Annotated in this window: 54 protein-coding genes, 1 other RNA gene and 2 pseudogenes (1 of these 57 running past the window's edge); 39 read left to right on the top strand and 18 right to left on the bottom strand. The window is 38.8% G+C overall.

Translation table 11 applies throughout. The features are described 5' to 3' along the window. The 5 genes in view from FQ085_RS00285 to FQ085_RS00265 are tightly spaced (at most 31 nt apart) and all read left to right on the top strand, a layout consistent with a single transcriptional unit that may run on beyond the window. On the top strand, positions 1–577 hold the final stretch of the coding sequence (locus FQ085_RS00285) for a pyridoxal phosphate-dependent aminotransferase (RefSeq protein WP_316833592.1). 623 nt of this gene lie to the left of the window's left edge; the window shows 577 of its 1,200 coding nt (coding positions 624–1,200); its start codon lies off the left edge, out of view; it ends in the stop codon at positions 575–577. Positions 578–608: 31 nt separating this feature from the next. Next, positions 609–1,904: an asparagine--tRNA ligase gene (gene asnS / locus FQ085_RS00280; RefSeq protein ID WP_058385066.1), complete on the top strand. Its 1,296-nt coding sequence runs from the start codon at positions 609–611 to the stop codon at positions 1,902–1,904. 29 nt (positions 1,905–1,933) lie between these two features. Further along, complete coding sequence (locus tag FQ085_RS00275) at positions 1,934–2,635, top strand: DnaD domain-containing protein (RefSeq protein WP_071154476.1); 702 nt, start codon at positions 1,934–1,936, stop codon at positions 2,633–2,635. Positions 2,636–2,647: 12 nt separating this feature from the next. Then, the gene (gene nth, locus FQ085_RS00270) at positions 2,648–3,328 is read left to right on the top strand and encodes an endonuclease III (RefSeq protein WP_149455689.1); all 681 of its coding nucleotides are present in this window, start codon (positions 2,648–2,650) and stop codon (positions 3,326–3,328) included. Next, entirely contained in the window at positions 3,303–3,641 is a 339-nt protein-coding gene (locus tag FQ085_RS00265; protein ID WP_149455688.1) for a YpoC family protein, read from the top strand. Before nth ends, FQ085_RS00265 begins: the two co-directional genes overlap by 26 nt. 38 nt (positions 3,642–3,679) lie before the next feature. Here the strand turns inward: FQ085_RS00265 and FQ085_RS00260 are convergent, their stop codons facing one another. Both FQ085_RS00260 and recU read right to left on the bottom strand, forming a co-directional pair. Then, positions 3,680–6,352, bottom strand: coding sequence for a penicillin-binding protein 1A (locus FQ085_RS00260; protein WP_149455687.1), 2,673 nt, complete (start codon positions 6,350–6,352; stop codon positions 3,680–3,682). A gap of 34 nt (positions 6,353–6,386) precedes the next feature. Further along, positions 6,387–6,998, bottom strand: a complete 612-nt coding sequence (gene recU / locus FQ085_RS00255) for a Holliday junction resolvase RecU (protein WP_058385071.1) — start codon at positions 6,996–6,998, stop codon at positions 6,387–6,389. Positions 6,999–7,322: 324 nt separating this feature from the next. On the opposite strand from recU, the gene FQ085_RS00250 reads away from it, so the two are divergent. The 11 genes from FQ085_RS00250 to FQ085_RS00200 all read left to right on the top strand — a co-directional run bounded on the left by FQ085_RS00250 (position 7,323) and on the right by FQ085_RS00200 (position 22,642). Next, complete coding sequence (locus FQ085_RS00250; RefSeq protein WP_058385072.1) at positions 7,323–7,691, top strand: YppE family protein; 369 nt, start codon at positions 7,323–7,325, stop codon at positions 7,689–7,691. Next, the gene (locus FQ085_RS00245) at positions 7,684–9,954 is read left to right on the top strand and encodes a DEAD/DEAH box helicase (RefSeq protein ID WP_149455686.1); all 2,271 of its coding nucleotides are present in this window, start codon (positions 7,684–7,686) and stop codon (positions 9,952–9,954) included. The genes FQ085_RS00250 and FQ085_RS00245 overlap by 8 nt, the downstream gene beginning before the upstream one ends. A 6-nt stretch (positions 9,955–9,960) precedes the next feature. Continuing rightward, positions 9,961–11,208: a ribonuclease H-like domain-containing protein gene (locus FQ085_RS00240; RefSeq protein WP_058385074.1), complete on the top strand. Its 1,248-nt coding sequence runs from the start codon at positions 9,961–9,963 to the stop codon at positions 11,206–11,208. A gap of 65 nt (positions 11,209–11,273) precedes the next feature. After that, positions 11,274–11,567 carry a cell division regulator GpsB gene (gene gpsB / locus FQ085_RS00235; RefSeq protein ID WP_058385075.1) on the top strand — a complete coding sequence of 98 codons (294 nt, stop codon included), beginning with the start codon at positions 11,274–11,276 and terminating at the stop codon, positions 11,565–11,567. A gap of 48 nt (positions 11,568–11,615) precedes the next feature. After that, positions 11,616–11,995: RNase P RNA component class B (gene rnpB / locus FQ085_RS00230), an RNA gene on the top strand. 252 nt (positions 11,996–12,247) lie between these two features. Next, a complete protein-coding gene (locus tag FQ085_RS00225) occupies positions 12,248–13,381 on the top strand; it encodes a THUMP domain-containing class I SAM-dependent RNA methyltransferase (RefSeq protein WP_071154471.1) in 1,134 nt (377 codons plus the stop codon). Between the two features lie 53 nt (positions 13,382–13,434). After that, positions 13,435–15,342 carry an ATP-dependent DNA helicase gene (locus FQ085_RS00220; RefSeq protein ID WP_058385077.1) on the top strand — a complete coding sequence of 636 codons (1,908 nt, stop codon included), beginning with the start codon at positions 13,435–13,437 and terminating at the stop codon, positions 15,340–15,342. 53 nt (positions 15,343–15,395) lie between these two features. Further along, positions 15,396–16,901 (top strand): carboxypeptidase M32, encoded by a 1,506-nt coding sequence (locus FQ085_RS00215; protein WP_058385078.1) that lies wholly within the window; start codon positions 15,396–15,398, stop codon positions 16,899–16,901. Positions 16,902–17,079: 178 nt separating this feature from the next. After that, positions 17,080–17,838, top strand: a complete 759-nt coding sequence (locus tag FQ085_RS00210) for an SDR family NAD(P)-dependent oxidoreductase (protein ID WP_149455685.1) — start codon at positions 17,080–17,082, stop codon at positions 17,836–17,838. Between the two features lie 283 nt (positions 17,839–18,121). Continuing rightward, a complete protein-coding gene (locus FQ085_RS00205; RefSeq protein ID WP_149455684.1) occupies positions 18,122–21,703 on the top strand; it encodes a dynamin family protein in 3,582 nt (1,193 codons plus the stop codon). A gap of 3 nt (positions 21,704–21,706) precedes the next feature. After that, positions 21,707–22,642, top strand: a complete 936-nt coding sequence (locus tag FQ085_RS00200; protein ID WP_058385081.1) for a sulfurtransferase — start codon at positions 21,707–21,709, stop codon at positions 22,640–22,642. A gap of 108 nt (positions 22,643–22,750) precedes the next feature. Here FQ085_RS00200 and FQ085_RS00195 read toward each other — a convergent pair whose 3' ends face one another. Next, positions 22,751–24,067, bottom strand: coding sequence for a hemolysin family protein (locus FQ085_RS00195; protein WP_058385082.1), 1,317 nt, complete (start codon positions 24,065–24,067; stop codon positions 22,751–22,753). 169 nt (positions 24,068–24,236) lie between these two features. Here FQ085_RS00195 and FQ085_RS00190 point away from each other — a divergent pair, with 169 nt between their 5' ends. Genes FQ085_RS00190 through FQ085_RS00180 form a run of 3 tightly spaced genes read left to right on the top strand, consistent with a single transcriptional unit; the run spans position 24,237 to position 26,769 of the window. Beyond that, positions 24,237–25,814: an amidohydrolase gene (locus tag FQ085_RS00190; protein ID WP_058385083.1), complete on the top strand. Its 1,578-nt coding sequence runs from the start codon at positions 24,237–24,239 to the stop codon at positions 25,812–25,814. After that, positions 25,814–26,563: an SDR family NAD(P)-dependent oxidoreductase gene (locus FQ085_RS00185; protein ID WP_058385084.1), complete on the top strand. Its 750-nt coding sequence runs from the start codon at positions 25,814–25,816 to the stop codon at positions 26,561–26,563. The genes FQ085_RS00190 and FQ085_RS00185 overlap by 1 nt, the downstream gene beginning before the upstream one ends. Next, the gene (locus FQ085_RS00180; RefSeq protein WP_058385085.1) at positions 26,560–26,769 is read left to right on the top strand and encodes a hypothetical protein; all 210 of its coding nucleotides are present in this window, start codon (positions 26,560–26,562) and stop codon (positions 26,767–26,769) included. Before FQ085_RS00185 ends, FQ085_RS00180 begins: the two co-directional genes overlap by 4 nt. 588 nt (positions 26,770–27,357) lie before the next feature. Here the strand turns inward: FQ085_RS00180 and chbG are convergent. Then, positions 27,358–28,059: a chitin disaccharide deacetylase gene (gene chbG, locus FQ085_RS00175; protein ID WP_058385086.1), complete on the bottom strand. Its 702-nt coding sequence runs from the start codon at positions 28,057–28,059 to the stop codon at positions 27,358–27,360. Positions 28,060–28,077: 18 nt separating this feature from the next. After that, on the bottom strand, positions 28,078–28,806 hold the full coding sequence (locus FQ085_RS00170; RefSeq protein WP_058385087.1) for a GntR family transcriptional regulator: 729 nt from the start codon (positions 28,804–28,806) through the stop codon (positions 28,078–28,080). Positions 28,807–29,084: 278 nt separating this feature from the next. Here FQ085_RS00170 and FQ085_RS00165 point away from each other — a divergent pair, with 278 nt between their 5' ends. The 5 genes from FQ085_RS00165 to FQ085_RS00145 all read left to right on the top strand — a co-directional run bounded on the left by FQ085_RS00165 (position 29,085) and on the right by FQ085_RS00145 (position 32,738). Then, positions 29,085–30,401: a 6-phospho-beta-glucosidase gene (locus FQ085_RS00165; RefSeq protein WP_058385088.1), complete on the top strand. Its 1,317-nt coding sequence runs from the start codon at positions 29,085–29,087 to the stop codon at positions 30,399–30,401. Next, positions 30,398–31,687, top strand: coding sequence for a PTS sugar transporter subunit IIC (locus FQ085_RS00160; protein WP_149455683.1), 1,290 nt, complete (start codon positions 30,398–30,400; stop codon positions 31,685–31,687). Before FQ085_RS00165 ends, FQ085_RS00160 begins: the two co-directional genes overlap by 4 nt. 2 nt (positions 31,688–31,689) lie before the next feature. After that, positions 31,690–32,028: a PTS lactose/cellobiose transporter subunit IIA gene (locus FQ085_RS00155; RefSeq protein WP_149455682.1), complete on the top strand. Its 339-nt coding sequence runs from the start codon at positions 31,690–31,692 to the stop codon at positions 32,026–32,028. After that, the gene (locus tag FQ085_RS00150; protein ID WP_058385091.1) at positions 32,025–32,327 is read left to right on the top strand and encodes a PTS sugar transporter subunit IIB; all 303 of its coding nucleotides are present in this window, start codon (positions 32,025–32,027) and stop codon (positions 32,325–32,327) included. The genes FQ085_RS00155 and FQ085_RS00150 overlap by 4 nt, the downstream gene beginning before the upstream one ends. Positions 32,328–32,456: 129 nt before the next feature. Continuing rightward, on the top strand, positions 32,457–32,738 hold the full coding sequence (locus FQ085_RS00145; protein ID WP_078080499.1) for a phosphocarrier protein HPr: 282 nt from the start codon (positions 32,457–32,459) through the stop codon (positions 32,736–32,738). 625 nt (positions 32,739–33,363) lie between these two features. Here the strand turns inward: FQ085_RS00145 and FQ085_RS00140 are convergent. The 3 genes from FQ085_RS00140 to FQ085_RS00130 form a co-directional block, all read right to left on the bottom strand. Continuing rightward, positions 33,364–33,810 carry a GNAT family N-acetyltransferase gene (locus FQ085_RS00140; RefSeq protein ID WP_149455681.1) on the bottom strand — a complete coding sequence of 149 codons (447 nt, stop codon included), beginning with the start codon at positions 33,808–33,810 and terminating at the stop codon, positions 33,364–33,366. Positions 33,811–34,032: 222 nt separating this feature from the next. Further along, positions 34,033–34,689: a Type 1 glutamine amidotransferase-like domain-containing protein gene (locus FQ085_RS00135; RefSeq protein ID WP_149455680.1), complete on the bottom strand. Its 657-nt coding sequence runs from the start codon at positions 34,687–34,689 to the stop codon at positions 34,033–34,035. A gap of 147 nt (positions 34,690–34,836) precedes the next feature. Further along, the gene (locus tag FQ085_RS00130; protein WP_149455679.1) at positions 34,837–35,397 is read right to left on the bottom strand and encodes a GNAT family N-acetyltransferase; all 561 of its coding nucleotides are present in this window, start codon (positions 35,395–35,397) and stop codon (positions 34,837–34,839) included. 301 nt (positions 35,398–35,698) lie between these two features. Between FQ085_RS00130 and FQ085_RS00125 the strand changes: the two genes are divergently transcribed. Together FQ085_RS00125 and FQ085_RS00120 are read left to right on the top strand one after the other, a co-directional pair. Next, positions 35,699–36,592 (top strand): acyl-ACP desaturase, encoded by an 894-nt coding sequence (locus FQ085_RS00125; RefSeq protein ID WP_058385095.1) that lies wholly within the window; start codon positions 35,699–35,701, stop codon positions 36,590–36,592. Positions 36,593–36,615: 23 nt separating this feature from the next. After that, a complete protein-coding gene (locus tag FQ085_RS00120) occupies positions 36,616–36,870 on the top strand; it encodes a hypothetical protein (RefSeq protein ID WP_149455678.1) in 255 nt (84 codons plus the stop codon). A gap of 455 nt (positions 36,871–37,325) precedes the next feature. Here FQ085_RS00120 and FQ085_RS00115 read toward each other — a convergent pair whose 3' ends face one another. Then, on the bottom strand, positions 37,326–37,724 hold the full coding sequence (locus FQ085_RS00115; RefSeq protein ID WP_149455677.1) for a hypothetical protein: 399 nt from the start codon (positions 37,722–37,724) through the stop codon (positions 37,326–37,328). 428 nt (positions 37,725–38,152) lie between these two features. Here FQ085_RS00115 and FQ085_RS00110 point away from each other — a divergent pair, with 428 nt between their 5' ends. The 7 genes and pseudogenes from FQ085_RS00110 to FQ085_RS00080 all read left to right on the top strand — a co-directional run. Then, positions 38,153–38,359 carry a helix-turn-helix transcriptional regulator gene (locus FQ085_RS00110; protein ID WP_058385098.1) on the top strand — a complete coding sequence of 69 codons (207 nt, stop codon included), beginning with the start codon at positions 38,153–38,155 and terminating at the stop codon, positions 38,357–38,359. After that, complete coding sequence (locus FQ085_RS00105; RefSeq protein WP_058385099.1) at positions 38,356–39,048, top strand: DUF3169 family protein; 693 nt, start codon at positions 38,356–38,358, stop codon at positions 39,046–39,048. Before FQ085_RS00110 ends, FQ085_RS00105 begins: the two co-directional genes overlap by 4 nt. 385 nt (positions 39,049–39,433) lie before the next feature. After that, positions 39,434–40,417, top strand: coding sequence for an ABC transporter substrate-binding protein (locus FQ085_RS00100; protein WP_082707558.1), 984 nt, complete (start codon positions 39,434–39,436; stop codon positions 40,415–40,417). 66 nt (positions 40,418–40,483) lie between these two features. Next, positions 40,484–41,500, top strand: a complete 1,017-nt coding sequence (locus FQ085_RS00095) for a FecCD family ABC transporter permease (protein WP_058385100.1) — start codon at positions 40,484–40,486, stop codon at positions 41,498–41,500. Further along, a complete protein-coding gene (locus tag FQ085_RS00090) occupies positions 41,493–42,527 on the top strand; it encodes a FecCD family ABC transporter permease (protein ID WP_058385101.1) in 1,035 nt (344 codons plus the stop codon). Before FQ085_RS00095 ends, FQ085_RS00090 begins: the two co-directional genes overlap by 8 nt. A 29-nt stretch (positions 42,528–42,556) precedes the next feature. Next, positions 42,557–43,342, top strand: a complete 786-nt coding sequence (locus FQ085_RS00085) for an ABC transporter ATP-binding protein (protein WP_058385102.1) — start codon at positions 42,557–42,559, stop codon at positions 43,340–43,342. Between the two features lie 16 nt (positions 43,343–43,358). Continuing rightward, positions 43,359–43,523: pseudogene (locus FQ085_RS00080) on the top strand (thioredoxin reductase); the annotation flags it as partial. A 251-nt stretch (positions 43,524–43,774) separates the two neighbouring features. Here FQ085_RS00080 and FQ085_RS00075 read toward each other — a convergent pair. The 5 genes and pseudogenes from FQ085_RS00075 to FQ085_RS00055 form a co-directional block, all read right to left on the bottom strand. Further along, entirely contained in the window at positions 43,775–44,122 is a 348-nt protein-coding gene (locus tag FQ085_RS00075; protein WP_058385104.1) for a type II toxin-antitoxin system RelE family toxin, read from the bottom strand. Then, positions 44,123–44,482, bottom strand: a complete 360-nt coding sequence (locus FQ085_RS00070; RefSeq protein WP_058385105.1) for a hypothetical protein — start codon at positions 44,480–44,482, stop codon at positions 44,123–44,125. It abuts the gene before it with no gap. 336 nt (positions 44,483–44,818) lie between these two features. Further along, positions 44,819–45,706 carry an alpha/beta fold hydrolase gene (locus tag FQ085_RS00065; protein WP_149455675.1) on the bottom strand — a complete coding sequence of 296 codons (888 nt, stop codon included), beginning with the start codon at positions 45,704–45,706 and terminating at the stop codon, positions 44,819–44,821. Between the two features lie 183 nt (positions 45,707–45,889). After that, positions 45,890–46,546 (bottom strand): annotated as a pseudogene (locus FQ085_RS00060) (Type 1 glutamine amidotransferase-like domain-containing protein). Between the two features lie 103 nt (positions 46,547–46,649). Continuing rightward, on the bottom strand, positions 46,650–47,150 hold the full coding sequence (locus FQ085_RS00055; RefSeq protein WP_149456129.1) for an NUDIX hydrolase: 501 nt from the start codon (positions 47,148–47,150) through the stop codon (positions 46,650–46,652). 413 nt (positions 47,151–47,563) lie between these two features. Here FQ085_RS00055 and FQ085_RS00050 point away from each other — a divergent pair, with 413 nt between their 5' ends. From FQ085_RS00050 to FQ085_RS00035, 4 genes are all read left to right on the top strand, one after another. Next, complete coding sequence (locus tag FQ085_RS00050; protein WP_078080491.1) at positions 47,564–49,261, top strand: SNIPE associated domain-containing protein; 1,698 nt, start codon at positions 47,564–47,566, stop codon at positions 49,259–49,261. Between the two features lie 42 nt (positions 49,262–49,303). Then, positions 49,304–49,951 (top strand): hypothetical protein, encoded by a 648-nt coding sequence (locus FQ085_RS00045; protein ID WP_071153765.1) that lies wholly within the window; start codon positions 49,304–49,306, stop codon positions 49,949–49,951. Between the two features lie 334 nt (positions 49,952–50,285). Further along, a complete protein-coding gene (locus FQ085_RS00040; protein ID WP_262499730.1) occupies positions 50,286–51,005 on the top strand; it encodes a tyrosine-type recombinase/integrase in 720 nt (239 codons plus the stop codon). Positions 51,006–51,292: 287 nt separating this feature from the next. Continuing rightward, positions 51,293–52,840, top strand: a complete 1,548-nt coding sequence (locus FQ085_RS00035; RefSeq protein WP_149455674.1) for a competence protein CoiA family protein — start codon at positions 51,293–51,295, stop codon at positions 52,838–52,840. Positions 52,841–53,216: 376 nt separating this feature from the next. Here the strand turns inward: FQ085_RS00035 and FQ085_RS00030 are convergent, their stop codons facing one another. From FQ085_RS00030 to FQ085_RS00020, 3 genes are all read right to left on the bottom strand, one after another. Next, positions 53,217–53,543, bottom strand: coding sequence for a helix-turn-helix domain-containing protein (locus tag FQ085_RS00030; RefSeq protein ID WP_149455673.1), 327 nt, complete (start codon positions 53,541–53,543; stop codon positions 53,217–53,219). A gap of 17 nt (positions 53,544–53,560) precedes the next feature. Continuing rightward, complete coding sequence (locus tag FQ085_RS00025; RefSeq protein WP_149455672.1) at positions 53,561–54,007, bottom strand: hypothetical protein; 447 nt, start codon at positions 54,005–54,007, stop codon at positions 53,561–53,563. Positions 54,008–54,135: 128 nt separating this feature from the next. Continuing rightward, positions 54,136–54,348 carry a hypothetical protein gene (locus FQ085_RS00020; RefSeq protein WP_149455671.1) on the bottom strand — a complete coding sequence of 71 codons (213 nt, stop codon included), beginning with the start codon at positions 54,346–54,348 and terminating at the stop codon, positions 54,136–54,138. Between the two features lie 629 nt (positions 54,349–54,977). On the opposite strand from FQ085_RS00020, the gene FQ085_RS00015 reads away from it, so the two are divergent. Both FQ085_RS00015 and FQ085_RS00010 read left to right on the top strand, forming a co-directional pair. Continuing rightward, positions 54,978–55,883 (top strand): hypothetical protein, encoded by a 906-nt coding sequence (locus FQ085_RS00015; protein WP_149455670.1) that lies wholly within the window; start codon positions 54,978–54,980, stop codon positions 55,881–55,883. After that, a complete protein-coding gene (locus FQ085_RS00010) occupies positions 55,880–56,347 on the top strand; it encodes a hypothetical protein (protein ID WP_149455669.1) in 468 nt (155 codons plus the stop codon). The genes FQ085_RS00015 and FQ085_RS00010 overlap by 4 nt, the downstream gene beginning before the upstream one ends. Before the next feature lie 223 nt (positions 56,348–56,570). On the opposite strand, the gene FQ085_RS00005 is transcribed toward FQ085_RS00010, so the two are convergent. After that, positions 56,571–57,188 (bottom strand): recombinase family protein, encoded by a 618-nt coding sequence (locus FQ085_RS00005; RefSeq protein WP_149455668.1) that lies wholly within the window; start codon positions 57,186–57,188, stop codon positions 56,571–56,573. Positions 57,189–57,671 lie beyond the last annotated feature (483 nt).

Below are 57,671 nucleotides of genomic sequence, written 5' to 3'. Positions count from 1 at the left end.
CTATGAAAAATTAGTTTACGGAGATATCGTTCACATATCTATCGCGACTCTTTCAGAAGATGCAAAAAATCGCACCGTAGTAATCAACGGCGTATCGAAATCGCATTCGATGACGGGATGGCGAATCGGTTATGCAGCGGGTGACGCTAAATTGATCAAAGCAATGACAGATTTGGCGAGTCATTCTACATCAAACCCAGTAACAACTTCGCAATATGCGGCCATTGAAGCTTATAATGGACCACAAGATGCAGTAGAGGAAATGCGCCAGGCTTTTGAAGGGCGTTTAAATGCGATTTATCCGAAACTACAGGCAATTCCAGGGTTTACAGTATTGCGACCTCAAGGTGCTTTTTATCTGTTGCCAGACGTTTCAGAAGCGGCTAAAAAAACGGGCTATTCGTCAGTTGATGATTTTGTAACGGCGTTATTGACAGAAGCGAACGTGGCGGTTATTCCAGGATCTGGATTTGGCGCGCATGCAACGATTCGCTTGTCCTACGCCACGTCACTCGAAACTTTGACAGAAGCGGTAGAGCGGATTCATCATTTCGTAACATCAAAATGGAAAGACTAAGACAACATTATTCTTTGGAGGCTATTGCTGGATGAAAAAAATTACGATTGCCGAAATGGCTAAATATAACGGACAAACAGTTAAATTAGGAGCTTGGATCGCTAACAAACGTTCAAGTGGTAAAATTGCATTTTTACAGTTGCGTGACGGATCAGGATTCGTACAAGGCGTGGTTGTAAAAGCTGAAGTAGGCGATGAGCTATTTGCTACAGCGAAAGCGTTGACGCAAGAAACGTCTGTTTATGTTACTGGTGAAGTAAAAGAAGATACGCGCTCTGCCTTTGGTTATGAGCTAGCTGTTACAGACGTTGAAGTTATCCATGAAGCGAAAGATTTCCCGATTACACCAAAAGAACATGGTACAGAATTTTTAATGGATAACCGTCATTTGTGGTTGCGTTCACGTAGACAGCACGCAATTATGAAAATCCGCAACGAAATTATTCGTGCGACCTATGAATTTTTTAATGACAATGGCTTTGTCAAAGTAGATCCCCCAATTTTGACTGGCTCATCTCCAGAAGGAACGTCTGAATTATTTGCTACTAAATATTTTGACGAAGATGCGTATTTATCGCAGTCTGGCCAGTTGTATATGGAAGCAGCAGCGATGGCACTTGGAAAAGTATTCTCGTTTGGACCAACTTTCAGGGCAGAAAAATCGAAGACGCGTCGTCACTTAATCGAATTTTGGATGATCGAACCGGAAATGGCATTTATAGAGCATGCAGAGAGCCTTGAAGTACAAGAGCAATATGTTTCTCATATCGTACAAGCGGTATTGACCAACTGCAAATTGGAATTGGAGCGTCTTGAAAGAGACGTATCGAAACTTGAAAAAATAAAAGCACCATTCCCGCGCGTTTCTTACGACGATGCGATTAAATGGCTAAATGATAATGGCTTTGATGACATCAAATGGGGCGAAGATTTTGGAGCGCCACATGAAACGGCGTTAGCAGAAAGCTATGATATGCCAATATTTATCACGCATTACCCAATCGGCATTAAGCCATTCTACATGCAGCCGCATCCAGAACGTGATGATGTAGTGTTATGTGCAGATATGATTGCGCCAGAAGGCTATGGAGAAATTATTGGAGGATCAGAACGGATCCATGACTACGAGCTAATGAAGCAACGGATTAAAGAGCATAATTTAGATGAAGAAGCTTATGCTTGGTATTTGGATTTAAGCAAATACGGAGCGGTTCCGCATTCTGGATTTGGCTTAGGTCTTGAACGGACAGTAGCTTGGATTAGCGGCGTTGAACACATTAGAGAATCTATTCCGTTCCCTCGTCTTCTAAACCGGTTATACCCATAAAATCGAATAAACAGAAAGGTGGTTGGGATATGAAACAACCTAATCGACTACAAACGTGGATTGAGCAGGGGAATGTTACCATTTCCCAGCTTTTTTTTCAGTTTTATAAAGAACTGAAGATTACAGATGAAGAAGCTATGTTGCTTATGCATATACAAGCATTTCAGCAACTTGGAAACCCATTTCCAACACCAGATGAAATCGGTGCGCGCATGATGACTTCTCAAAAAAGTGTAACGACGATGCTACAAAAATTGATGCAACAAGGCTATTTAGCCATTCAACAAACGACGGAAAGCGATGTGTTAACAGAAGTCATTTCGTTGCAGCCTTTATGGGATCGGTTACTAGATTGTGTCTATAAAGAACAGCATGAAATCAAAGAAAATACGCAAAAAGAGCTAGAAGGAGAAATTTTCCAACTGTTTGAACAAGAATTTGGTCGTTTCTTATCACCGATGGAAATTGAAACCATCTCTATGTGGATGGATCATGATGGTCATACACCAGACGTAATCCGTATGGCGCTAAAAGAAGCGGTTATTTCACAAAAAATCAGTTTGCGTTATGTCGACCGTATTTTGTTCGAGTGGAAAAAGAAAAATATCAAAACTTCTTCTCAAGTTACGAAGCACGCAAGTTCTTTCAGGGAGAAAAATATCCGGATTCAGCCGACAGAGAACGTTGTGAAAAAAGTTCAGTTTTACAATTGGCTGGAAGACCGCAGTTAGAAGGTGAAGTAGATGATGTCAAAAAAAGAATGGCTAGCCTGTCTAGAAGAAATGGACCTTATGTTTCCAGAGGCACATTGTGAATTGGTGCACCGCAATCCTTTTGATTTATTGATTGCGACACTGTTATCTGCACAATGTACAGACAAGCTAGTAAACCGTGTGACTGCTACTTTATTTCAGAAATACCACGTACCAAAAGATTATGTTTCGGTTTCTTTGGAGGAACTGCAACAAGATATTCGTTCAATTGGGTTGTTTCGCAATAAAGCTAAAAATATACAAGCACTTAGTGAAATTTTGATCGCCGATTATGATAGCATTGTACCGGCTGATCGAGACCTGCTGATGACACTTCCAGGAGTCGGACGGAAAACAGCAAACGTCGTTGTTTCTGTAGCGTTTGGTATTCCAGCTTTAGCAGTAGATACGCACGTTGAACGGGTTGCCAAACGCCTGGGATTAAACCGTTGGAAAGACAATCCGCTTCAGGTAGAAGAAACCATTATGAAAAAAACACCTGCAGACGATTGGTCTAAAACACATCATCAAATTATTTTCTTTGGTCGGTATCACTGCAAATCACAAAATCCAGGATGTCCTATTTGTCCACTTTTTGACCGTTGCCGTGAAGGCCAAAAACGCCAAAAAAAAGGACTTGTTAAACGTGAAATCGTCACAGAAATTAACTAAAGAGCAGCTGGAACCGTATTTTTTGGAATGGCTCCGAATCACGACGGAACTGGCCAATTTGCATGAGCAGCGCAGTAAGCAGACTAAGGTCACCATCCAAGAAGGTCTTGAATTGTATCAGCGTCTACTATCTCACTGTCGCGATGCCTTACAGGATGATGGGTTTGAGCCGTTAAACGGTTTGGAACGCCTGAACTTTATCAAGACGTCTTCTAGAACGTATGCGGCTTATCGTCAATTGGATGAACTGTTTACTGAACTGAAGAAGATATTGGCAAGAAAACGGATTGAACTAAAACGCTTGAATGACTAAAACAACCCCCCCTCAAATGCATTTGAGGGGGGGTTGTTTTAGTTGGAGTCGTCTTTATCTTTATCTTTATCTTTATCTTGGTCTTTATTATTGTCATTGCCATTAGTAGCATTGTTGTTTTCACTATTATTGGCAGCCGGTTTTTCGCTTTCTTCTTCTTCAGTCGGATCTTCTGGAACATCAATTGGATCTTCTTCAACGGCTGGTTCCTCTTCCTCGACTGGTTCTTCTTCAGCGGGTTCTTCCTCGACTGGTTCTTCTTCGACCGGTTCTTCTTCAACCGGTTCTTCCTCAACTGGCTCTTCTTCAACCGGTTCTTCGACTGGCTCTTCTTCAGGTTCTTCAGGTGCAGCAGCAACTTCAACTACAGTCGATGCAGGATCGCTTCGTTGCGTGCTGTTAACGGCTACAACGCTAAAGGTATAGCTTTTCCCTTCTTCAAGGCCATTAAATGTATAAGACTGGCTTGATGAGGTGCTAAGAACTGAGCGAGAACCATCAACTTCAACGGACACTTCAAATGATACATCGTCATCTCCGTAATTCCAAGACAGTTCAGCTGATTGATCTTTGACTTTAGCGCGTAATCGAGTGGGGGTATCTAAATCTTCCACGACATAGCGTTGTGATACTGAATTTGGTTCCGTACCACGTGCAAACAGTTCAGAACTTCTTAAGTTATACGGTGTAAAAGCACTGGCCAATTTTAATGGATCCGAGCCTATTTCAACGACTTGTTCTGTAACCGAATCCGGCTGTTCAAAACGAGCTGTTTCAGGTGATGAAATTTGTGACATTACATTTTTGAATAAACGTTGAGATAATAGTCGTTCATTTGATGCGGTATCGATAGGTGTTTTCTTTGAAGGATAGCCGCTCCAAACAGAAATGGAGTAGTCTGTCGTATAGCCTGCAAACCAAACATCTGGTGCCGAACTAGAGTCTAAACCGTACTCTCCAAGTTCTTTAGCAGAATAGTTAGTTGTTCCAGTTTTACCGGCCATGTCCAGACCGTTAATCGCCACTTCTTTACCGGTAGAGCCCGGCACATTCAAATCGACAACATCTCTAAGCATATCCGTTACCATGTATGCAGTACTGTCTTTCATGGCTTGTACCGGTTCGGGTGCAACGACTTGTTCGGTTGAGCCGTCACGGAATACAATTTTCTTAATCGTATGAGGCTTAATAAAAGAACCATCATTACCAAAGGCAGCAAACGCTCCTGCCATTTCTACTGTTGAAAATTCAGCTGAACCCAGTGCAGAAGACTCAAAAATATTATCCATTTCAAGTCCTACATTTTTCATGAATTTTCCAGCATCTTCTGTTCCAACTTCTTGTAACGTTTTAATAGCAGGGATATTACGCGAACGGTAAAGTGCTTCGCGGATAGTCATAGTTCCAAGAAATTGACCATCAACATTGCGGATTTCTTGACCATCTTCATAAGAAGAAGGTTCATCTACAATTGTTTGGCCAGTAGACCAGTCCAAGTATTCGATAGCAGGACCGTAATCCAATACTGGTTTAATAGTAGATCCGACTTGACGGTCTTTCGCAATCGCGAAATTATGTCGCACATCGCCTGAGTATTCACGTGCTGCGCCGACCGCGCTGATACCACCTGTTTTGGTATCTACGACCGTCATAGCAGATTGAACTTTATCATCGAAAAACAAATCAGATGCCATTGTTTCGTTTACTTTAGTTTGAACGTAAGGTTCTAAAGTGGTGTAAATTGTCAATCCATCACCAAGTGAATAATCGCCTTCTAATGCTTCGAGTTCATCCTCGACCATTTCCATAAAGGCCGTATATTCAGTGTTTGCCGTTTGAGGCTGGCGTTGATCTTCAGGGACCAATGAGTCTGCCAGAACTGCCGTTTGAGCTTGTTCTTTTTCTTCTGTGGTAATTTTCCCGTGCTGTTCCATTAGGCTTAAAACGACATTCCGTCGTTCTTCAGCACGTTCAGGATTTTTGAATGGGTTGTAACCATTCGGACTTTGCGGCATTCCTGCAAGTAACGCAGATTCAGCAAGTGTTAACTCGTTAAGGGGTTTGCCGTAAAACGTTTCAGCAGCTGTGCCAAAACCGTAAATATTACCAGACATCAGAATTTTGTTGAAATACATCTCAAATATCTCTTCTTTTTCATATTCTTGCTCTAGTTTATAAGCAAGATATGCTTCTTGTGCTTTTCGTTTCAAGGTTTTGTCATTCGTTAAAAAAGAGTTTTTAATAACTTGTTGAGTGATGGTACTAGCTCCCTGTGAGCCGAAACCACCAGTGATGTTGGCGATGACTGCACCACCCAGGCGAATGACATCAATTCCCGAATGTTTATAGAAGCGATTGTCTTCAGTTGCTAAAATAGCAGCTTCCATCGTTTTTGGAATGTCTTCATAATTGACATATTCACGGTTTTCAGCAGTAATATAAGGGATTTCTGTTTCGCCATCGGCTGCATAGAATGTCGGGCTAATAGGATCACGCAATAATTCTTCATCAAGTTCAGGTGCGCTGCTTGCGTAGAACGCAAAGAGAGAGGCGCCGAACACAAGTCCTGCTAATCCTATGACAACGATCGCCAGTAGAATACGTTTTATCCATGTTATTGCGGGAGATTTCTTTTTCTTTTTGTTATTGGTCTTTTTTTGGCGTTCGATTGCTTTTCGGCGTTCTTCACGCGAAATTTGTTTATCACTCAAAATCGGTTCCTCACTTTCATATAAGTAGTACTAGTTAGAATTTTTTTAGAAGAGGCAAATAATTAATGCGTGGAAATGCTCCAGGTATTATTTCAAATGAAGTTTCTTCTATTTCCTGCAAAGTAACCGATTTTCTTCCACCTGTGATCATCCGATTCCAAAAAAATTCAAGTTCTTTAAAAGGCATGATAAAATATCGTTGCCAAGAAGAAAATCGGATGATCATAAATGCAGTTCCATCTTGTTTAACGACTTGAGACATGTGATGAATTTGATGATCATGAATATTCTTCAACGGGAAAGAAGTTTTGTTTTCGGTTTCTTTTGCTTCAAAGTCAATATATCGTCCATTCCAAACGCCATTGTAATCTGTCGTAGACGGAGCTTGGAAATAAGCTTCTCGAATGACAGCGGCACTTCTGGATGGATATTCTACTTTGACAATCTGAAGCGGTACTGGTTTTTTATGGATGACCGCTAACCCCAGCTGAAGATAATAATCATTGGTTTCATTTAATTCATCTTCTAATGTTTTACCACGGTTACTAAAGGAAAAATCTTTTTTCTTTTTGGGGGTCCCGGTTTCTTTAGCAGCTGAATTTTTTGACGGAACAAATTTTTTTCCGTTCGGGTAATTGATTGCCATTGTGATACACCTCGCTTACTCTATCATATCACAAGCGTTTAGACGACTGATATGATGAAAGGTTTCACCAAGTCGAAATCTACCACTTCAGGTTATGTGAAGCAGTAAAGAGACGCGAAGAATAGGATTAAGCGAATGACGCCAAAGTGAAAATTCCAGAAATGGATTCGCAAAAAAGCAACAAGTGAAAACAAATGGTTAACTTATTCTATTCTATCAATACCAGATTTTTTGACTGGATTCAACAGGAAAGAATGTCTGTTCGATAAAAGTCGTGTCGTTTCAGTGAATATGATAAACTAATGGCAATGGAGGGATTGCAAAATGACAGTTAGAGAACTCTCTTCTACATTATTTGATGAATGTGGAAAATGCCTAGACCGCTTTTATGAAATGCGTGAGATGGATGCGGTTCCTGATTTTTACGAAGACGTTAAACCCTATGCCGATTTCTGGCACGGAAAAATAAATGAGTGGCAAAAAGAATCGTTGCTATATATTCAGCAGGAGCGACCAAAATATGTTCATAAGCCTCAAATTGATACAGCGGCAGAAGGCATGACACAGTTTTTCGTTCAAAGCTTTTATAAAGAAACAAGTAAGAAACGCTTTATCCAAACCATTCAAGCGGCACAGTATACGCTGCAGACTTTTATATTAGCCATTGACGAAAAGAGCACTAAACATGATTAAGCGAAAAACGTTACCTGTCTTAATGGAAGAGTGGAAAACACAACCGGACATGATGGAACGTATTGTCCATTGGCATACGAGACAAGAAAAACCAGCTCGATATGCCGACTTTCCACTGGAGATGCACGCTAGCTTGAAAGCGGCTCTTCGGAAGAAAGGCATTGAGCAATTGTATACGCATCAGCGACAAGCATTCGATTTGGCGACGGCAGGCAAGTCGTTTACGGCTGTTACCCCGACAGCTTCAGGCAAGTCTTATTGTTATCATTTGCCGGTGCTGCATAAAATTTTAAATGATCCGGGTGCGCGAGCGTTGTACTTGTTTCCAACAAAAGCATTAGCGCAGGATCAGAAAAGCGATTTGCATGATTTAATTGAGAAAACAGAAGAAGCGATTTTGTCCTATACGTACGATGGAGACACTTCACCAGCGATTCGAACAAAGGTCCGAAAAGCCGGGCAAATCGTGATGACGAACCCAGACATGCTGCATTCCGCTATTTTGCCGCATCACACAAAATGGGTATCACTTTTTGAAAACCTTCATTATATAGTGATTGATGAACTGCACACGTACAAAGGCATTTTTGGGACACATGTAGCACATGTTATTCGGAGGCTAAAACGGATCTGTGAGTTTTATGGCAGCAATCCGGTTTTTATTTGTACATCTGCTACAATTGCCAACCCAAAAGAGCTAGCGGAAAATTTGACGAACAGTTCACATGAGCTGATTGACCAAAACGGTGCACCTTCTGGAAAAAAACATATTGTTTTTTATAACCCGCCGATTATCCACCCAACTTTTGGTGTCCGCAGAAGTGCCATACTAGAAGTACGAGATCTAGCTACTCATTTGATCAAAAATGGCATTCAAACCATTGTCTTTGCGAAAAGTCGTGTACGTGTAGAGATGCTGGTTACTTATTTACAAGCCGTGACCAAAATGAAACTGCAAGATGATTCAATCAAAGGTTACCGGGGGGGCTATTTGCCGACAGAGCGGCGGGCGATTGAAAAAGGATTGCGTGACGGATCCATTCAATGTGTCGTGTCTACTAATGCATTGGAACTTGGCGTGGATATTGGTCAGTTGCAAGCGTGTATCATGACAGGCTATCCGGGCAATATTGCTAGTGCGTGGCAACAAGCGGGACGAGCGGGACGTCGTCAAGATGAGTCGCTCGTTATTTATGTCGCACAGTCGACTGCACTTGATCAATACATCATTAATCATCCAGAATATTTACTCGATCAGTCACCAGAAGAAGCGCGTATCCATCCAGAAAATATGATTATCTTAATGGATCATTTAAAATGCGCTTCTTTTGAATTGCCATTTCGAATCGACGACCAGTACGGAGAATTTGAAGTTCAAGAGCTGCTCGAATATTTGCAGGAAGAAGGTGTACTCTTCCGTACATCAAATCGTTGGCACTGGATGAGTGATCGTTTCCCAGCGCACGATATATCGCTGCGCTCTGCTTCACAGGAAAATGTCGTCATCATCGATCAGTCTGTTCCTGCAGATACACGTGTAATTGGAGAAATGGACCGTTTTAGTGCGATGACATTATTGCACGAAGAAGCCATTTATCTGCATCAAGGTACTCAATTTCAAGTAGAAATTTTAGACTGGGAAGAAAAGAAAGCCTATGTCAGAGAAGTCGACGTCGATTATTTCACAGATGCCAATTTAGCAGTAGAGTTAAAAGTGATGAGTGAAGATAAAGACAAGGAAATGAACGGTTCAGAAGTGTTTTATGGGGATATTGCGGTACTTGCAATGCCAACGATTTTTAAAAAGATCCGTTTTGATTCGCATGATAACATTGGTTCTGGACCAATTTCCTTGCCGCCAGAAGAACTTCACACGTCGTCAACGTGGTTGAGTTTTGCGAAACCCGAAGACTTCACAGAAGCAGAGTTATCGGACACAATGACCGGAGCAGCCTATGCGATCGAGTCATTTATTCCTATATTCGTTCAATGCGACCGCCGCGATGTCCATGTTGTGCCCCAAGTAAAGTCACCACATAACGATAGACCGTCTTTTTTTATACACGATTCTTATCCGGGTGGTATTGGGATCAGTGAACGAATTTACGATCTGTGGCAGCCGTTGCTTGATAAAGCCCAGCAACATGTCTCAGAATGTCCATGTCTTGACGGATGTCCATCGTGCATCGGTGCACAAGATGCAGCCGTCAGTATGAAAGGCCATGTGATTCGACTGTTGAATGAGCTTCGCAAAGAGAGGTGAAGACAAATGTCGTTTGAAAACAAACTTCTCCAAATGAAAGGCATGCTAAAAAAGAAGCCTGTAAAAAAACAGACGGATAAAGCAGCAGAACGGCCGCTCAATGAAGATAAGTGGAATGGAATTGGACTAGAACTTGTAGAAAACAAATTTGGATTTGTCTTTCGTAAGAAGATTATTTATCCGTTTGACACCAAGCACGGTTCAGTAATTTTGAATGAACTTGAGCTCGTCTTAAAGGCATGGGAGAATACAGATTTTGATCATCCTTTTAAGTTGAGCAAACAGGATCCGCTTGTCTTTTTTGATACAGAAACGACAGGCCTTAGTGGGACCGGTGCTTATATTTTTTTAATTGGTTTGTTAGTTAAGCGCAGTGATCATTTTGAAATGATGCAATACATTATGCCAGATCCTTCCCACGAAGCGGCGTTTCTCTATGAAACAGGGTTGTGGAAAACGGATGATCCGATTATCTTTTCCTATAACGGCAAAAGCTTTGATTGGCCGCAGCTGACGTCTCGTTGGACCATGCACAGACAAATTTTGCCGAAGTTGCCGGTGCCACGTCAAATTGATTTGTTTCACGGTACAAAACGAATCTGGAAAAATGAACTGGCCCGCATGAAGCTGAGCACGATTGAAGAAGAAAAACTGGGCTTTACTCGACAAGGCGATGTGCCTGGCTATTTAATTCCGGCTATTTACTTGGATGCCGTCAAAAGTGGATTTCCGGACGGTTTAGCAAAAGTTCTTTATCATAATGAATTGGATATTTTATCGCTGGTGTCGTTATATGTTGTGTCTTCTAATTTATTAATGGAAGATTTGGAGTCGGAAACAAGTGGCGCTTATACAAATATTGGTAAATGGTATGCGGACTTAAAGCAATTTGATCAAAGTGCCGCATACCTCGAGCATGTCACCGCTGAAAGAGGGGCATCTACAGCTTTAGCCCGTTATCTTCTAGCAATACAGAAAAAACGAGCGGGTCAGTACGAAGAGGCGGTCCAACTTTTTAAAGAAGCAGCACCTCATTTGCGTGGCAGTATCGAAGTAGAAGCGTGGATTCATACGGCAAAACTGTATGAACATCAATTACGCGATTTAGAGCAGGCCATCATCATGGCAGGATTTGCAAAACAAGCAAGTGAACATACGCATGTGCGACAATCACTCGTTATGGATATTGTCAAAAGACAGTCACGTTTAGAAGAGAAAAAGAGAAAAAAGAATCCAAAAAATGAAGAAGACTGAGCACGAAAAAACTACCTTATGCTATACTTAGCATAAGGTAGTTTTTTTATGGAAGGGCGATTAAAATGGAAAATAAATTTACGTCTAAGGACATACTAGAAAAAGATTTTAAAACAGCTATGCGTGGCTACAATCAAGACGAAGTCGATCATTTCTTGGATGAAGTCATTCAGGACTATGAAGCTTTCTCAAAACGAATCGAACAACTTCAAAATGAAAACAAACGTTTACGGACGGAATTGGAAAATACTCCAAGAAAACAAGCGACACCGGCACCAGGGACTACAAATTTTGATATTCTACGACGCTTGTCTCATCTAGAAAATCATGTATTTGGCAACAAATTAGACAATAACTAAAACAATTGTTTTATTGTGCTGAGTAGCGTATACTTAGTAAGCCATTTGAAATTCTGGCAATCGCTCTAGCGTTTTCGCTGGAGAGGAAAGTCCATGCTCGCACGGTTCTGAGATGACCGTAGTGATCGCGCTCAGTGAAACAATAAGCTGAGGCAGCTAGCAATAGCTGACGGCGGGTAGAACGCCTAAGTCTTCGGATACGGCCTAAATACCCTGAAGGTGCCACAGTGACGGAGCTGTATAAGAAATTATACAGGTGGAACGAGGTAAACCCCGTGAGCGAGAAACCCAAATTATGGTAGGGGCACTTTTCTGAAGGAAATGAACTGATGAAGAGGCAGACGTAAGTTTGCAGATAGATGGTTGCTGTCCACTAGTACGAGGTGCAAACCGCTTGAGTACGTGGAAACAAAACATGGCTTATAGAATTTCACATGGTCTTAAAATGCTTATTAAAGGCTCTCCTGTCAGGGGAGCCTTTCTTCATATTATGAGATGAATGCTTAGTAGAAATTTATAGATTTTCTGCTGTTTAATTTGATGCCTATCGAAAGGCGCTTATTATTAAATGGTATGACATAGTACAATTTAAGATTTTACAAACACTGTATAAATCGATAACGCTGTAATGGTAAACAAAACAAACACTGAAATAGTGAACAACTGGAGAGGGAGTCATTATGACAACATTTAAATTGCTCGCAACAGCTGCAATGGGCCTTGAGTCTATCGTAGCTAACGAAGTAAAAGAATTAGGCTATGAAACAGAAACCGAGAACGGCAAAGTATTTTTTGAAGGAAATGAGCGAGATATCGCCAAAACCAATTTATGGTTGCGTACGGCTGACCGTGTGAAAATTATTGCCGGTGAATTTAATGCTTACACGTTTGATGAGTTGTTTGAACGCACAAAAGAAATCGAGTGGGAGAAATTTCTGCCACTCGATGCTGAATTTCCAGTTCAAGGGAAATCAGTAAAATCTACTTTGCACAGTGTGCCAAACTGTCAGTCAATCGTTAAAAAAGCAATTGTTGAGCGCTTGAAAAAAGCTTATCATCACAATTCATTTTTAGATGAAACAGGGCCTCGTTTTAAAATTGAAGTATCGATTTTAAAAGATAAAGTTCAATTATCGATTGATACGAGCGGAGCTGGTTTGCATAAACGCGGCTATCGTTTAGATCAAGGTGAAGCGCCTCTAAAAGAAACATTGGCTGCAGCACTTGTGAAATTGTCAAGATGGACGCCTGATCGTCCTTTCGTAGATCCATTTTGTGGTTCAGGTACGATTGCTATTGAAGCAGCGATGATTGGTCAAAATCTAGCGCCTGGTTACAACCGTGACTTTGATAGCGAAGAATGGCCATGGATTGGACAAGAAATTTGGGATGAAGTCCGTGCAGAAGCAGAAGAGTTGGCAAATTATGATCAACCCTTGAACATTACAGGGACAGATATCGATCACCGCATGCTGACAATTGCAGAAGAAAATGCTCGCGAAGCTGGATTTGCAGACTTGATTCACTTTGAACAGCGACAGGTCAAAGACTTTGTTGCAACAGAAGAAAATGGCGTTGTTGTAGGGAATCCACCGTACGGAGAGCGTATTGGTGAAATTGAAATTATTGAAGAAATGATTGCAGACATGGGACGTGTCTTTGCAAAACACACAACTTGGTCTGTTTATATGCTGTCATCGATGGGGCGTTTTGAAACACTTTACGGACAACCTGCAACGAAAAAACGTAAATTATTTAATGGATTTATCCGTACGGATCTTTTCCAATTTTGGGGAGAACGTTCTAAAAAATAAATGAGACGAAACGGAAGGGCATCGGCTCTTCCGTTTCTCTGTGAGGAGAGTTTATGAGACAACCACTACCATTCCCTTTAACTAAGGATAAAACGTTCTTTGAATCACTCAATGACTGGATTGGCGATATATTTTATGACATACTGCCTGAAAAAGGATACGATTTGCGTGATGAGCAAGTTTTTATGTCTTTCCAAATTGAACAAGCATTAAAAGAAAAATCAGTGCTGTTTGCAGAAGCAGGAGTTGGTACAGGTAAAACGATGGCTTATTTATTGCCAGCCATCGCCTACGCACGTTATACGGGCAAACCTGCACTTATTTCATGTGCAGATGAGACGTTAATCGAGCAATTGGTGAAAAAAGGCGGAGACGTTGATCGTTTAAATGATCTATTTGACTTGAATCTCGATGTCCGGTTAGCAAAATCACGTGATCAGTATTTATGTTTGCAGCGTTTAGAAGGTGCAAAAAAGCGTAGCGATGCTGATTTTCTTTATGACATCGAAGACAGTTTGCCAGAATTCGTTAATAAGACGTTTTCTATGCAAAATACCTATCCGTACGGAGAACGCTCAAGTTACCCAGAAGTGACGGATGAAGAATGGCAGCAAGTAAATTACCATCCGGTTCAAAACTGTAATGCGTGCGATATGCGCAATAAATGCGGGCAGACCATCCACCGCAATCATTACCGGCAGGCAACAGATTTGGTCATTTGTTCACATGATTTCTTAATGGAGCATATTTGGACAAAAGAAGCACGTAAACGCGAAGGACAGACGCCACTGCTTCCTGAATTCTCTCAAATTGTTTTAGATGAGGGTCATTTATTGGAATTCTCCGCGCAGCGTGCACTGACTTATGAAGTGCAAGAAAGCACTCTTCAAGACGTGACAGAAAGTATTCTTTCTGATGGAATGCGTGAAAAAACCTTGAACATGATTGAGCAAACAATCGATCTTCACAATGAATTTTTCCGTTTGCTACGCATTCACACAGTAAAAAGTGATGAAGACCGCAAAGCGATTACCAAAGATCCAGAACTAGTCAAAGTCGGGAACATGCTCGTTCGCCACATTGATTTAATGATGGAGGAATTCGTTTTTGAAGGAGAATTGTTTACAATTCCTGAATATGAACTGCGCTTAGCAGAAGAGTATTTTGAACAATATACGTTCTCGATGCGTTTGTTTGTAGAAGAAGGTGATGCTGTAACGTGGTTAGAAATAAAAGACGAGATCGAGACATTGATTATTATGCCGCGTCTTGTTACTGATATTTTGGACGAAAAATTGTTTGATGGAAAAACCCCAATTGTTTTTTCTTCCGCTACATTATCGATTCAAAAAGATTTTACTTATCTGTCAGATAGTCTCGGCATCGACAAATTCCAATCGTTTTCAGTATCGTCTCCATTTGATTACGAGGATGTTATGAAAATCTTTAAACATCCACTAGAGCAGCAACAGAAGTTTGAGCGTGTCTATGATTTATTTAGTACAGGAGACCAAACATTGGTATTGTTTACATCAAAATTCGATATGGACAATTTCAAAAAATCTCTGCCTTTAGATCATCACTATACAATCGAATTTGAAGGCGATCGTGAACTGTCGACGGTCGTTAAAGAATTCCAAGATGGCAAATTCCAAGTGTTGTGTTCCTATCATCTCTGGGAAGGACTCGACCTACCGGGTGAAGCATTAACGAAAGTGATTATGGTCGATTTGCCGTTCCCACCAAAAGACCCTGTTTTTGATGCAAAACGCAAATTCAGCCACAATCCGTTAGAAGAAATCGATTTACCTTTCATGCAGCTTCGTCTTCAACAAGGCATTGGTCGTTTGATCCGAACGTCTAAAGATCATGGCGAAATTCATTTACTGTTAAACGAAGATGAACTGCGTGTCGAACATTTATGGGAAACAATTTTGCCAGTTCCGGCTCAAAACTTTTAAGTTAGCAGTTTTCTTATGATACACTTATTTCAACAACCATTGGAGGGATTTGTTTGTCACTTGAAAAGCAGTTTACTGAACATTTTAGTAAGATAAAAGGCTACGAAGAAGCTATTGCGTTATTGCACTGGGATATGCGGACAGGTGCGCCCAAAAAAGGAACAAAGCTACGTTCTGAAAGCATTGGCACGTTATCAGCAGCCGCTTTTAGCCTATCGACTTCAGATGAATTCGGTGAGTTATTGTCTCTTTTGGAAGCAGAACAAGCAACATTAGATCCATTTATCCGTCGTTCAGTAGAAGAAGCGCGGAAAGAATTTGATTTAAGCAAAAAAATTCCTCCCGAGGAATACAAGAAATTTGTTGTATTAAAATCTGAAGCAGAATCGGTATGGGAAACAGCTAAGTCGGATTCGGATTTTTCGTTGTTTCTTCCCTATTTAGAAGAACTAGTTAGTACAACAAAAAAAATGATCGGTTACTGGGGAGAGAAAAACGGCAGTCCTTACAATACGCTACTCGATCAATACGAACCTGGTATGACGACTGAAATTCTAGATGAAGTGTTCGGCAAACTTCGTGAACGCATTGTGCCATTGCTGCAAAAAATTGCAGCCTCATCGAATAAACCGGAAACGGCGTTTTTATACGACTATTTTCCAAAACAAGCACAACAAGATTTTAGCCGTCAAATGCTCGAGCAGTTAGGCTATGATTTTGAAGCCGGTCGACTGGATGAGACGGTGCATCCATTTATGACTTCTATTAATCGCCAAGATATCCGGGTGACGACGAAGTATGACGAAAATGATTTCCGAACAGCTGTGTTCGGTACAATTCACGAAGGAGGCCACGCAATGTACGAGCAAAATCTCGGAGAAGCATTGGCAAGTCTTCCTATTGAAACTGGTGCATCTATGGGCATGCACGAATCACAGTCGTTGTTTTGCGAAAACTTTATCGGACGAAATGAATATTTTTGGCAGCAAAACTTTAATTTATTGAAAGAATATGCGCCAGACCAATTTAGCAAGGTTAATCTGACCGACTATGTTCGTGCAATCAATGAATCCAAACCGTCATTAATTCGCATTGAAGCAGACGAATTGTCATACGCACTGCATATTATGGTGCGTTACGAACTTGAAAAAGGCTTGTTTAATGGAGACCTTCAAGTAAGTGATTTGCCAGAACTGTGGAATGATAAATACGAAGAATATTTAGGTGTACGACCTACGAATGATGCAGAAGGCGTGTTGCAAGACGTTCACTGGGCGGGAGGAAGCTTTGGTTACTTCCCTTCTTATGCACTAGGGTATATGTATGCAGCACAGTTTAAAAACGCCATGCTAAAAGACTTGCCAAACTACGATGAATTATTGGCGCAGCAAAACATTGAGCCCATTCGTGAATGGCTAACTCGTCATATCCATCGTCATGGTGCCTTTAAAAAGCCAATGGATATTTTAAAAGACGTTACAGGGGAAGGCTTAAATGCAGATTATTTAGCGGAATACCTTGAAGAAAAATATTCAAAAATTTATCAACTCACTATGTAATCATCAACCGCCGCGAATTTTCGTGGCGGTTTTTGCTTTTTTTAATCATGATGACTGGCAATGCCTTCAATGTTTTTCTGCTCCACTGCTGATTGAAGTGGTTTGAAAACGCCAATTTCATATAGAACAGGACAAATAGCGAATGTTTTGATTATAATGAGAGCGGAGGCGATAAGCGATGTTAAAATCATTCAGTTTAGAAGGTAAGACAGCCGTTGTTACAGGTGCTGGTAAAGGAATCGGAAAAGCGATTGCCGTGGCACTTGCAGAAGCAGGCGCGAACGTCATGTTGGTCGCCCGGACAGCAACAGATTTGCAAAACACGCAGCAGGAGATTGGCAACGATCGTACGGCTTATACGATTGCTGATATTACAAAACGTACTGAGATTCAAGCGGCAGTTGAAAAAACAGTGCAGCAATTTGGAGCAATCGACGTTTTAGTGAATAATGCCGGAATGAATATCCGTTCTTCATTGTCTGATGCAACGGATGAGGAATGGCATAAAATCATGGATACTAACGCACAAAGTGTCTTTATGTTTTCACAAGAAGCTGTTAAAAAAATGAACAGCGGCAGTTCAATCATTAATATTAGCTCAGTCGGAGGCGACCGTGCTTTGAAGACTGGCGTTATATATGCAGCTTCAAAAGCTGCCATTATTCAGATGACCAAAGTCATGGCGATGGAATGGGGACCTCAAAATATTCGTGTCAACGCGATCGGACCTTGGTATTTTAAAACGCCGTTAACAGAAAAAATTCTAAGTGATCCTGAATACTTGGATTCCATCCTAGCAGTAACACCAATGAAACGTGTTGGAGAATTACCAGAAGTAGCGTCGCCAGTAGTATTTTTGGCTTCAGACGCAGCAAGTTATATTACTGGACAAACGCTTTTTGTCGATGGTGGCATGTCTATCCACGGATTTTCATAAGAAAACCAACAGCTTGTAGACAAAAGAATATTTACTCATTTTTTTATCTGCATGTGGGTCATGCAACTGGCGCGACAGGACGTCGCGCTAGTTGCCAAGGACTCCGCGCTGAGCCCACAAAAAGCAAAGTGGCCAGCACAGTTGGAGATTATACATCACTATTTAGTTTAATAAGACTTTGTCTGCAGTCTGCAACATCCTTCTCTAAATTGAGAAGGATGTTTTTCGTTCGCACGTAAAAATGATATGATAGATAATAGTATGCGGAGAAGGAGATTTCTAAATGACAGTTGTTGATCATCATAAAGAATTACTTGAAACGGCCCACCTTTATCAGATTTTTAAAGATAACGAAGATACCGAACGCGAGGCCAAAGCTCATTTATTTGCAAAAAAAATCTTGAAAAATAATTTTATCATTGGCTTTGCCGGACATTTTTCCTCTGGCAAGTCATCGATGATTAATGCATTAACGGGTGAGACTTTGTTGCCATCTAGTCCGATTCCGACCAGTGCTAACATCGTTAATGTCCAAAAAGCGGATACGGATTTTGCGATTGTGAATATGCGAAACGAAAAGCCGGTTTACTTTCCTGAGAATTACGATTTTAATGCGGTAAAGGAATTTTGTAAGAGCGGAGAAGTTACGCAAATTGACATTGGGCACCAGGCTTCTGTTTTGCCAAAAGGCATCACAGTTATGGATACACCAGGCGTTGACTCAACGGATGACGCTCACCGGTTATCAACAGAATCGGCTCTTCACGTGGCAGATATGGTCTTTTATGTGATGGACTATAACCATGTTCAATCCGAATTGAATTTTAATTTCACGAAAGAATTGCAGAAATACACGGAATTGTATTTAATCGTTAATCAAATTGATAAGCATCAGAACAGTGAAATGAGCTTTGTGGATTTTCAACAATCTGTTCACGATTCGTTTGCAGCTTGGGGAGTCGTTCCTAAAGGTATTTTCTTCACGTCTTTAAAAGATTTTGAGTTTCCGGGGAATGATTTTGAACAGGTCAAGTCTTTAGTGTCTTCAACTATGCAAAACTGGGAAGGTCATGTTGGCGAAGCTTCTGCTTCTGCTTTAAGTCAGCTAAAAGATGAGCACATTAAGTACTTAGAAGATGAAAAAGCAGAACGTCTGGATGCATTTTCAGCTGTTCTAGATCCACAAGAATGGGAAATGCGTGAGGATTTGAAAAAAGAACATGCATTAGTATCTCGTAGAATGTCTGTACAGGATTTTGAAAGCTGGCAGGCGACATTTGAAAAGAATCGCAAAGAACTACTGGAAAACTCGAATATCATGCCTTATGAACTACGTAATGCGCTAACGAGCTACTTGGAATCTGTTCAACCGAACTTCAAAGTTGGCATGCTGTTCAGTGGCAAAAAGACTGAAGAAGAACGCCAAAAAAGACAGCAAGACGTACAAGAGCGACTTGACTCGACGGTTTCGTCTCAAATTACCACTCACATAAAAAAGTTGATGAAGTCTTCGTTGAAAGATGCTAATTTATTGAGTGATAGTGAATCTTTAGCAATTGATGACATCGTCTTTACTGTGCCGTTTTCTGTTGTAAAAGAGCAAACGCCAGCAGGAGCTTCCGTAACAGGGGATGCCGTACTAAACTTTGCCAAAAGTATTTCAACGGCTGTTCAGCGTTGGTTCATTCGTGAAACGGATGGTTGGAAAAAAGCGCAAGAAGAAAAGTTTGAAGGTTTGACAGATGACGCTAACACGGAAATTGATATGAAATCACAAACACTTTCCAAAAAAATGTTGGCAATTCAAACACTTGAGGAAATGGATAGCAAAATCGATAAAGTGAAACGCTCTTATTCGGCAATGTTACCTAAACAAAAAACAGCGGCAGCAGAAAAAGTAGAACAATGGCTAGGTGAATTTGAAGTTTCCATTGAGGATATGACCGAATTCGATTCATCTATGCTTGAAAAAGACGATCAACAGCAACAGCAACAAGAACAGCAAACAAAAATGGCAGAAGTGGCAGAGTTTGACGAACAAGCTGTACTGGAGCGTGCTAATCGTACAGCAACAGTTATTGATCCAATCAAAGGTTTTGCTGAAACGGCGGCCTATTTAAAACGTAAAGCAGGTCGTTTAGAAGGTCAGGAATTCACGATTGCTTTGTTTGGCGCTTTTAGTGCTGGGAAGTCATCTTTTTCCAACGCTTTAATGGGAGAAACGGTATTGCCGGTGTCACCAAACCCCACAACCGCTACAATCAACCGTATTCGTCCAGTCTCAGAGCAACATCCACATGAAACAGCAGATGTGCGATTAAAAACGCATGCGCAAATGACTGAAGATGTTAAAAATTCTTTCCATGCATTAGGCGTACAAATCACCTCTCTTGATGATGCATATGCCAAGTCGTCAAAGTTACCGGAAGATACGCCGACTGAGCAACAAGTTCATAAATCCTTTATTAACGCGTTTAACAAAGGCTACCCGAATTTCAAAGATCGTTTAGGTGAGACGATCCGGACAGATCGTGAAGCCTTTGGATTGTATGTAGCAAAAGAAGAGAAAAGCTGTTTTGTTGATGAAATCGATTTTTATTATGATTGTGAACTAACACGAAATGGTGTTACGCTTGTCGATACACCAGGAGCGGATTCAATCAATGCGCGCCATACCAATGTTGCATTTGAATATATTCGTAATGCCGATGCCATTTTGTTTATCACCTATTACAACCATGCGTTTGCACGAGCAGATCGAGAATTCCTGATTCAACTTGGGCGAGTTAAAGACGCATTTGAAATGGATAAAATGTTCTTTGTCGTCAATGCTATCGATTTGGCTAATAACGTGGAAGAAAAAGACGCCGTTGTGACGTATGTACAGGACGAACTACAGCGTTTTGGCATTCGTTTCCCACGTCTGTTTGGGGTTTCTAGCCTACTGGCGCTACGTGACCGTGAGCATTCAGGAATGCCGCAATTTGAAGAAGCGTTTCAGTATTTCTTAAAAGAAGAACTAAAAGGCATGGCTGTCCAATCACTTGCAGAAGAAGAGCAAAAAGCAGTCAACCGATTCGGCAGTTTGATCGAAGATACGGAAAAGAATTTATTAAGAAAAGATGAGCGACTTAGTGAACTTAAGCATCTTGAGCAACAGTTGCGGAAACTGTTCTCGGCATCTATTGCAAAGCTATTAGAGCGCGAAGCCTTACAGGAATTAGACGAATTGCTGTATTACGTCAATCAACGAGTCTTTTACCGTTTTAATGATTTCTTTAAAGAGGCTTTTAACCCGTCCGTTTTTTCGAACAAATCAGCACAGCAAGCACTAGATACAGCGTTACTGGATATGAATGAAATGACAGGCTTTGATTTTCAGCAGGAGTTGCGTGTCACAAATTTCCGTCTGGGTCAGTTTATCGAAAAGAAACTAGAATCGCGGTTTAAAGAAGATACAGCGAAACTAAAAGAACAAAATTCTGGATTTTCGTTTACTCCATACGAAGTGCAAGAAGCGAATTCGCTAGATATGACCAAGCCGTTTACAAAAGCAGATTATTCATCGGTAAAATCATATTATAAAAACAATAAAAGCTTTTTTGAGAAAAACGAAAAAGAGAAATTACGTGATGCGCTGCAAGCTTTGATGGAACCTGATGCGTTAAGCTATTTAGATAAAGAGAAAAAAGCACTAAGCAACTGGGCAGAATTTTGGATTGAACAAGAAGCAGAGGGATTGCGTCAGCATATTTTACGCCAAGCCGTAGACCAAATCGACTCAGAGCGGACGTTACTGCAACAATCCGAAAAGCTGGCACAGTGGAAACAATTGTATTCAAATTTGATGGACGGAAGGGTGTAGACAATGTCAGTTTTTATTGAAACAATCGATACCGAAAACCATAGATGGATCGATGCAAGATTCGATTTGAAAAATTCATTAGCGGGCAAAAAAACGTATGAAGATGAGCATGTAGCAGGAGCTGTATTTTGGGATTTGGAAAATGATATGTCTGACATGTCATCTTCTGAAGGGCGACATCCAATGCCATCTGACCGGCAGCTGACCGAGCTAATCAAATCAACTGGCTTGAAACATAACGATTCAATTGTTATTTATGACCAAGGTGGTTCGCCATATGCGACACGCGCTTGGTGGTTGTTGAAATATGCAGGATTTGAAAAAGTTCATATTAGCAAAAAAGGCTTTAGTCAGCTCAAAGAGCAGGGAATTAAAGTCGCGCAAGATCAATCAACATACCAGCCAACGGAAATAGAGCCGGTATTTAACCGAGCTATTTTTGCCGATCAAGCTTACGTAAAAAGCATTATTAGTGGCGATGAATTAGGGGTCTTAGTTGATGCTCGTTCTGCAGAACGCTATGCAGGACTTGTTGAACCAATTGATCCGGTAGCTGGACGGATTCCGGGAGCACGAAACTTAGATTGGGCTCAATTTGTTGCTGAAGACGAATTTCATGTAGGCGACGACATTAGCCACATTGTTCAAAAACACGAACCTGCTGTTGTCTACTGTGGCAGCGGTGTTACTGCAGCTGCCTTGTATGCGATCATGACAGAAAAGGGCTATGATCAGTTACGATTGTATATGGGCAGTTTCTCAGACTGGATCACAGATGCAGAAAATGTCGTTGAATTTGACCGTGGCGAACACCCAGAAGCGGCAACAGATGAAACTAAAAAAATCTTAGCCACATTAATCGAAGAAGGCTATTCAGGCGAAATGCTTATGAAGAAATTCGAATACGAAAAAACGTTATTAAGTAATCTGGATAAGTAAATTTTTTGGCGATACTTTCTAGGGTGCTTCTAAAAGTGACCAGAACAGTTTCAGAACTACTCAATTAAAAAAATCCCCGATAGCATCCATGGCTATCGGGGATTTTTTTTATTCAGTTTCCAACATTTCGGTATTGCGCGTTAACAAGACACGAATGATTTGATGATTTTCCATTTCACGGACTGTGATGGTGTGACTCGGCATTTCTACCGATTCACCTTCACCAATATCGGTGTTTTTTAACTGGATCCAACCACCAATGGTATCAACATCTTCGCTATCATCAAATTCTATCGCAAAACGATCTTCTAAATCGGACAACAGCACACGGCCATTCAATAAATAATTATTGATGTCGACGGCTTTAATTTCGTCGCGTTCGTCTTCGTCAAACTCATCCCGAATTTCCCCGACAATTTCTTCTAAAATATCTTCCATCGTGATCACTCCGGCAGTTCCGCCGTATTCATCGACAACAATCGCCATATGGACATGTTCTTTCTGCATTTTCAATAACACGTCTTGAATCGGTGCCATGTCATGGACAAAGGGAATATCATGAACGACGATGCTGTCATTTAAATCTTGTAGGTACGTGTAATTGGTCAGCATTTCCTTGACGTTGATAAAACCGAGAATGTCGTCTTTATCCCCTTTTTCGGTAACAGGGTAACGCGTATACTGATGGTCTCGCACAATCTCCATCAAGTCGTTATGACTCATTTCAAGTGAAATGGTCTCCATTTGTGTTCGGGGTAGCATAATGTCTTTTGCTAACCGTTCATCGAAAGAAAAAATATTCTGCATATACGACAATTCCGTTTGATTGATTTCACCACTGTGATAACTTTTCGTCATGATGATTTTCAGTTCTTCTTCTGAATGGGCCTGCTCGTGTTCTGCGGGTTCAATGCCAAAAGCACGTAAAAGCAGACGGGCTGAGCCATTCATTAGCCAGATAAAAGGCGCTAAGATGACGCCAAACAGATAAAGGGGTCTGGCAAAAACAAAAGCCATTTTCTCCGCATATTGGATAGCTAGAGTTTTAGGCGCCAGTTCGCCAATTACCACATGAAGAAATGTAATCACCGTAAATGCGATGATAAAGGAGAAAATAGATGCAGTCGGTTCTTCGATCCCAAAGTTTTCAAAAACCGGATGCAAGAGCCTTTCTACAGTCGGTTCGCCAAGCCAACCAAGGCCAAGTGCCGTTACGGTAATCCCTAATTGACAAGCGGATAAATAATAATCCAAATTGCTAATGATTTTCTTCGTTAGAATGGCATTTTTATGGCCTTCTGAAACGAGTTGATCGATGCGGGACATCCTGACACGGATAATGGAAAACTCCGATCCAACAAATAAAGCGGTCAGCCCGATTAAAAGCGCAACCATAACCAAATTGAGAATGAGTATACTGTCCAATTCGTCCCTCCGACTTGGAGGGTTCACCTCTGCTTTCTATAAGTAAAAACAGTATAACATAAAAGAAAGAGCATTTGCTTTACGGACGAATCAATAAATAATCAGACTAAACGTATTGAATGCAGCAGCGAATAAACATATGATGAAGAGAGAGAAAAGGAGTGATTAGATGAACGTGTTATGGCATGGGGGAACAATCTATACAATGGAAGCAGAAGGCACTACAACAGAAGCTGTGTTAGTGTCTGACGATCGCATAGAGAAGATTGGGGCTTATGAAGAGTTAAAACCATTCGCTGATAAGGAAATTAATCTAGAAGGCGCGAGCATGTATCCAGGATTAGTTGATAGCCATATGCACATGATCGGCCACGGTGAAAAATTGATGCGCGTCGATTTGTCAAAAATCGAAAGCTCAGAAGAAATGCGTGAACAATTAATTGAGTCAACGAAAGAACTAAAAGAAGACGACTGGTTTATCGGGGAAGGCTGGAATGAAAATAATTTTGCAGACCGTAAAATATTCCATCGCCATGAGCTTGATGAAATTAGTAAGTCACCAATGCTGCTGAAACGAGTTTGCCGTCATGCAATTTTGGCGAACTCGAGTGCATTAGCACTTGCCGGAATTACAAAGGAAAGTCTAGACCCAGAAGGTGGACTCATCGTACGGGATGCAGATGGAGAGCCGACGGGTTACTTATTAGATGCAGCACAGGATTTAGTATCCAATCAAGTCCCGGAAGTCAGCGTTAATTATTTAACACGTGCTTTGCAAAAATCAGTAGATCATTTACTATCGCTCGGATTAACGGGCGCCCACACAGAAGACATGGGCTATTACGGTCATTATTCACGACCGCTCGAGGCTTTTAAAAATGTGATTGGAGACCATATGAAATTCCGTGCACATTTGTTAAGAGCGCACAGTGCATTTGAGGAAATGATGGAAAACGCTTCTTATGCTGAACCGTTTATTGACCCCGGCCCAATGAAAATTTTTGCTGATGGGTCGATTGGTGGGCGCACAGCTTTGTTAAGCAAACCCTATAATGATGATCCGTCTACTGTCGGTGTGGCAATTCAATCAGATGAGGAATTAAAACGGCTGGTGTCTGTTGCACGCAAACACGGAGAAGCTGTAGCGATTCATGTGATTGGAGACCTTGGGCTTGAAATGGCGTTAGACGCCATTGAAGCACATCCGGTATCTGCACACAAACGGGACCGTCTTATCCATGCGATGGTAGTCCGTGAAGATTTAGTAGCGCGCATGCAACAAATCGAAGTGGCGTTAGATCTTCAGCCAAGTTTCGTGACGTCTGATTTTCCTTGGGTAGTGGAACGGCTGGGTGAAGGCCGTTTAGAATGGTCATACGCTTGGAAAAAACTATTGGACCACGGCTTGATTTGTGCCGGGGGATCGGATGCACCAATTGAAGAGGCAGACCCGCGTCTTGGGATTTACGCTGCGGTAACACGTAGGAAGCCCTATGAAACGCATGCAGGTTACCAGCCAGAAGAAAAACTATCACGCTTTGAAGCCGTTCAGTTGTACACCAGCGGGAGTGCCGCGACGATTGGCAAGGAAAACGTACGAGGGATTATTCGTGAAGGATTTGACGCCGATTTCACGGTATTTGACCGAGATCTATTTGCGGGTAACGAAGAACAGATTTTAGAAGTTGAAACCGTAATGACCGTCGTAGCAGGAGAAATTATGTATCAACAAGGTGGACAAAAATAATGGCAAAAGAAGCATATATTATTACGGGCGCATCCAAAGGAATCGGTTTTGAATGGAGTCGACAACTTAATGAACAAGGTCACCAAGTCATTGGAATTGCGCGCACTAAACCAGAAAACTGGCCAGATGACAACTTTCTGGCGTTTGACCTAACAAAACTAGATGCTATTGAAGACATTATGGGGCAGGCATTAAAGTGGATTTCGAAAGATACGGAAACCATTGTGCTAGTAAATAACGCGGGGACGATTGAACCGATAGGATTTGCTCATACAAATGACACAGCACAAGTTAGCCAAAGCATTGTCCTTAATTTAACGGCGCCGATGCTATTGTGTGGTGCATTTATTGCACAGCTGAAAGACCGATCGAGTCACAAAAAAATCATTAATATTTCTTCAGGAGCGGGCCGCAAAGCTTATGAGGGATGGAGCGCTTATTGTGCTGGAAAAGCAGGGTTGGATCATTTTAGCTCTTGCTTGGACGCAGAAAATGCCGATGTAAAAGTAGTGTCAGTAGCACCTGGAATCATTGATACGGGCATGCAAGAAAAAATCCGCCAAAGCGAAGCGGCTGATTTTCCTTTACTGGAAAAGTTTCTTCATTACAAAGAAAATGGCCTGTTAAGCAGCCCAGAAGAAACAGCAGCGATGTTGATGGACATGACGCAAAGACCAGATTTTAATAAGTTGCCGACCATTTTAGACATTCGCAATTTGCCGGCAATCGGAGAGGGGCAACTAGAGTGAGCAGGACACCGGAACACATTTTGACAAAACTTACGGATGCCAACCAAGCAGGAATTGATATGACAAGTCCAAAGGCTGTCGTCACGTTCTTACTTGCACAAGGCGAAAAAGAATCGATCTTGTTTTTCTACAAACCCAATAGCGTCGAATTCGACTTCGACAAATTTAATGACGCTGTTTCAGAAATGAACGAACGTAAAAACTAATCCAGCGATTCGCTGGTTTAAGTCCATTATTAAAAATAGAAATTGACGTTCTTGGTGCCATGACGCCAATCATTGCAATAAAAGTATGATAATAGTGGTTGAAAGGGCAATTCGCTTCACGCGAATTGCCCTTTTTTTGAGGCGTTTTGGCGTTTGGACAGTAAAGTATATGATGCGGACAGTATCCTGTGAGATTTGGACAGTATTTGTTGAGAAATGGACAGTATTTCATTGTATTCGGACAGTATATCCAAATAATTGGAATAAACTCATAAGAATTTTCTTGAGCTTTTATTGCGAGGCGTAGCCATCAAAAATATTAATAGAAAAAGCCGCTCAATAGGCGGCTTTCCAACATTTCAAATGTATTTCGTACTTAATAAATGAACCACATGCATGTCTTTGGATTTTCCTAAGTTTTACATAGAGCCTCTACAGAAGCAGCTTAAAGACAAACTGCATCAAATAAAGCCGAGGAGTCAAATTTAACGAGCAGAATTTGCTATTTGAAACGTCTTATTTTCAGTAGCTAGGAGGAATTCTAAAACGGTAGAAAAAACGAAAAGAAGAAAAGAGACAGAAGCATACTCATTCCATAAGCTCCACCCATTCTGGAATTTTTAATGCACACAAGATGGAAAGTTCTTCTGCTCTTTTCTCTTGGTAGGAACTTATCGCTTTTAATGGATCGTCTACGATTGCGGGATGGGTCATTACTTCGACTGTTTTGCCTTTAAATTGCTGAAGGCTGTTGAAAATGTCTTCGCTGATCCCGTTGTCATAAAAATTCAGCCATAAAACTTCTGATAAAAGAACAGTCGGATGTTTTTTTAAAGAATCTACATACCGAACAGGAACGCAATATTCTTCAGCAAGTGTTAGTACGACATTTTTTAATGCTTCCCAGCCATGGACGTGATGATGACTATCTATGTGATGGAGCGGAATGCCGGTAGCGATAAAGGCATTTAGTTGAGTTCGCCATTCTTTTTCTACGTCTTCCAAACGCGGAGGATCCATCTCCTCAAAAGAACTTGTATATTTAAACAAGCCTTGCGCATTGATTAATGACGGTACTTCTTTACTTAAAGGCACTCCCCAAGTTAGCACAAGGTGGATTCCTACACGCAAAGAGGGAAACTGTTTCGCTTTTTCTACAGCATAGTCTTTTGCAAGTCCATTCATCATAAGTGTAGTGGATTGAACAACTCCATTGGTGTGAGCTTGGATGATTCCATCCGTCACACCTTCAGTTAATCCAAAGTCATCTGCATTAAATAGCACTCTCACTAATAAAGCCCCCTATACTTATTCGTCCATCAAGTAATTGCGACTGATGACAAAATTTGTTTTGTCTCCTCGAAAGTAAGAACGTGAATACTCAAATACATTGCCATTTATATCCTCTGCTACGGTCTCAATATAAAAGCAAGGCAATCCTTCTTTATACTGCAGATGCTGAGCAACTCGCTCATCTGGAAAGATAATTTCTACATGCTCAGTGGTCTTAGCAATTTGTAAATGATAAACCTTTTTTAGTGTTTCATACAAAGAAGATTCTGCATGTTGTTGCGTAATACCAGGTGCTAATGACCATGGAATATAAGAAATTTCGAATTGTGTTGGCTCTCCATTTGCTTTTCTAATTCTTTCTATGCACTGAATTGGATCGTCGATAGATACATTTAAAACTTGTTTTAATGATTCTGTAGCAGGAATTACTTGAATGCTGACAAGCGATATTTCTGCTTTTTTACCTTGAACTGCTATTTGATCACTATAGCGCTCAACAGTGTGGGAAAGTGTCTGTTTCACTTTTTGTTCTGCAACAAAAGTACCGTTGCCCTGTTTTCTGACGAGGTAACCTTCCATAGTAAGTTGTTTTAGTGCAGTTCGAACAGTCGTCCGACTAACATTAAAGTCTTTACACAATTCTAACTCGGTTGGAATTCTGTCACCTACTTTATAAGTCCCTAATTTTATCTGATTAAGTAAGTCTTCTTTAATGTAAGCATGAAGTGCCTGATTTTTATCCATTGCAATGCTCCTTCATTATTCATGTCTAAAGTGTACAAGATTAAAGATACAATAACAAACTTTTATCACATTAAAGTTAAATGTATTTTTGTTATATACAAATTTTTAAATGTATGATACATTACATTTGAGAAAAATAGTTATTATTAACAGAATAAATTGACTAATTAGGCGTGGCTTAAGAAGGTCTACATGTAGCTAGATCTACAGCTCTATTAGTATGTTTTGCACAATAGAGTGAGAGCGCATTCATCTTAACGGTAAAGGAGTTTTGTGAAATGAGTTTGAAGATAGTTGTTATCGGCGGTGGCTCAAGTTATACCCCTGAAATTATTGAAGGGATTATTCGAAGACATGATTCATTGCCTGTAACGGACATTGTATTGGTCGACATAGAAAATGGAAAGGACAAACTACAAGTAGTTGGAGAACTTTCAAAAAGAATGATTTTGAAATCCGGTAAGCCTATTAACCTGACATGGACACTGGATCGCAAACAAGCCTTAATAGGTGCTGATTTTGTATCTACACAAATCCGAGTCGGAGGATTAGAAGCAAGGGCGAAAGACGAACGTATTCCATTAAATCATGGATTTATCGGACAAGAAACAAATGGAGCTGGTGGAATTTTTAAAGCATTTAGAACGATTCCGGTCATGATGGAAATGGCAGAAGATATTCATCATATTTGTCCTGAAGCGTGGATGATCAATTTTACAAATCCAGCAGGAATTATTACAGAAACGCTATTAAAGCATTCAGCGCACGATAAAGTTATCGGCGTGTGCAATATTCCTTTTAATATGCGCCATTCTACAGCTGAGATTTTGGATGTTTCGCCAGAGGAAGTAGAAATTGAATTCATCGGAATAAATCACTTTGTTTTCGGAAAAAAAGTGACAGTGAATGGGCTGGATTATACAGAAGAAGTGCTAAACAAATTAAAACAAGGTTTGGATTACTCTCCCGCGAATATCGTGAATCTTGGCTGGTCAAGTACATTTATCGATGCAACAAAGCTTTTGCCTAATCCCTATCACCAATATTACTTCCAAACAAAAGAAGTATTAGCCAAGGACATTAAAGCGTTTAATGAAAACGGAACGCGTGCAGAAAATGTACAAGAACTAGAAAAATCATTATTTGAACTTTATCAAAATCCAAACTTAAATGATAAACCGAAAGAACTTGAAAAACGTGGAGGTGCATTTTATAGCGACGTGGCTTGCAGCTTAATGAATTCCATTTACAATAACAAAAAAGACGTACAAACAGTCAATACCTTCAACAATGGTGCTATTCCGGATTTGCCTTACGACGCAGTAATTGAAACCAATTGCATCATTTCTAAAAATGGGGCAAAGCCCATTTCGGTCGGTCCACTGCCTTCAGTGATTAAAGGAGTGGTTTACCAAATGAAGGCATTTGAAGAACTTGTTATTAAAGCCGGTCTCTCTGGCAATTACAATGATGCGTATAATGCAATGATTATGAATCCTCTAGTGAGTGATGAAAAGGGCAGTAAAATCTTGCTAGACGAACTGTTAAAAGCACACAAAGATTACTTACCACAATTCGAGGAGGAGACAGGATGAATGGTAAAGTTACCGAAAAGTTTATTGAGATTGCGGGTAGAATTGGTGCACAGCGTCACCTTGTAGCAGTTCGTGATGGTTTTGTTTCTATCATGCCGTTAATTATTGTAGGATCACTGGCTATTTTAATCAATAACTTTCCGCCATTAGGTTCTTTCAATTTTGTAGAATGGATGAATGGCGTATTAGGTGAAGGAAACTGGCAAGCGGTCGGGGGGAGTATTTGGAATGGAACATTCGCAGTTTTAGGACTTTTAGTTGCCTTTTCGATTGCTTACAATCTAGCAAAGTCCTATGAAATAGATGGTTTGTCTGCAGGTTTAATATCTGCTGCAGCTTACATTATGCTTGTCCCAGTAACAGAAGATTGGGGATTGAATTTTGCTTGGCTGGGAGCTCAAGGTTTGTTTGTTGCAATGATTCTTTCAATTGGTTTGACAGAGTTATTCCGAATTTTAGTAAAATCACGATGGACCATTAAAATGCCAGAAGGTGTTCCTGAAGGGGTTGCACGTTCATTCCAGGCTTTAATTCCAGCAACCATTATCTTGATTTTAGTAGGTTGCTTCCAGGCCCTTATGAGTATTTTTGCCGAGATAAGTGTATTTGAATTTATCTTTATCGTGATTCAACAACCGCTACAAGGACTCGGAAATACACTGCCAGCCGCAATTTTTATTGCCTTTTTGAATCACTTATTGTGGTTCTTCGGGTTACATGGAACCAATATTATTGGCTCTATTATTGAACCACTGTATGTGCCCTTGATTCAAGAAAACTTAGAACTCTTCAAAAGTGGGGTTTCCGCATTTGATGTGCCAAATACAGTAACTAAGCCATTTCTTGATTCGTATGTATTTATGGGGGGATCAGGTACAACAATTGCGTTAATCGCAGCGATTTTTATTGTCATCAGAAAAGAAAAAAATCATCCTTATCGCGAAGTTGGAAAACTTTCTTCTCCAGCCGCAATATTCAATATCAACGAACCTGTAATTTTTGGCTTACCGATTGTACTTAATCCGGCTATGTTAATCCCATTCATAATGGTGCCTGTAACCTTAACCGTCACTTCTTATCTAGCTCTGTCTAGCGGCTTGGTACCAAAGACTGTTGCCATAATTCCGTGGACTACACCACCCATTTTAAGTGGTTATTTAGTGACAGGTGGGAGTTGGCGAGGGGTTGCACTGCAAGTATTTAATCTGGTGCTCGCTACATTGATGTATATTCCATTTGTTATAGTAGGAGCAAGAGCTTTAAGAAAACAAGCGGGGAGAGAATAAAGATGCAAACAGTAGAAGAAATCCAAATGTTGTCATTCACGATCATTTTACATGCTGGAAACGCACGGTCTAGTTCAATGGAAGCGATTGCTTTGGCAAAAAACTATAAATTTGATGAATCTCGCAAAAAAATTGCAGAAGCCGAAGAGGAATTTACTATAGCCCATCAGCAGCAAACTAAGCTTTTGCAAGAAGAAGCGAACGGAGAAGTCAACCTAATTTCTGTGATTTTAGTTCATGCCCAAGATCATTTGATGACAGCAATAACAGTGAAAGACTTAACGAGTGAAATGATCGATATGTATGAAAAAATGCAAATGATTGAGGAGGCAAAAAAATGAAAATTATTTTGGTATGTTCGGCCGGAATGTCTACTTCTATGCTAGTGAACAAAATGAAAAAAGCGGCTGAAGAAAGACAGATGAACGTAGAAATTAGTGCAGTCGCAGAATCACAATTAAAAAATAATTTAGAAAAAATTGATGTCGTCTTGATTGGTCCACAAGTTAGATACCTTGAAAAAAAGATTAAACAACAAGTAGAACCACTGGGAATCAAAGTGGATATTATTAATCAGATGGCATATGGAATGATGCAAGGCGACAAAGTATTAGACCAGGCGATTGAGTTAAAGGGATAAGGTACTATAGCGGTATTCACCTATACTAAGCTATCGTTTGCTTTGGTAGCTTAGTTGATACTTATGAAAAAATGGGAAATATTGATGGAAAAATTTAGGAAACATAAATAGCGAAGGAGTTTGAAGAAGATGGTTAGTCAACAATTTACAATTACAGATGAATTGGGAATCCATGCGCGTCCTGCAACAATTTTAGTAAACGTAGCAAACAAGTTTGAAGCAGATGTCAAATTGGTTTATAACCAAAAAACGGTCAATTTAAAATCCATACTAGGGGTTATGTCTTTAGGAATTGCATTTGGTTCTGAGTTCGACATTAAAGCTGATGGCAGCGACGAACAAAAGGCATTAAATGAATTAGAAAAAACATTGCTAAACGAAAAACTAGCCAAAATAAGTGTTCGCAAATAAAAAATACATGTGGATAGTAGGGGGATGACGATAAAAGTAAAAATACAACTCTGTCACAGCGAGAGAAAAAGGTATGTTGTTAAACATATTAACAGCGGTAGAGATACTTTTAACTACGAACTAGACAAGTTTAAGCAATAATTTCACACTTCTAGGCACAAAAATACGTATTTAAGAAGACATGAAGTAAGTGAAGCGAAGTGTAAAATTTATTGCCCATGTTATTGTGAAGAGTGGAGTTCTTTTTTCTCCAATCCTCCTTTCAACATTTTTAAGGTGTCTAGAGGACAGCACAGAGATTATAGAATGACTGAAGCCTAGTATCGACTGTACCTCTTACAATCATCGTCTCGAACTTTTCTGCAAAAACTGTTTTAATGGGAGAGGCGAGTGTATTGGATTATTGCTTTTCCAACAAGAGTTCATAAAATATGCCATTTAAGTACAGAAAAAAGAAGATTGGCGATAGCACTTTGTAACCGAGCATTTATTTTGGGTTGCTCTATAGAAATTTTGCCATATAAAAACATCCCAAAAGTTAGATTTAAACTCCAACTTTTGGGATGCATCACCAAGTGCTTCTTTCAAAATGGTTACTCAACAATCGCACCCGTTTGTGAAAAACTCATTTCAAATACTTTTTCATATAGACCTTAGTTTCATCTTGATCGACAATAACCCACCCTCGTTTTTGATAAAATAATACATTTTCAGTGAATAAAACATGAGTAGCCAATTTCATCTCTGAATATCCTCTATTTCTTATCTCCTGTTCTGCAAAGTTTAGTAAAAACTTCCCTAAACCTTTAGCTTGAAAGCCAGGATCTATAGCAATATTAGCAAGTGATGCATAATCTTCTTCAAATACTAATACCAATCCAGCGATTAGTTGGTTATTAAACTCCACAACCCAAACTGGAAAAAAAGCTATTTCATCCTTATAATCTACATTCATTGGAGGTAGATTGTTAATGTTTATCCTATCCGAATACTTCAAATAAGCTGAATGCATGCATTTTTGAAGCTCATCAGCATCAGTTAAAGTTGCTTTTCTTATATTCCAACTAGTCATTCTTAAAGCTCTCCTTCACCTAATTATTTAACCCAACATGCCGATAAGCCGTAACATCAATAGCCCAATTTGTACTTTCTTTCTATAAATAGTTCACTTCTGTACAGGAAATAAAGGATTGTCGATCATATATTAAAAACTAGCTGGTCCACTGCGTACTAAGTAGTATTGGTAAATAAACATTGTTTATTTTTGTGGAGTAATTATAGCTGTTTGAACGAACTAGCATGTTTCCTCTAACTTTTGAATCTCTGAGCGGGAAATTACATAGACACTGCCAAGAATATCGATTTTACCTTCCTTTATACGTAGTGCGCAATCCTTATTCGATGCATAAATCTTCATTTCTTCTGAAAGGGAAGAGAGGTCGTTTAAAATCAAAGCCATATTATTTTCAAGATCAAAGTGAGACAAAACGGAAAAATCGTCAAGACCAATGCCGTCATAAACGATGTTTTCTTCAACTGGATAGCCAAAGTTTTTTGAGCATAACCAGTTAGCTGCCATATTAATCGCACCAGCGCTTGCGCCAATCACAATGGCGTTACTTTTTCGGATGCATTCCGACATTCCGTAGGCCATTAAAAATTCATTTTGTTTAAGCGTATCGCCACCTAACAAGAAAATGACGGAAGCGTTTTGAATGAGCGTCTGGGCAGCATCTTTCTGTACACAATAATCGATTAAATAGTAGTCATCAAATAAAATGTCCGCATGGTCAAGCCATGAGCATTCAATGGCACCATCTACTCGAGCGTCTAACGGATTCGAGCTAATCATAACGAGTGATTTTCTTTCCGTTATATCATCTCGTAACATTTGACTCAAACGCTCAGGAAAAAAATCGGTAAACCAACCTAAATAATAATGAGTGTTCATAAATACCTCCAGATCAATGTACAAGTAATTAACCATCTTACATTTTCTTTTCTAAAACGTTTATTCATTACTTGTGTTTAATTATGAAAAACCAAATAAGTGAGTAATTCGTCTGTTCTTGACTAGTAAAACCACCATTCTTTTAATTCAAAAATCATTTTTTCTGTTGAGCCAATTCTCTCTTGTTAACTTCATATGAATCGAATCAATCCAGTCGCCTTCGAACTGCAGGTCGTTTTTATCAATGCCAGATAGTACAAAGCCAACCTTTGCATAAACACGCTTGGCTCTTGGATTAAAGTCAAAAACACTTAAAGTTAGGTGGGTGAGTGTCGTATTTTCAAATACGTAAACGATGATCAGTTGAGTTGCTTCTGTTCCCAAACCTTGATTTCTTCCCCTCGGTCCAATGAGAATTCTGAAATTCATACTATGGTTTTCTTCATCGTATGCATTGATTACCACTTCTCCTACTAAGACATCTTTGGATGAGTCAACAATTGCAAGATCTAAGCGATCCGTTTGGCTATTTCTTGTCTTGTACCAATGGAGAGTCGCTTCCCGATCAAAATCCAAATGGCTTCCTGTCATTTTTAATACTTCTGGATCCCTTAAACATTCCTCTATAAACGGAAAATCCTCATTCTTAAACGGTCTAAGACTTACTTTATCTCCGATTAGTAGTGGCTTATCACCTAGATCGACCATTCCTTTTACACGTCCTTCCTTCATTTAATGTCGACTACGGCATGACTCCTGCGCGAAAGGGCGTAGCAACAAGTGTTTAGCAACCGGACAAGGGGATCATGTCAGCTGCTCCATATAAAGCTGATGAGTAGATTGTAAGGAATCTACTTCCCTTTTGAGGTGGCTCGCTTTTTAGTTGCTGTAAAATTATGTCACTTAAGTATAAGAAACCAGAGGATTATTTATAATTAAATGTATATTATAATTGTTAAAAAAATTCAAATGGTTTAAAGTTAGGAAAACACCTAAAGGAGAATAGATCATGTTAAATTCAGATTTAGATATACGCTTAGAACCACGCCTTAAAGAATTATATCAATTACATAAGGAACGTTCTGCAAATATTGATTGGAGCTATCACGAATTTATACCATGGGACAAGGCCATGTCCTTTAAACGAGTTCCTTGGGAGGAGAGTCAAGTAACTCTTCCAGAAGGTGTAGTTATTGCGGTAGAAACAGCGTTACTTACAGAAGTAAATTTACCTTGGTATACTTCGCATTTGGATTATACATTTAAAAATTCAATGGAAGTCATAAATGATTTCGTACGCACTTGGACGGCTGAAGAAGACCAGCACTCTAACTTACTGGAAACGTATTTATTGGTGACACGAAATGTAGATCCCGTAAGATTGCATCAATTAAGAAAACGAGTAGTTGAGAGTGGTTGGTTTCCAGATTTCACGAATCCTCTAGCAACAATGGCCTATACTACTTTGCAAGAGTTAGCTACACTCGTTTTTTATAATAATGTAGCTAAGGTAGCGGGTCTTTACGACAAAGATTTAGCAACATTACTTCGACGTGTAGCGAAAGACGAAGCACTTCATTATGCATTCTATCGCGACACAGTGAAAGCCCATCTTGAACTTGATCCGAATTTCATTGTTTTTTTTGAGAAAGTAATTATTAATTTTTCTATGCCAGGTGCCGTTATGCCAGACTTTAAGGATAGAATGAAAACCATTGCCATAGATACGAATTATGGACCACTCCAATACTTTGACCAAGTATTAGATGTCGTTATTAAATATTGGGATATTGCCAACTTGCAGCCTACTAGCGAAGATGCCAAACAATCACAAGCGAATATATTGAAATATCATGGGCGTTTAAAAAGAATCAAAGAGCGTCAGGAAAAAAATAAAAGGTAGTTGTATGAAAGGGTGTTTTTATCATGAAAATAACTTGCGAAATATGTGGAAAAGAAACGAAAGATCAAGTAAGTTATTTGGAACTTGAAACGTGGGAATTTAATTTTTTAAAGAAAGAGAATAAAGACTTTTACTCTATTTGTTTTAATTGTTTTGATAAACATACGAATAACTTTATTGACCAAGAAATGGATCTTGAATTGAGAAAAAAACGTTCTCGTTTGGTGAATCGAGAGGTCCAAGAAGAAATCGAGGCTATTCTTGAAATCGAAAATTAATTCCTCAGCTCTATTTATGAGCCTAAATTGAATCTCTTAAAACAGTATTACAAGTACGTAATGTAGTAAAGACGCATCACTTTAGTGAAATAGATGAAATGTGGATTGGTGAAAAGAAAATCCAACTAGGTTCTAATGATATTCACACGGCAAGAATAAATAATTGCATCCTTAAATATGAGGAACCGAGGAAATAGGCGTCGGAAAAAGGAAAGTCATCTTCTTTGGAGGATGGCTTTTTCAGTTGTCTAGCTTAATTTTACAATCGGCGTAGAGAAAACAGAGGATTGTCGATACTATTTTCATTTCTGAACAAAGAATCTCATTTGGTTTTATTTACTTCATATGAATTTATATGATGAGGTTAGTCTTTGCCTCAATTCTAAAACAAAGGCTATTCTTTTCTAAAAAGTTTACTCAACAATCGTATCCGATTATGGATATAGATAAATTGGTTAACCTTCCACAAGTCCGTAGTATTTAAGGAGTTTCCCCTCTGATTCTACGAGTAAAATTGGCCCTGCAACTTCATCCGATTCTTCAGCTGAATAAATTTTTGCACCAACAGGCAACTTGTTCGACATACCACCTTCAAAGTTTGTATCAGTATCATTTCTTGTTTTTATTTCTCCTACCTGTTCATCTGTGGTTAAAGACAGTTCTTCAACCCACTCAATTCCAGTCTGATAAATCATACCATCGAGTTGAAATATATCAGCCTTAGGGTCTAATGTTAAAATCTCTTTTGCGTCCGGATTTTGAGTTGTATAAGTTTCTGGTGTAATTGAAGAATTAGAACATTCAATAGTTGTTGATAAAATAAAAACAGACAAACTTAAAAATAATATTCGCATTCTCAGCTAATCCCTCCTTTTATCGTTAGACGGATAAAGGGTAAAGAAGTTACCTATATATTCTACAAAATGGTCCTTTTGTTAAAGGTCATGTTCTCTTAATGACATTATTATTTAACCGAACACACCGATAAGCCCTTGCATTAACATTAACAATGACTTTCCATAAAGACAGTCCCCATTTAACAGGAAATAAAAAACAACTCATTTAGAATTGTATTTAATTTAAGGGAAATCAGATAATTCTTTCATATACTCGGGTAATTTGATTGTACCTTATTTCAATAATATAGTTGATAGAGAACATTTCTCGTTTTAGCTAGTCCTCCTTGCAAAAAGAATTTTTAACATTAAAGTCGCATTTTTGACTAATATATTTGTCATTTTGAAACGTATCGTTTACACTTTAGTTATAAAGAGGTGAAGACATGAAAACAAAGTTAAAGGAGTTAAGGGCGAGTTTAGGTATAAATCAAACAGAATTGGCGAAACGTGCAAAGATTTCACGCCAAACCGTAAGTTTGATCGAACGCGAAGAGTTTATGCCTTCGTTGCTCATTGCAATGAAGATTGCGCGGGTCTTTGATAAACCGGTTCAAGAGATTTTTCAATTCAACGAGGAGGAGTTAGGATGAAGAAAATGTTGAAAACAAGTGGTCAGCTGATTATTGGCGCATTGGTTGGATTTTTCGGAATGCTAGTTTTACTTGAAGACGATTTTCGCATCGATTTGTCTGGCTATGCATTTATAGGCAATATTGCTCTTCTAGCAATCGCAGCACTACTAACTTTGCTTACGATATATTTCTATTTCAGCGTTTTGTCACTTACCAATCAAGAATTTACCGGAGATGATGAAGATGCTGCAGAAGGACGTATGTACAGAAGGTATTCAGACGCCAGTCTTTGTTCCAACGTTGCCATGTTGATCAGTTTAGCAGCTTTAAGTGTGACTGCTATAACAGGTCAAGCTTTTTGGATGCTTGTGACAGGTATTGCTTTAACGTTTGTCAGCGCTGCACTCTCTTTCATACTTTCTAGTCTCGTACAAAAAATGTATCCAGAGCGTGAACTTCCTTCAATCAATGACACAGATTATGCAAAAAAGTTACTAGAAGTTTCTGATGACGGAGAAAAACATGTCATGCTTGGTGGGTTATACAAAACTCATTATACGATGAATTCTCTTTTAGTCGGAGCGGTGATCCTATTGTTGTTATACTCGATTGCTTCAGATTCTTCACAGCTTTTTAGTATTTTTACGATCGTTATTATCTTAACGGTCACCAACATCCAGTATCTAATCCATGTACGAAATAAATAAATCTTTAATCAAAAGCACGGATTTCTGAATAAGAAATCCGTGCTTTTTGGTCGTTCATTATTTGCCACGTAGTGGTTCTAGTAATTGGTAAACGCCACATTTACGTTAGTTTTCTGTGGTGTTTGCCGTATACTGAGTCCCTGGGAAGGCCTTTTTTCTGTGAATTAGTTGTGGTGACTTAATTCCACAAGAAATGGTCTTCTTTTTTTCTATTTATTCATTTGCATAACATATTTTACTCGCTCTAAATAATTGTTAAATAGAAAATTTTTGAAAAAGGGTAGCTATACAAGTAGAGAGTCGTTATAATAAAAATTAAGTTCTTATTGATAATGATTTTCATTATCAATAAGAACTTAATTAAAGAAGGAAGAAGTGAAGAGATTTGTATTCGAATCAGAGTAAAAAGAGAACAATTTTTTTAAGTATAGCGTTAATATCCTTATCTTTAGTTATAGCAGGGTGTAGCAACTCGGCATCGTCTAATACAGAAGCAGAGTCGGCAAGTGATGCGGAGAGTCAAATAATCACACATGCGATGGGAACTACAGAAATTAAAGGAACGCCCCAGCGAGTGGTGACTCTTTATCAAGGCGCAAATGATGCAGCCGTCGCCCTTGGTGTAACGCCCGTTGGCATTGTGGAATCATGGGATGAACAACCCGTTTACAATTATTTAACAGAAGAGTTAGGTGAAGTTCCAATCGTCGGACAAGAAACACAGCCAAACTTAGAAGAAATCGCTAAGTTAAAGCCGGATTTAATTATTGCGTCTAAAATTCGACACGAAGAAGTGTATGAACAATTGTCAGCCATTGCGCCAACGATAGCCCATGAAACCGTATTTGTCTTTAAAGATACGGTCAATCTGATGGGGCAAGCCTTACATAAAGAAACTGAAGCTCAAGAAGTCATAGAGGATTGGGATAACCGAGTCATTGATTTTAAAGAAAAGCTAGAAGTGAAGATGGGTGATGAAGCTCCAGAGCACGTTGCGGTGTTAAATTTTAGAGCAGACCATTCACGTATTTACTACACTGGTTTTGCAGGATCCATTTTAGCTGAACTTGGATTTGAAGGACCCAAAAATATGCAAGATGACAGTCCAGATATCATCAAATTAACAGACAAAGAAAGCATTATAGAAATGAATGCGGATGCTTTTTATATTTTCATGGATAAAAACGATCCAGCGGTGGTTAAAACATACGAAGAGTGGACCAACCATCCGTTATGGGAAAATCTTGATGCTGTCAAATCAAATCAAGTTTATGAGGTAGACGAAATTGTATGGAATCTTGGTGGCGGGATCATTTCAGCGAATCTTATGTTGGATGATATGTACGATCGATTCGGATTAGAAAAATAAAACGGTAAGGGGTGGGGAAATCCCATCCCTTACTTTCTTTAATGGCTATGGAAAGCAGGGATAAATATGAGGAAGTTGTCAGCTCATAAACCTTTTAAATTAGTTGTTTTGTTTGCTTCTATTATGGTGATGATTTTTTCATTTGTTTTGAGTCTCTCATTAGGGCAAAATTCAATTCCATTTTGGACGACGATTGAAGCACTTCTTTACTTTGATGCAACGAATACCGAACACATTATTGTCACAACTTCTAGAATGACAAGAACCATTATCGCAACCTTTATAGGGGCTAACTTAGCTGTGGCAGGTGCATTAATGCAGGCGATGACGAGAAACCCATTAGCCTCTCCAGATATCTTAGGCGTTAATGCAGGAGCGTTATTTTTTATCGTCTTGTCAGCGACCTTTTTTTCTGTAGATTCCCTGCAGTCGTATATGTGGATTGCTTTTTTAGGTGCAGGAGTAGCGGGGGTCTCTGTCTACTTTCTGGGTTCACTAGGAAAAGACGGGTTATCGCCTATTAGATTGGTCTTAGCCGGAGCCGCCATTTCTGCCCTTTTTGTTTCGTTTACGCAAGGTTTGCTTGTGGTTGATGAACAACGACTGCAGAGCATTTTATTTTGGTTAGCAGGATCGGTGTCGGGAAGAAGTTTAGATATGATTATTCCCGTCTTACCCTATATGTTAATCGCCTTAATCATTGCTTTATTCTTAGGGAAACCCGTGACCATCTTACTTGCAGGAGAAGATGTAGCGAAGAGCTTAGGTCAACGAACGGCCTTACTGAAAGTGGTCATTGGTATAGTCGTTATTGTATTAGCTGGTGGCTCCGTAGCCGTAGCAGGTTCAATTGGATTTATTGGTTTGATTGTTCCTCATTTAGTCAAAGGAATCGTTGGACCTGATTACCGTTGGGTGATTATTTTGAGTGCTTTAATGGGGGCTAGCTTACTGTTACTGGCAGATGTGGTTGCTCGATTTATTATTGCTCCACAAGAAATGCCCATTGGTGTGATGACAGCGTTAATTGGCACACCGTTTTTCATTTATATTGCTCGGAAAGGCGTGGTGAAGAGTGGGTAGACACATTACGGTTAAAAATAAATCAGAAAATTTTTCTTTTCAAGTCGATAAAAAAACCATTACTACTGTAATAGCACTCGCTTTATTAGCTATCGCGATATTGATGATGAGTCTGTCGGTTGGAAGTAGTTTTATCAGTCCATGGGTCATCATTAAAAATTTAATGGGAATTGTAGAACCGGACTTTATACTGAACGAACTGAGATTGCCACGTGTGTTACTTGCCTTTATGGTCGGCGCAGCTTTAGGCGTGGCAGGATCTATTTTGCAAGCAATTATACGGAATCCTTTAGCCTCACCAGACATCATCGGCATCACAGCTGGAGCTTCTGCGGGCGCAATTATTTTTATTGTGGTTTTCTTAGGAACAGTTAGTGCAGTATTTATGCCAGTAGCTGCAATTTTAGGGGCAGTGATCGTCGCCTCAATCATCTATTTGCTGGCATGGAATAACGGGGTAACACCCATTCGTCTTGTATTAATCGGTATCGGAATCGCGGCTGCGATGAAAGCGATTGTCTTAATGATGATTGTGTTGAGCGATACAGCTGTAACCACCAAAGCCTATCTCTGGTTGACCGGCAGTTTATACGGTTCGAATTGGGGACATGTCTATTCGATGTTACCTTTTGTTCTCCTATTTATTCCGTTAACGGCTTTTCTGGCACGTTCTGTAAGTGTCAAGGAATTGGGAGATGATATTGCGACGGGGCTTGGTGTGAAAGTTCAATCTAGGCGTTTTTTGTTGCTACTGATTAGTGTTGTTCTTGCGGGAACAGCGGCAGCTTTCGCGGGAGGAATCGAATTTGTTGGCTTAATCGCGCCACACATTGGGCGTTTACTGATTGGTCGCTCGTTTGCTGCACTTATACCGGTATCGGCATTAATCGGCGGAATGATTGTGGTGTTAGCTGATTTTGTGGCGCGCACTGCATTTTTACCCTTAGATCTTCCGGCGGGCGTATTTACGGCTGCCATTGGCGCACCATTTTTCATTTATCTCCTATTTCGAAATCGAAATGGATAATGCGATAGAAAGGGGACGAGGAAATACGTATGTTAGAAGCACATTCTTTATCCTTAGGCTATGGTCAAACTAAAGTCATTGAAGATTTACAATTAACCATCCCAAAAGGAGAAATCACTGTTTTTGTTGGAGCCAATGGCTGTGGGAAATCGACCTTGTTGCGATCTTTAGCAAGGCTTATCAAACCACAAACTGGAGAGATTTTACTAAATGGGATGGGGTTAAAAAAACAGTCCACAAAAGAAGTAGCTAAGAAACTGGCTATTCTTCCTCAAACTCCGTTAGCTCCAGAAGGTCTAACGGTTTTACAACTAGTTAAACAGGGCAGGTATCCTCATCAGAGCTGGTTAAAGCAATGGTCGGAGGAAGATGAGTCTGTCGTCAATCGTGTGTTAGAACTAACCGATATGAAAGAATTTCAAGAAAAAACGGTGGATTCGTTATCAGGTGGCCAAAGACAGCGTGCCTGGATTGCGATGACACTCGCTCAAAAAACAGATGTTATTTTATTAGATGAACCAACAACCTATTTGGATTTAGCGCATCAAATCGAAATTTTAGATCTTCTGTTTGAGTTAAATGAAAAAGAAAACAGAACCATCGTGATGGTTCTTCACGATTTAAATTTAGCGTGCCGTTATGCGCATCACATTGTAGCCATTTGCGATAAGAATGTTTATTCACAAGGCAAACCAGAAGAAGTGATCACCCCTCAAATGGTCAACGATGTATTTTCCATGCGCTGTGAAATAGGGAAAGATCCCATATATGGGACCCCTGTATGCATTCCATATGGCAAGGGTAGAAAAATTTAAAGAAAGGAGTTTTTCGATGAAGCTTAAAGAGATTTTTGACGTGAGTATCATTGGTGGCGGACCGGCGGGGCTTTTTTCTACGTTTTATAGTGGGTGTCGTGAGATGAAAGTGAAATTAATCGAATACCATTCAGTGCTTGGAGGAAAACTAAATATTTATCCCGAAAAATTAGTTTGGGATGAAAGAAATTTTAACTAGCACGGTTTTGTAAATAACAATAAACGAAGTAAGGCACTTGAGCAGTTAGAGGTTCAACTAACTATTCAAGTGCCTTATCTATATTCTTTTTGTGTTATGAAGTTATTTCTAATAATAGAGGATTGTCTTTACTATTCCTCTATTATTATGTCTACACTTTCTACTATGAAGCCTTACTGTTGAAAGTATGATCAAATAAAAAAACCTCCTTACTGGAGGTTTCTTAAGATTATTTAGTCTTCTAGGTTTTTTAAGAAATCTGCAAGTCGGTTAGAAGCATCTTTAAATGCTGTATCTTCGTCTCGATCTCCTATACCAAGAATCATGACGATTTCTAACTCGTCCTCTGTTCTACCTGTAATTCGATAAATAACTCGAATGCCACTGCCTTTAAACTTCAATTCCTTACAACCATGCAATTTCATATTTCGCTTGTTTTCAAGTTCTTTTCCAAGTGTATCAGCCCGTGTTCGTAGCTTTGCTAATCCCTTATTCACATGTCCTTTTACGCTGCCATCTAGCTTATCGTATTCCCTTTGAGCCTTCTTATCGAACCGAATCTTAAACCGATCTTGGCTCATTTATTCGAATAACTCGTCATCTGCAACTTCATCGGGATCACTAGACATAATTTGAGCATAGCTAGTTTCCCCTACAGCTTCGCGTAGTGAGATAGAGTCTTCGGGATGCGCATCAGCGTATTCAGCACGACGGGCGATTTCGTCCATATAAAATAATTCGCGGTACGTTTCAAGCTCTTGATACATTTTGAGGTAGTGTGCGTAATCTAACACAACACTGTCGAGCTTGTTGTTGGCCAAAATATATTGGGGTGATTTTTTTGCAGCAGCTCGTACTTTGCCGAACGTTTTAGAAGCAACTCCAGCTGCTGTGATTTGTTCATCGCTGAACTTAGGTCTTTCTGGAATATGAATACCCATCGTGATCAACTCCTATTATTTCATTTGAATAAAGTATACTATAGAACATTATTCGAGTACAGAAAAAGTCTGTAGTATCGTACGTGTTTTCGTACGTACTATTTAATTCTATTTTTTTACATCTATTATTTTTAAATTTTTAGGAATCGCCATAACTAATATCGATTAGTTATGGAGATAGAGGATTGTCGTTACTTACTCCATGTAAATATACATACTGATTGCACCCTTCACCTTAATCCTAAAAAGGGGAAGGGAAGCAAAATAAAATAGAAAAAAGTAGACAAAGCTACTCTTTTCTAAAGAAATTTACTCAAGCATTGCGTTCTCATGCATTCAAGAATTTTTCAGGAATGTTAAGATTTCCTCCACGAATTCTTCTGTTTCTTCTAATTCAGGGAAGTGAGCGCTTCGATTAAATAATTTCCACTCACTATTTGGGAGTTCTCTACTAATTATTCTAGAAATAATCATGCCGGTATTTCTGTCATGAACGCCTGTTAAAATGAGCGATTGCTGTGTAATACTTGAGAGGCGCTCGTATAAAGGAACTTCTGGTGGATTCCTTTCCAAGGCAGCCATCATCAAACCTGAATTGGCGAAATTACTCTCCTGGACGAGTCGTCGATACTTTTTAGCGATATCTTGGTTTTCAAAAAATAAGCGATTTGTTGTGTTCTCATCAACTAATTCCCACGTTTGTTGATATTTTTTTTCAACAGTAGTTTCGGCAGCGAGAATTTCTTCCATCTGTTTTCGCAAATGTGAATCCGCAATGGAGACAAATCCAGTCATTTGAACAACGTATTGAGTTTTTAAGGCTAGTAAGCTGGGTCCCGATAGAATTATTTTATTAATACACTTTGGAAGCGCATAGGCTACTTCCAAAGCTAATTCCCCGCCAAATGAATACCCCAATAAATCCACTTTTGAGACCCCGAGCCATTTAACAATCTCTTTAAAGTCATTTACCAGGTCACTTATTTTATAGGCAGCATCTGAGTCTGGCTTTCCACTTCTTCCACTTCCTCGTTGTTCGTAATACACAACCGTTCGCTCCTTAGAAAGTAAGGGACCTACTGTTCTTTCGAAGACAAAAAGATTTCCTCCGGGTCCACCATGAAGAATAACTAAAGGAATCGTGTTGTATTCTTGTCCTTCGATTTTGATCCAATGACTGATGTCATTGAGTTCTACTTGAAATTCTCCATTTTTAAGGTTCATGTAGTCACCGTTCTCTCTATTTTTTCGCCTTCGACTTTTCAGATGTCTTGCTCTGTGTAACTGTTATGAGTAGAGGATTACCTACACATGTATTGGGAGTTTAGCTGTTCCAGAGCGTACCAAGTATCATGACTAAACAAGCGCATTTTATTTGGTTAGCGTAACTATAGCCATGCGAGAGAACTAGAATGTTTCCTCTAACTTTTGAATCTCTGATTGAGAAAGTACATATACATTGCCAAGAATATCGATTTTATCTCCCTTTATGCGCAACGCTCAATCCTTATTTGAGGCATAAACCTTCAGTTCTTCTGATAGGGAAGAGAGTTCACTTTGAACCAATGACATGTTATTTTCGAGATCAAAGTGAGACAGTATGGAAAAATTGCCAAGACCAATTCCGTCGTAAACAGTGTTTTCTTTAACTTGATAGCCAAAGTTTTTTGAGCATAACCATTTAGCTGACATATTAGTTGCACCAGCGCTTGCTCCAATCACAACGGCGTTACTTTTTCGGATGCATTCCGACAATCCATAGGCGAGTAAAAACTCATTTTGTTTGAGCGTATCGCCACCTAACAAGAAAATGACGGAAGCGCTTTGTATAAACGTTTGGGCAGCATCTTTCTGTACGGAATAATCGATTAAATAGTAATTATCAAATGTGATGCCAGCATGGTCAAGCCACGAGCGTTCAGCAGCACCGTCTACACTAATATCTAATGGATTCGAGCTAATCAGAACGAGTGATTTTCTTTCCGTTATATCCTTCCGTAACATTTGACTCAAACGCTCAGGAAAAAAATCGGTAAACCAACCTAAATAATAGTGAGTATTCATAAATACCTCCACATCCAAGTACCAACATTAGTAATTTACGATCTTACATTTTCTTTTCTAAAACGTTTACTCATCAATCGTTTCCGGCTTTTTAACTTAAATTCTAAGCGTCATTCTCAAGTCTACTTAATAACTTATAGGGACTTGTTTCCCAAGTTTCGTAAGGAATACTGGAAGTTGAGTTCATAGCATCAATTGTGCGAGAAAGCATATGAGGACGAGTAATATAAGAACTAATATCGACCTCAGTTGGAGCAACGAATTTTGCTTCCTTAATTTCTTCTATTTGTATTTTTAACTTCCCACTTATGTAATCAGCTTTGAAAACGACTGATAAGATTTCACTCGAGGCATTGTAGTAAATGCCAGTAATCCCAGTTGGTTTTATGACAATACCAGTCTCTTCAAAAATTTCTCGACAGACTGCTTTATCTAAAGGTTCACCTTCTTCAACTTGACCTCCTGGTAATTCCCAAGTATCTGCCCGCCAATGAGTTTTGACTAATAATATTTCATTATTTTCATTCTCAATACAAGCAGAAACAGCGACAATATGTTTCGGATAATTATTTACCAATTCTCCCATCCTTTCTTCTACTACCATATGGCATGTTGTTAGAGATTGATCTTTCTTAATCTCGTAATTGTTTAACCTAACATGCCCATAAGCCATCACATCAAAAGTCACATACGCACTTACTTCCATTAATGTACCATTTAAGTGTAGGAAATAGAGGATTACCTATACTAAAAATATAATCTTATGAACTAAATCCCAAATAAAGATATTTATTTAATATCTATTATTCGGACTTAGTTCATTTTTTATTTAAAATCTGTTTTTATGATTATAAATGGAATTCAACAACAAATATTACAATTTAAAGGTACTTTAATAGCTATTTGTGATAAATTAGTATTAGTTAATGATTTACTAAATAAGATAAAAGGCATGCATTCATTAAAAGTAGACAAATAGATTTTCTCTTTCTCAAAGTTAAAAAGGAGGTACTCGCCATGTTCGTTACTAAGAAGACCTATCAAGAAGCTCAGGATAGAATAGGAGCTTTGGAAAAAGAATTAGAAGAGAAAAATGTTCATTTATTACTGCAACAAAGTGAAAATAAACATTTCAAGCAAGATTTTCAAAACTTGCAAGGTGATTATAGCGCTTTGCAAAACCAACTGGAAGAGATGAGTACGACCATCGATAACTTAGAAGTATTAAAAAGACAAGTAAGTTCTTTCGAAGCGAAAGTCGAGGATAATAAATTAGAGATATTAGCACTCGAATCTCAAATAAATGAAAAAACTACTCATCTGAATTTCTTGAAAGAGAAAATTCAAGAAGATGAAACGTTTCTTAATAAAGTAACTAATGAGAGAACTCAAACATCACTTGAACTTTCGAATCTAATTGAAGAAGTCAATCGTACTGCTGAAGATAGATATCTCAAAGCTACAGAGATTGAGAGGGGACTTATTGAAGAGTTAGATCAGAAATTAGAATTTCAAAAAGAGCAAGTGAAGCAGCACCAAAACGACTTAGTAGAGTTAGAAGAGCAATTGATCAATAAAGAGAAGGTTCTTCATAACTATCGAGAATTGAAAGAATCATTTGTCATGGCTAGAGATGAACGGAACTTTCAATCAGTAGCGTTTTACAAAAAAGATTTCCCCTTTACGACAACCGAAAAATTTAAAGATGAACTTAATGATAACTATCAAAAGCAAAGAGAAATGATTAAACAAAAACGTGTGGTGATAGAAGGGACTTCCTGGACCGTAAATGGTAGCCTACGTGAAGGCCGAAAGATGACTGACTTAAATATCAAAGGCATGATTCGTTCTTATAATATTGAATGCGACAATGCTATTGCTTCTTTAAAGTATGCTAACTTTGACACTGTCGAATCAAGAATGGATAAATCACTGGCTTCAATAAACAAACTAAACGCAAAGAACGCGTTAGTGATTTGTGATGAATACCATCAATTGAAAATTGAAGAATTAAAGTTAGTGTATGAGTTGAAATTGTTCGAGCAAGAGGAAAAAGAAAAATTACGGGTCTTAAGAGAAGAAGAACGTGAAAGAAGAAAAGTGGAACGTGAAATCAAAGAAAAGACGGTGGAATATAATAAGCACCAAAAAGAGGTAGAGAAAGAGCTATCCGCATTGCACAAACAAAATATTGAGGCTAATGAAGATGACAGTGCAGTGCTTAATAGAATAAACGAGTTGTATGATTCTTTAGAATTAATTGAGAAGAAAAGAGAAGAATTAGAGTATATCCATTTAGTAGGCAAGTCGGGGTATGTCTATATTATCTCTAATATTGGGGCATTTGGTAAAGATGTTTATAAAATTGGGATGACGAGACGGCTAGAACCTGCTGATCGGATCAGAGAATTAAGTGGGGCAGCTGTTCCATTTGAGTATGACGTTCATGCCATGATTTTAACAGATGATGCACCTCATTTAGAAAGTCACCTGCACGCTGCTTTTAATACTGATCGAGTAAATCTCGTAAATAATAGAAAAGAATTTTTCAATGTAAAATTAGAGCAGATCAAACAAGAAGTATTTTCAATTGTTGGGAAGAACGTAGTTTTCGAAGATGAACCGACTGGAAAGAATTACTACGAATCTTTAGCTATAAAAAATGCGTTAACTAATCAAAATTCAGATTATGTCGGTCTTGTTCTCTTGAATTGAACGAAAAATGGTAATTTTAAAAATGAGAAAAGAGTTGGTAACATGGCTGGAGAAAAAGAATTCGATATTAGTTTACCACTCCAAACAATAGAAACTCTTAATTCTCTTAGTTCCTATTCAGATTTTGTAGAAACAAAATTAAGAAAAGAAGTTCAGCTATATAATGATTTAACAGCAAAATATAAAGCAGGAGATTTTTTCTCTTGTCCAAAAGAAATTTACGGAAAAGACTTTGTGAATTTATCAAGAATGACCTTGTTAAATAGTATTTATGCATTCACAGAATATATGTTAGTAGAAACGTGTCTTAATCATGCATCTTTAGTGGAGACAAAAATAGAAAAATTCAAAGATTGGAAAGGTAATAATGACATATGCAAAGCTCAATATTATCTTACTAGTGTTGACAGCACTCATTTTAAACAATTTAAAGCAGAGTTCGCCCTACTTAATGAGTGTCGATTGGTAAGGAATAAATTTGCCCATAAGGGCGGAAAAGCTTCTAATCTTAAAAATACTATTAAATATTTTCACAAGAAATTAGGAATAGATTCTATAAAAACAGAATCTGATTTTATAATTATAGGAGAAAAATTCTGTGATGGAGTCATAGAGAATAATATTAAACTAACGAAGGGCATAGCTGAATGGGCTTATACATTAGAAGTTAATGGACCAAGAAGAAAATAATGTCTTCATTATCAAAAACGATGGTTTTTAAGAGTCAGAGAAGAAGGCGCCACTTTCTTCTCTGGCTCTTTTGCTTTGTCCCATTACTTTTTTCAAAATCAATCTATCATAAATGTTGTTTCACAATGATTTTGAAAAGAAATGGAGAGGCAGAAAAATGACGAAATTCAAATTGGCAACTCACCAGGACACTCTGGAGACTGAGAAACGTTACCATAACAGAAAAGTTCATATTGAAAAGAAAATGGAGGAAATACCAAAATAATATGAAGGAGATATTCGAAGATACAAGAACTATTGCTGCAGCACAGCCCAAGTAATTGGCGCAGAGGCGATGCTTGATTATTTGTACATCTCACTGACTGAACAGCAAGTTAAGAAAACAACGTGGGAGCGCCGGCTGGCAGCTATCAGAAAGTACTTGAGTGTCATTCATAACATAGATCTCAAAGGCCAGGCTAGTGTGGCATACGAGCTTTCGGGGATACGGAAGATATACCAGGAAGATCAATACGCTCATTTGACACAAGTTCGAGGAAAGTCGGCCCTGAATAAGAAAGAGTTGATGGATATGCTCAATCGTCTTCCGATAAGAGTAAGGGCGATTTGTCTAGTCAATCTAGTAACCGCTAACAGACCTAGCGAAATGGTGCGGTTAAAAATGAGTGATTTCGATCTGGACAATAAATGCGTGCATGTATATCTGAAAAAGCAAAAAAGATGGCACACGAAACGGCTCACGTCGGAAGTTATCGATGCAGTCAACGTATATACACGCGAATACCACCTGAAACCAGGCAACTATTTTGTGGGGAGGGTGTATAAGAATGGACGTTATGAAAGCAAGGCCATCACTGAAATTGGGTACTATCATTTTTTGCAGCGTTGGACGGGACTTACCGGCTACAACTTCAGGAAAAGCCAAGTTGTAGCGATGCACGCCGCCGGTGCAGATGTATCAACTATCGCACAACAAACGGGCCATCAATCATTGGAAACGTTAATTCAACATTATCTTACGGTATCTGGAGGGACTATTGATAAGTATTTATGAATGCATCCTAAAAGTGAATTTAAGAAAGTGAAAATGGGAGAGGACTGTTACTTTTTGTGGCAGTCCTTTTCTATTTGGCAATGCAGATATTCATTTATTGAACTACCGGTAGTCATATATATATGAGAATTAATAAAGCTAATTCTCCACAAAAAAATATTGGCCCAAACTACTTGTCCTTTTTAAAAGTAAATAATTTATGTAATCAAAATTATTGGAAATTTAAGGTATAATAATTGTAAGTCAACGCAGAATTTGCTAAGAAAACAAGCAGAGAAGGGGAGAATATGAATTTTGCTATAAACAAAGGGGATAACACAGAGGAGTTTATCGATTCACTTAAAGAAATTTATTCGGTGGATCAGTTAAAGCAACTAGCAAAAAAGAACTTGTATGTTTGTCCATATTGCCAAGTATCTATGCGTGTCAGGTCAGGAGATGATAGAGGGACTTATTTCGCCCACCCTTCTAACTTGGCATGCTTAGAATCTAAGCAAGTAGAGCGTGCGTATCGCCAGTACAAAAAACAAATTCAGCGAGAATCCTTTCGCCATCCGGTACTGGTCAGTCTGATCAAAGACGAATTAGACACAGCAGCCGCTGGAAGAGATTTAGTCGAGATTACGGAAGGGTATCGCGTTCCGCGTTTTAAGAAACACTTTCCGGATTTATACGTTCAAATAGGCAGCAAAGAGTGGGCCATTACGGTATTAACAGATATGACAGAACATGAAAGCTTGGAACATAGTCGGAATTTCAAAGCACGACATCAGTACTTCATCGAAAACGGATTAATACCCCTTTGGCTGATTGATAAAGCGAATTTTGCATCCGAAACGATGAAGAGTAGTATTCTGCTGTGGGAAATTGAGTGGTTGAGTTCACATACCAGTAAAGAGGATCACGCCTGGAAGACTGAAATCGCAACTTATACAGACCGAGAAGAGTTGTTTAACGTGTCGGCGTATACTACTTCAGCGCTTAGTTCAAATCGGAAAATAGACCTGAAAAGCATTTACTACATTTCACAGATTGAAGATAAAAACTATATTCGTGTTTTTCGCTTTATTGATGACGCAAGAGGTGAAATCTACAGAGGATTTCTGATTGGTGAGACATCAAGAGTTCCGTTTAGCCAAGCACTTCATATCGAGAATGAGGCATTCATGCTACGAGATCCGAAACAAGAGCTTTCTTTCCGGAAGACGTTCAAAGAGAGTGTCTTGCAAGCTGTGGAAAGGAAAAAGGAAAGAGAGAGACTGATTCTTGAAGAGCAAGCGCAACAAAATGCACTTCTCCAAAGAATCAGAGAAGAAGAGAAAGAAGCTGCAGGTGCCCCAGGAGGGGGAGAGAAGATAGAAGAACTGCAAGAAGCTGTTCAACAGGTTGAACCGTCGGTGTCCTTACAGCGAGCAATTTCAGCATCTAACGTCATGAGTCCTCAAGAAAAAGAATTGGATGATCATTTTCGCCAATATTTTTATGAGTTAAATAGAGGGAAAGTCCAAAATTTATCCTCACACGTTCCTGAAAAGAAATATAAAGAGTTTCTGGAAAGAATGCGAACGACAAGAATAGAAGGCGCTAGTTATATCTTGTCTTCCAATCATGTTTGGAGACCGATTATTTTAACGTGGTTAGAAGAGAACTATTACTTGGAAAACTGGACGGTTTCTGTGCAAATAATAAGAGACGTTTTAAAAAATGCTCGAGTTGAATTTACAGAAAATCGTGAAGAGATTTTAAAAGTACCCATTAAAGATTTTCTTATGGTCTACCAAAAATCACTTAAAAAAGACTTGAAAGTAAAAAGTAGCTTCAGTATAAAAAGTTGAAAACTGAAATGTACAGGATGAAGGGAGACTGAAAATTGAAATGTTCTAAATGTGAGAAAGAAAATAATAGTTATATGAAAAAGTGTAAGTACTGCGGAAATAGGTTTGTTCCTTCAGAGCCATCTGATAATGCGCTTGGACGTTGTGAATGTGGTTGTCCAGTGCCATTAACCAACGGAAAAGGATATTGTATCAATTGCAAAGAGGAAGTCTACAGTTCCGAGTTAGGCTTTTACTAAGTAACAAATTCTTTGGCTTAATTGATAGTGTTCTATATTTCAGGCCATGAAATCATATGGACAAAAAAATAGAACTAGAGAGGATATGCTTCTATCTCTCCGGTTCTATTTGAGTTTCTTCTATTTTACATAGGTATCTACGAATGAATTAAATCCTTACCTTTAGGATTTTCCTTAAATTTAGGAGTCAAATCTTCGAGACCACCCAAAGCTACGAAAACCTTGTCGTATGTTTCAGATTTGATATTATCAGCACCACTTTCAATCTTCGATAGGGTCGCCTGTGTAAAGGTATCCCCATGATCCTTAATCATAGAAACAACCTCTTTTTGGGTCAAACCTAGTTCAAGGCGTCTCTTGAGTATTTTTTTCCCCATAATGACAGAAATTTTATTCAAGTGTTCATTTACTTTTGGCACTTGTCTTAAGATCCCCATTACATCGTTATAATTTTTATTTGCCATTTAAACCCTCTCCTTTTTTACTCAGGTTTAAAAAATTCAACCATCATTTTTTCACTCGCACTAATTGCGTGTTCAAAGTCTCGTGAATAGGTCGCCTGCTTGATTACAGCTTTTGTGAAGTAAATGGTTTGGTTGCCTTTGTCGTCCATTTCATAGAAAAAGATCGCTCGAAAAGCTCCTACGGGTCTCCAATTCGCTCGTGCTTCCATCAGTGGGGGATGGTGGTTCAGTTCTTTTACTACATCCACTAGTGTGATGGGATTTCCTACCGAGCTGATACCGTATAACGTACGTTTTTCTATAGGAGGAACTCCTATGTCCTTCATGTAATCAAGTAGCTGGGCTATACGAGCTGCAAGTTCTGCATAATCTTCATCTTTCATTGCTCTATTAGCAATAGAAGTGATTAAGTCTATGACTTGTTGGTTGCCATGTTCATCTGCTAAGAATTCAATTTCTATCATAATTATATCACATAAAATATAAATTTTCTAACAAATTATATTGTGTGTAATATATTCCCCTCCTTTTCATTTGAATACAGAGTTACACTATACGGATAGCTCTGATATAGGAAATTGAGTTTCTTCTATTATAATAGGTTACCTGTTTCTTCTTCGAGTGCTTTAACCAATTTATAAAAACTGGTCTTTTTCACTCCGGCTTCCTTCATGGCTTCAACTGCTGTTAACTCCGTAGCTTTCCATTTTCTATAAACCTCTTTTACCAATATCCGCGATAGAATCTGTAAAACTAAGTTCGCAATATATTTCTTTATACTGTCATTATATTGAGTCGTACCCAACAATGGCAAATCCAGTACGGCGATGTCGGCTTCAATATTTTAGTTAAATCACTTCACTACCGAATGATCTCTTCTTTGTTCCGGCCGAATCGATTGAGTGAATGGGCATGCAATAGAAAGGCAAAGCAAAAGTTTAAAAACACAACACAATAGCAATTATGTTGTGTTGTTGTTTTTGAGACCATATTTTCACTTGAAATTTACAGTTCTTTTTTACTTATATTTTACAATCGAAAATCCCATTGTTTTGCAACGGATAGTACGAACCCACAGTTATTTTACATGAATCCTACGCGGACAGGATATACAGGCTAAATTCAGGGATGAATTTGACTAAGCGGGGCTATCATGCCCATCTTTCCATGTAAAATCTTAAATACTTTTTGATGAAATGTTAATTAAATTATAGTACAAAAAATGGAATAGATTGTTAGTAATTTAATCATAAGGTATTATTATAGTAAAAGTTATATGATACAATTTTCATAAAATAACTTTTATAGAGTTTCAAACAATTTATAAGAGAGTGGTTTGGAATTTGTTTGTATTATTGCTCGTTTTTAAGGAGATATATAAATAATATAGAAAATTGCTAATATTTTTATTTAATGGAAGGAGAAGTTTAAATAATGAAAAGTCATCATTGGCTTAATAAAGAACAAAAAAAATTCCGGTTTATAATAGTGTTATTCCTTAGTTTTTTAAGCTTACTATCAGCATGCAGTCCTACTTCTGAGTCGCCAACTTCAGAAGTTAAGGTGCCTATGGAAAGCTTCGAGGAAAAGATTAAAAAATTAATTCAAGCCCGTGACTATGAGGGACTCCACCAATTTTTTACCGAGAACAGAGAGACCATAGCCAAAGAAGAACAGATCGAGATTATAGTCCAAGCTATAGCTGAAAGTGACAATCCTGATTTCTATGCTATGGTTAATGCTGTTTTTAGAGATTTAGTAGATACACAAAACTGGAATCTGATTCTGAAGTTGATAAAACATTGGGAGACTGATAACAATGCTTACACACTAAAAGAAATTGAATCAGATATAGAAAAATATCTAAAAACAGATTCGGATCTTCAAAGTATTGAAACCGATGAGGAAAATTTGCTAAAAGATATTGAACAATCAAAACAAATTTATCCTTACGAAATTGTCTGGACAGAGTCCTATTTACAGGAGTTTTCTGGTTATCTTGCTCAACAGATTAATGATCGAGAGTACCGAGTTATCGATTCTTACACAAATGAAGAGTTTGTTTTAGTTACTTTTGAAACGGAATTCACTTCCCCAGGAAATTTTAGTATTAATGTATTACCGGGAGAGACAAAGGAATATACAGTACAAAACGGTTTTTCCAAAACATATAAAGTACTTTATGAGGTTCCAGATAGTACTTTATCTCAAATAAACGATATCATGAAGAGTTACTCACGTTTAGAGCAATTGGCAGAGGAAAGAGTAAGGACACTAGAAGAACAAGAAGGACTAGTTGACCGTTTAAAGGGTTCATTTGATGATATTTTTTTATATTGAAAGGGGCGGAGGAAAGAGTCGAGGTTGCAGACTCCTCTGACAGTTCTTCAAGTATCCTTACTGTTGAAGACCATAAGTTCCACATTTATGGAATATCACTTGGTCATGAAAAAGAGCAAGTGTTGGAAAAATGGGGCAATCCTGCCGAAGAAAAAGTTGATGAAGAATATTCTTCAGATTATACAAATTTATATTATGATAAAAGGATTGTTCGTATATATGACAATAAAGTCGATTTGATTATTATGGATATGGAAGAACAACGGTTTGATGCAGAACTTTTACAACCTTATAAGGGAGAGAAGTACATTAATCAAAATGGCGACATATATCTTTACGAGCCTATTGCGAATCAGCTAATTATATTTAAAGAAGAAGACGGGAAAACTGCGTTTAGTGTATTGAATTCAGATGGTAACTTTGAGGCAAATGTAAATGATGGTTATATAACGAAAATAGAATAAGTCAGTTAAATTTAAATGGGAAAACCTTTCTACAACTTAGTATTAAAATTAGAGGTTTGTAAAAACAGTATATAAAGTCAGTAAAAGAAAACCATATAATTACTGATTAAGTTACTTCAAAATCATAAAAGCCGTAGAATGATTGCACTAGGAAGTCATTCTACGGCTTTTTAGTTATAGTTAATAGTACAAAAAATATAAGGAGGGGTGATAGTTTCTTCTATTATACAGTCTTAACTGGTGTTTCTTCGAGTGCTTTAACTAATTTATAGAAACTAGTCTTTTTAACCTCGGCTTCTTGCATGGCTTCTACAGCTGTTAGCTCTTTAGCTTTCCACTTTCTATACACCTCTTTGAACTCATCTGAAACAAGAACAGGGGACCTGCCAAACTGAATGCCATTTTGCAGTGCCAAGTCGATTCCTTCACGCTGCCGTTTCCGGATGCGTTCCCGTTCCTCTTCTGCCATCCAAGACAGAATCTGCAAAACCAAATCGGCAATAAAAGTCCCCATACTGTCTTTGTACTGTGTCGTATCCAACAACGGCATATCCAGCACCACAATATCGGCTTCAATGTTTTTCGTGAGGTCATTCCATTCCTGGAGGATTTCTTCTTTGTTTCGGCCGAACCGATCCAGGGAGTGGATATACAAAATGTCGCCCTTCCGAATGACTCGTTTTAATAATTGATAGTTCGCGCGTTCGAAGTTCTTTCCACTTTGTTTGTCTAAATATATATCTCGTCCATTGATGCCCATTTTTTTCATGGCTTCCAATTGACGTCCTTCATTTTGATCTTTGCTGCTGACACGTATGTAGCCAAATTTGCGATGTTCCATAATTCACCTCTATAAATGATTGTTTCCTCTCATTATACCTGAAAATCGTTCGTAAAAGTGGATGCAATTTCGCGAACGTTCGTAAAGTCATTTGACACATTTACGAACGCTCTTTTCGTCCGTTTTAAGCTGTTTTCAAAGCGTTCGTAAAAGTGTACTTTTACGAACACTTATTTTCTGATAAATTTTCTTTGAATATAATTTTAATATGATATTATTGGTGAAAAATGAAAAACAAAAATTTTCAAGGCTGATGAATTGTACTAAAAGAGGAGGATTACCTTGTGGAGTGGAATTGGAATAAAACTAGCATCGATCTCCCGTATTCATATGAAAATTTTAAGACTCTTTTAGATCCTAGATTGCAATATTAAATGCAACAAAACATGAAAACCCATTAAACCGTGTGTGGTTCAGGCGATGTGGGCGAGCTCTTCTAAGAAGCACGCTTCCGGTGTCCGGTAGCCGAGAATCTTTCGCGGG

Origin of the sequence: Planococcus sp. ANT_H30, from assembly GCF_008369335.1 — a bacterium.
Classification (GTDB): Bacteria; Bacillota; Bacilli; order Bacillales_A; family Planococcaceae; genus Planococcus; species Planococcus kocurii.
This window is presented reverse-complemented; position numbering and strand designations above follow the sequence as displayed.

Excerpts from the sequence above, each read along its gene's own strand:
- FQ085_RS00045 (WP_071153765.1), top strand. The coding sequence starts at position 49,304 with ATGGCTGGAGAAAAAGAATTCGATATTAGTTTACCACTCCAAACAATA.
- asnS (WP_058385066.1), top strand. The coding sequence starts at position 609 with ATGAAAAAAATTACGATTGCCGAAATGGCTAAATATAACGGACAAACA.
- FQ085_RS00065 (WP_149455675.1), bottom strand. The coding sequence starts at position 45,706 with ATGAACCTTAAAAATGGAGAATTTCAAGTAGAACTCAATGACATCAGT.
- FQ085_RS00275 (WP_071154476.1), top strand. The coding sequence starts at position 1,934 with ATGAAACAACCTAATCGACTACAAACGTGGATTGAGCAGGGGAATGTT.
- FQ085_RS00030 (WP_149455673.1), bottom strand. The coding sequence starts at position 53,543 with ATGGCAAATAAAAATTATAACGATGTAATGGGGATCTTAAGACAAGTG.
- FQ085_RS00170 (WP_058385087.1), bottom strand. The coding sequence starts at position 28,806 with ATGGATAAAAATCAGGCACTTCATGCTTACATTAAAGAAGACTTACTT.
- FQ085_RS00160 (WP_149455683.1), top strand. The coding sequence starts at position 30,398 with ATGAATGGTAAAGTTACCGAAAAGTTTATTGAGATTGCGGGTAGAATT.
- FQ085_RS00135 (WP_149455680.1), bottom strand. The coding sequence starts at position 34,689 with ATGAACACTCATTATTATTTAGGTTGGTTTACCGATTTTTTTCCTGAG.
- FQ085_RS00225 (WP_071154471.1), top strand. The coding sequence starts at position 12,248 with ATGACAACATTTAAATTGCTCGCAACAGCTGCAATGGGCCTTGAGTCT.
- FQ085_RS00150 (WP_058385091.1), top strand. The coding sequence starts at position 32,025 with ATGAAAATTATTTTGGTATGTTCGGCCGGAATGTCTACTTCTATGCTA.
- FQ085_RS00125 (WP_058385095.1), top strand. The coding sequence starts at position 35,699 with ATGTTAAATTCAGATTTAGATATACGCTTAGAACCACGCCTTAAAGAA.
- FQ085_RS00095 (WP_058385100.1), top strand. The coding sequence starts at position 40,484 with ATGAGGAAGTTGTCAGCTCATAAACCTTTTAAATTAGTTGTTTTGTTT.
- FQ085_RS00190 (WP_058385083.1), top strand. The coding sequence starts at position 24,237 with ATGAACGTGTTATGGCATGGGGGAACAATCTATACAATGGAAGCAGAA.
- FQ085_RS00210 (WP_149455685.1), top strand. The coding sequence starts at position 17,080 with ATGTTAAAATCATTCAGTTTAGAAGGTAAGACAGCCGTTGTTACAGGT.
- FQ085_RS00185 (WP_058385084.1), top strand. The coding sequence starts at position 25,814 with ATGGCAAAAGAAGCATATATTATTACGGGCGCATCCAAAGGAATCGGT.
- FQ085_RS00035 (WP_149455674.1), top strand. The coding sequence starts at position 51,293 with ATGAATTTTGCTATAAACAAAGGGGATAACACAGAGGAGTTTATCGAT.
- FQ085_RS00145 (WP_078080499.1), top strand. The coding sequence starts at position 32,457 with ATGGTTAGTCAACAATTTACAATTACAGATGAATTGGGAATCCATGCG.
- FQ085_RS00115 (WP_149455677.1), bottom strand. The coding sequence starts at position 37,724 with ATGCGAATATTATTTTTAAGTTTGTCTGTTTTTATTTTATCAACAACT.
- FQ085_RS00165 (WP_058385088.1), top strand. The coding sequence starts at position 29,085 with ATGAGTTTGAAGATAGTTGTTATCGGCGGTGGCTCAAGTTATACCCCT.
- FQ085_RS00050 (WP_078080491.1), top strand. The coding sequence starts at position 47,564 with ATGTTCGTTACTAAGAAGACCTATCAAGAAGCTCAGGATAGAATAGGA.
- FQ085_RS00205 (WP_149455684.1), top strand. The coding sequence starts at position 18,122 with ATGACAGTTGTTGATCATCATAAAGAATTACTTGAAACGGCCCACCTT.
- recU (WP_058385071.1), bottom strand. The coding sequence starts at position 6,998 with ATGGCAATCAATTACCCGAACGGAAAAAAATTTGTTCCGTCAAAAAAT.
- nth (WP_149455689.1), top strand. The coding sequence starts at position 2,648 with ATGATGTCAAAAAAAGAATGGCTAGCCTGTCTAGAAGAAATGGACCTT.
- FQ085_RS00120 (WP_149455678.1), top strand. The coding sequence starts at position 36,616 with ATGAAAATAACTTGCGAAATATGTGGAAAAGAAACGAAAGATCAAGTA.
- FQ085_RS00200 (WP_058385081.1), top strand. The coding sequence starts at position 21,707 with ATGTCAGTTTTTATTGAAACAATCGATACCGAAAACCATAGATGGATC.
- FQ085_RS00110 (WP_058385098.1), top strand. The coding sequence starts at position 38,153 with ATGAAAACAAAGTTAAAGGAGTTAAGGGCGAGTTTAGGTATAAATCAA.
- FQ085_RS00130 (WP_149455679.1), bottom strand. The coding sequence starts at position 35,397 with ATGGTCGATCTAGGTGATAAGCCACTACTAATCGGAGATAAAGTAAGT.
- FQ085_RS00245 (WP_149455686.1), top strand. The coding sequence starts at position 7,684 with ATGATTAAGCGAAAAACGTTACCTGTCTTAATGGAAGAGTGGAAAACA.
- FQ085_RS00155 (WP_149455682.1), top strand. The coding sequence starts at position 31,690 with ATGCAAACAGTAGAAGAAATCCAAATGTTGTCATTCACGATCATTTTA.
- FQ085_RS00105 (WP_058385099.1), top strand. The coding sequence starts at position 38,356 with ATGAAGAAAATGTTGAAAACAAGTGGTCAGCTGATTATTGGCGCATTG.
- FQ085_RS00005 (WP_149455668.1), bottom strand. The coding sequence starts at position 57,188 with ATGGAACATCGCAAATTTGGCTACATACGTGTCAGCAGCAAAGATCAA.
- FQ085_RS00140 (WP_149455681.1), bottom strand. The coding sequence starts at position 33,810 with ATGACTAGTTGGAATATAAGAAAAGCAACTTTAACTGATGCTGATGAG.
- FQ085_RS00015 (WP_149455670.1), top strand. The coding sequence starts at position 54,978 with ATGAAAAGTCATCATTGGCTTAATAAAGAACAAAAAAAATTCCGGTTT.
- FQ085_RS00040 (WP_262499730.1), top strand. The coding sequence starts at position 50,286 with ATGCTTGATTATTTGTACATCTCACTGACTGAACAGCAAGTTAAGAAA.
- FQ085_RS00240 (WP_058385074.1), top strand. The coding sequence starts at position 9,961 with ATGTCGTTTGAAAACAAACTTCTCCAAATGAAAGGCATGCTAAAAAAG.
- FQ085_RS00025 (WP_149455672.1), bottom strand. The coding sequence starts at position 54,007 with ATGATAGAAATTGAATTCTTAGCAGATGAACATGGCAACCAACAAGTC.
- gpsB (WP_058385075.1), top strand. The coding sequence starts at position 11,274 with ATGGAAAATAAATTTACGTCTAAGGACATACTAGAAAAAGATTTTAAA.
- FQ085_RS00055 (WP_149456129.1), bottom strand. The coding sequence starts at position 47,150 with ATGGTAGTAGAAGAAAGGATGGGAGAATTGGTAAATAATTATCCGAAA.
- FQ085_RS00220 (WP_058385077.1), top strand. The coding sequence starts at position 13,435 with ATGAGACAACCACTACCATTCCCTTTAACTAAGGATAAAACGTTCTTT.
- FQ085_RS00075 (WP_058385104.1), bottom strand. The coding sequence starts at position 44,122 with ATGAGCCAAGATCGGTTTAAGATTCGGTTCGATAAGAAGGCTCAAAGG.
- FQ085_RS00085 (WP_058385102.1), top strand. The coding sequence starts at position 42,557 with ATGTTAGAAGCACATTCTTTATCCTTAGGCTATGGTCAAACTAAAGTC.
- FQ085_RS00250 (WP_058385072.1), top strand. The coding sequence starts at position 7,323 with ATGACAGTTAGAGAACTCTCTTCTACATTATTTGATGAATGTGGAAAA.
- FQ085_RS00070 (WP_058385105.1), bottom strand. The coding sequence starts at position 44,482 with ATGGGTATTCATATTCCAGAAAGACCTAAGTTCAGCGATGAACAAATC.